Genomic DNA, 56812 nt, shown 5'->3' on the forward strand with positions numbered 1-56812 from the left:
CGATAGCAACGTTGTTCATGGCAATGATCTCCGATTAGCCCCCTGTGAAAGCTTAGTGAGCGATCACAGGGGGTGCGGCGGGGGTAGCCATTTCATTAGAGGAGCGGGAGCCAGAAACGCAAAAACCCGCTTTCGCGGGTTTCTGTGAAATTCAAGGTCGCAACCTTGAATTTGAATTGGTGCCCAGAAGAAGACTCGAACTTCCACGACCGTAAGGTCACCAGCACCTGAAGCTGGCGTGTCTACCAATTTCACCATCTGGGCTTCATCTTCAGCGTTGCCGCTGTTGATGTGGCGCACTATACGGACCGCGTTTTGATCTGTAAACCCCTGATTTGATTTTAATAAATCAGTTCTGACAAAACGCTTGTCCAGAATGCAAAAAACCCGCTTTCGCGGGTTTTTTGTGTGAGTCCTGAAACTGATCTAGTCTCAAGCTCGAAATTGGTGCCCAGGAGAAGACTCGAACTTCCACGACCGTAAGGTCACCAGCACCTGAAGCTGGCGTGTCTACCAATTTCACCACCTGGGCAACTCGACAACATGTCTGCGTTGTCGATGGCGCGCACTATACGGAGCGCTTTTTTAACTGTAAACCCCTGTCGCCAAAAAAGATGATTTTTTTTTACCGGCGGTGTTCACAACGCCTGAGAAGCGTCGATACAAGGTGTCATACGGCCTCTATATAGTCCGAAATTTCCCGTTTCATTACGCCTATGCCAAACTAACCCGCATATAGACAAGGTGAAAACTCTCTAATGGCCGATTGGCAGTCCCTCGATCCCGAGGCCGCTCGTGAAGCGGAAAAATATGAAAACCCTATTCCCAGCCGTGAACTGATCCTTCAGCACCTTGCTGATCGAGGTTCGCCTGCTAACCGCGAGCAGTTGGTCGAAGAGTTTGGTCTGACCACAGACGACCAGATCGAAGCCCTGCGTCGTCGCCTGCGCGCCATGGAGCGCGATGCCCAGCTTATTTACACTCGTCGCGGCACTTACGCGCCGGTGGACAAGCTCGACCTGATCCTGGGTCGCATCAGCGGTCATCGCGACGGATTCGGCTTCCTGGTCCCGGACGATGGCAGCGATGACCTGTTCATGAGCCCGGCGCAGATGCGTCTGGTGTTCGACGGTGACCGTGCCCTGGCCCGTGTTTCCGGCCTGGATCGTCGTGGTCGCCGCGAAGGCATGATCGTCGAAGTGGTATCCCGTGCTCATGAAACCATCGTTGGCCGCTACTTCGAAGAGGGCGGCATCGGTTTTGTCGTTGCCGACAATCCGAAGATCCAGCAGGAAGTGCTGGTCACGCCGGGTCGTAACGCCAATGCGCAGATCGGTCAGTTCGTCGAAGTGAAGATCACTCACTGGCCGACGCCACGCTTCCAGCCGCAAGGCGACGTGGTCGAAGTCGTGGGCAACTACATGGCGCCGGGCATGGAAATCGACGTTGCCCTGCGTACCTATGACATTCCTCACGTCTGGCCTGAGGCTGTGCTCAAGGAAGCCGGCAAGCTCAAGCCCGAAGTCGAAGAGAAAGACAAAGAGAAGCGCATCGACCTGCGTCATCTGCCGTTCGTCACCATCGACGGCGAAGATGCGCGCGACTTCGACGATGCGGTCTACTGCGAAGCCCGTCCGGGCAAGCTGCGTCTGTTCTCCGGCGGTTGGAAGCTGTATGTGGCGATTGCCGACGTTTCCAGCTATGTGAAGCTCGGTTCGGCGCTGGATGCCGAAGCGCAGGTCCGCGGCAACTCGGTGTACTTCCCCGAGCGCGTGATCCCGATGCTGCCTGAGCAGTTGTCCAATGGCTTGTGCTCGCTGAATCCGTTGGTCGACCGTCTGGCCATGGTTTGCGAGATGACCATCTCCAAATCCGGCGAGATGACCGATTACTGCTTCTACGAAGCGGTGATCCACTCCCATGCGCGCCTGACCTACAACAAGGTCAGCGCGATGCTGGAAACGCCGAAGGCTGCCGAGGCGCGCAAGCTGCGTGGCGAGTACACCGACGTCGTGCCGCACCTCAAGCAGCTGTACTCGTTGTACAAGGTATTGCTGGCAGCCCGTCATGTGCGTGGCGCGATCGATTTCGAAACCCAGGAAACCCGGATCATCTTCGGTTCCGAGCGCAAGATTGCCGAAATCCGTCCGACTGTGCGTAACGACGCGCACAAGCTGATCGAGGAATGCATGCTGGCGGCCAACGTGGCCACTGCCGAATTCCTGAAAAAGCACGAGATCCCTGCGTTGTACCGCGTTCACGATGGTCCGCCACCGGAGCGCCTGGAAAAGCTGCGCGCCTTCCTCGGCGAGCTCGGCCTGTCCCTGCACAAAGGCAAGGACGGTCCGTCGCCTAAGGACTACCAGGCGTTGCTGGCTGGGATCAAGGATCGTCCGGATTTCCATCTGATCCAGACGGTCATGCTGCGTTCGCTGAGTCAAGCGGTGTACACCTCCGATAACCAGGGCCACTTCGGCCTGAATTACGACGCTTACACCCACTTCACCTCGCCGATCCGTCGTTATCCGGACTTGCTGACGCATCGAGCGATTCGTAGCGTCATCCATTCCAAGCAGAACACCCCGCACGTTCGCCGTGCCGGTGCGATGACCATTCCGAAAGCGCGCATCTATCCGTATGACGAAGCGGCCCTGGAGCAACTCGGCGAGCAGTGCTCGATGAGCGAGCGCCGTGCCGACGAAGCGACCCGTGACGTGGTGAACTGGCTCAAGTGCGAGTTCATGAAGGATCGCGTGGGCGAATCGTTCCCGGGCGTGATCACCGCAGTGACCGGATTTGGTCTGTTCGTCGAGCTGACCGATATTTACGTCGAAGGCCTGGTGCATGTCACCGCGCTGCCGGGTGATTACTATCACTTCGATCCTGTGCATCACCGCCTGGCTGGCGAGCGTACCGGTCGCAGCTTCCGCCTGGGTGACAGCGTGGAAGTGCGGGTCATGCGCGTCGACCTCGACGAACGCAAGATCGACTTCGAGATGGCTGAAAAAACCATCAGCGCACCGATCGGCCGTAAAAAACGCGGCGCCGAAGCGGCAGCGCCTGCGCCTAAAATCGAAGCAGAACCGGCCCCGGCGAAAACCGGTCGTCGTCCTGCCAGGGAAAAGGCTGTAGAAGCCTATCGCCCGAGCGATGCGGCGGCGAAAAACGCCGAAGTGCGCAAAAGCCGCGAAATGAAAAAGGCCTTGCTGGCCGGTGCGAAAAGCGGCGGTAAGGTGGCGTCTGCGGGAAAGACCAGTCGGTCGACGCCTGACAAGGCCGTCGGCGGCAAGCCGGCCAAGCCGAGCAAACATCGTAAAGGCCCGCCAAAAGCGGGCTCGGCTCCAGCCAAGAGCGGCGGGGCACGTAAACCTAAGGCCAAACCATGAGTCAGTTGGAAAAGATCTATGGCGTACACGCTGTAGAAGCATTGTTGCGTCATCACCCGAAACGCGTGAAGCAGATCTGGCTGGCCGAAGGCCGCAATGATCCTCGGGTCCAGACGCTGGTCGAGCTGGCCAACGAAAACCGGATCCAGGTCGGCCAGGCCGAGCGCCGTGAAATGGACGCCTGGGTTGAGGGCGTGCACCAGGGTGTGGTGGCGGAGGTGAGTCCGAGCCAGGTCTGGGGCGAGGCGATGCTCGACGAACTGCTCGATCGTACCGACGGCGCGCCGTTGTTGCTGGTGCTCGACGGCGTGACCGATCCGCACAACCTCGGCGCCTGCCTGCGTTCCGCCGATGCGGCGGGTGCGCTGGCGGTGATCGTGCCGAAGGACAAGTCAGCAACCCTGACTCCGGTCGTGCGAAAAATTGCCTGCGGTGCTGCGGAAGTGATTCCACTGGTTGCCGTGACCAATCTGGCGCGTACCCTGGAAAAGCTCCAGCAGCGTGGTTTGTGGGTTGTCGGTACGGCCGGTGAAGCTGAAGTCAGCCTGTATGATCAGGATCTGACCGGCCCGACCATCCTGGTCATGGGGGCCGAAGGCAAAGGCATGCGTCGCCTGACCCGCGAGCATTGCGACTACCTGGTGAACTTGCCGATGGCCGGTAGCGTCAGCAGTCTCAACGTTTCCGTGGCGACTGGCGTTTGCCTGTTCGAAGCGCAGCGTCAGCGCCGTGTCAAAGCCGCTGCCGCCAAAAAGTCCTGATCTGTTGCAAATCCCCCCTGTAGGAGCGAGCCTGCTCGCGAAAGCGATGTAACATTCAGCATCAATGTTGAATGTTGTGCCCCCTTCGCGAGCAGGCTCGCTCCCACAGTGTCTTGTGGCGGGGCGAAGAGTTGTGGTTGTTCAAATAATCACCAATCACCTTGCGCCTCCCGCGCCCCTTCTCTACAATTGCGCCCCTTGCTGTGATGGCAGGCACCAACGTGTCTAGCGTCCACAAGTCCATAAGTGTCATTCACTCCTTGTCTGACCGCTTTTGAGCGGCAGGCTACAACCCGTAAGGAGCATTCATGCGTCATTACGAAATCATCTTTTTGGTCCACCCGGATCAAAGCGAGCAAGTCGGCGGCATGGTTGAGCGTTACACCAAGCTGATCGAAGAAGACGGCGGCAAAATCCACCGTCTGGAAGATTGGGGCCGTCGTCAACTGGCCTACGCAATCAACAATGTTCACAAGGCTCACTACGTGATGCTGAACGTTGAGTGCACTGGCAAGGCCCTGGCCGAGCTGGAAGACAACTTCCGCTACAACGATGCAGTGATCCGTAACCTGGTCATCCGTCGCGACGAAGCCGTTACCGGCCAGTCCGAGATGCTCAAGGCTGAAGAAAACCGCAGTGAGCGCCGTGAGCGTCGCGACCGTCCTGAGCACGAAGGCGTTGAAAGCGCTGACAGTGATGACAGCGACAACAGCGATAACGCTGACGAGTAATCCACGGACCTTTTAAGGAGCCTATCAAATGGCACGTTTCTTCCGTCGTCGTAAATTCTGCCGCTTCACCGCTGAAGACGTGAAAGAGATCGATTACAAAGATCTCAACACTCTGAAAGCCTACGTATCCGAGACCGGCAAAATTGTTCCAAGCCGCATCACCGGTACCAAAGCTCGTTATCAGCGTCAGCTGGCCACCGCTATCAAGCGCGCCCGCTTCCTGGCCCTGCTGGCCTACACCGACAGCCACGGCCGCTGAGACCGGGCAGTCGACACGTAGCAAAGGATTGAATGCATGCGGGCCATAGCTGAGTTCATCATGCGCGGCCGTATGCAGGCCACTCTGGTAGTGGCTGGATGCGCGGCGATGCCGTTGTTGTATTGGTTGGGTGCTGCCGCCGGATGCCTTGTGCTCCTGCGGCGCGGATTGAGGGACGCCCTGGGCGTTCTTGCTCTGGGACTGCTGCCGGCATTGGCCTGGTGGCTGTACTCCGACGACCCTCGGGCACTTCTGGTGCTGCTGGGGTCTGCGAGCCTTGCGCTGGTTTTGCGCGCAAGCGAGTCCTGGAACCGCGTGCTGCTGGTCAGCATAGCGATGGGGGTGGTGTTTTCAGTGGTGTTGGGGACAGCTTTTGCTCCCCAGATCGAGATGCTGGCGCAGGCTTTGATCAAAGTCATGCCGTCGCTACTCGGTGACGCCTACCAGAAGTTGTCGGTAGACGAACAAGCGCGTTTCGCGTCCCTGATTGCACCGGTCCTGACCGGCCTGATTGCGGCGTTGTTGCAAATCGTCAGCTTGCTGAGCCTGCTTGTCGGGCGTTACTGGCAGGCGTTGTTGTACAACCCGGGCGGTTTTGGTCGCGAGTTTCGCGCCATCCGCTTCCCGCTGTTGCCGGCGATGTTGCTGCTGGCGTGCATGCTTCTGGGGCCGAACATCGGTCCGCAGATGGCCATGTTGACGCCGTTGTGCAGTGTGCCGCTGGTATTCGCCGGGCTGGCCCTGATTCATGGGCTGGTGGCGCAGAAGCGACTGGCCAGGTTCTGGCTGGTGGGGTTGTACGTGACGCTGTTGCTGTTCATGCAACTGGTCTATCCGTTGCTGGTGGTCCTGGCCATCGTCGACAGCCTGATTGATTTTCGCGGTCGTTCGGCACCGAAAGATGCCGATAACGCGAACGGTGAAGGTTAAAAGTTAAGAGGATTTTCACATGCAACTGATCCTTCTGGAAAAAGTCACCAACCTGGGCAACCTGGGTGACAAAGTGAACGTTAAGGCTGGTTACGGTCGTAACTACCTGCTGCCGTACGGCAAAGCTACCGCTGCGACCCCAGCCAACCTGGCTGCGTTCGAAGAGCGTCGCGCCGAGCTGGAAAAAGCTGCAGCAGATCGCAAAGCATCGGCTGAAAGCCGCGCTGCCCAACTGGCCGAGCTGGAAGTGACCATCACTGCCACCGCTGGCGACGAAGGCAAGCTGTTCGGTTCGATCGGTACTCACGACATCGCTGACGCACTGACCGCCTCTGGCGTTGAAGTGCAGAAGAGCGAAGTTCGTCTGCCGAACGGCACCATCCGCAGCGTAGGCGAATTCGACGTAGCCGTGCACCTGCACGCCGAAGTTGAAGCCACCGTACGCGTTGTCGTGGTAGCAGCTTAAGCAGCACCTGTCGGCTGGCACCCTCGGGTGCTTGCCGGTAACATCGGGCACGATCCTGTTTACAGGTCGTGCCCTTTGTCTTTCTGGCATCCCAGTTTCCAAACCTGATTCCAAGTGGCCATGAACGAAATTTCCGCTCCCGAGCAATACGATCTGCAAACCGCCGCGCTGAAGGTGCCGCCGCATTCCATCGAGGCCGAGCAGGCCGTGCTCGGTGGTCTGATGCTGGACAACAACGCCTGGGAACGCGTGCTCGATCAAGTCTCCGACGGCGATTTCTATCGGCATGACCACCGCCTGATTTTCCGTGCGATCGCCAAACTGGCCGATCAGAACATGCCGATCGACGTCGTGACCCTGTCCGAGCAACTGGACAAGGAAGGTCAGACTTCGCAAGTCGGCGGCCTTGGCTACCTTGGTGAACTGGCGAAAAACACGCCGTCCGTCGCCAACATCAAGGCCTATGCGCAGATCGTTCGCCAGCGTGCGACTTTGCGCCAGTTGATCGGCATCAGCACCGAAATCGCCGACAGCGCCTTCAACCCTGAAGGGCGTACGGCTGAAGAGATCCTCGATGAAGCTGAACGGCAGATCTTCCAGATCGCCGAGGCCCGGCCAAAAACCGGTGGCCCGGTGGGCGTGAACGAACTGCTGACCAAAGCCATCGACCGTATCGACACCCTGTTCAACACCGACAACTCCATTACCGGCCTGTCCACCGGCTACACCGACCTCGACGAGAAGACCAGCGGTCTGCAACCGGCGGACCTGATCATCGTCGCCGGCCGTCCGTCCATGGGTAAAACCACCTTTGCGATGAACCTGGTGGAAAACGCCGTGTTGCGCAGTGACAAGGCCGTCCTGGTTTACTCCCTCGAGATGCCAGGTGAATCGCTGATCATGCGTATGTTGTCTTCCCTGGGGCGCATCGACCAGACCAAGGTGCGTTCCGGCCAGCTGGAGGATGACGACTGGCCGCGCCTGACCTCGGCGGTCAACCTGCTGAACGACCGCAAGCTGTTCATCGACGATACCGCGGGCATCAGCCCGTCGGAGATGCGCGCCCGGACCCGACGTCTGGTGCGTGAGCATGGCGATATCGCCCTGATCATGATCGACTACCTGCAACTGATGCAGATCCCGGGTTCCAGCGGTGACAACCGGACCAACGAGATCTCCGAGATCTCCCGGTCCCTGAAAGCCCTGGCCAAGGAATTCAACTGCCCGGTGGTGGCGCTCTCGCAGCTCAACCGCTCCCTGGAGCAGCGGCCGAACAAGCGCCCGGTGAACTCCGACTTGCGGGAATCCGGAGCGATCGAGCAGGACGCCGACGTGATCATGTTCGTGTATCGCGACGAGGTGTATCACCCGGAAACCGAACACAAGGGCATTGCCGAGATCATCATCGGCAAGCAGCGTAACGGCCCGATCGGCTTTATCCGCCTGGCGTTCATCGGCAAGTACACCCGATTCGAGAACCTGGCGCCGGGCAGCTACAACTTCGACGACGACGAGTGATTTGTAGCGTCTGAGCTGGCCTCTTCGCGAGCAGGCTCGCTCCCACAGGATTGGTGTGATCCCTTGTGGGAGCGAGCCTGCTCGCGAATGGGGTTTCACCAATTTCCGACCATGGCCGTCGGAATTGGTCAAAATTTGTGCTATATTCCGCGCCCGCGAAATTCAATGAAAGCCAACACCGGTTATCGACATGCAAGCAGCCAAGCCGTTATTTGACTATCCCAAGTACTGGGCCGAATGTTTCGGGCCAGCGCCGTTCCTGCCCATGAGCAGGGAGGAGATGGATCAGCTCGGCTGGGATTCCTGCGACATCATCATCGTCACAGGCGATGCATACGTCGATCACCCGTCGTTCGGCATGGCGATCATCGGCCGGCTGCTGGAGTCCCAGGGCTTCCGCGTCGGGATCATTGCCCAGCCGAACTGGCAATCCAAGGACGACTTCATGAAGCTTGGCGAGCCGAACCTGTTCTTCGGTGTCGCGGCCGGCAACATGGACTCGATGATCAACCGCTACACCGCCGACAAAAAAATCCGTTCCGACGATGCCTACACGCCGGGCGGCCTGGCCGGCAAGCGTCCGGACCGCGCCAGCCTGGTTTACAGCCAGCGCTGCAAGGAAGCCTACAAGCACGTACCGATCGTGCTTGGTGGCATCGAGGCGTCCCTGCGCCGCATCGCCCACTACGACTACTGGCAGGACCGTGTGCGCAACTCGATCCTGATCGACGCCAGCGCCGACATCCTGCTCTACGGCAACGCCGAGCGGGCTATCGTCGAGGTCGCCCAGCGCCTGTCCTACGGTCACAAGATCGAAGACATCACTGACGTGCGCGGCACCGCGTTCATCCGTCGCGACACGCCGCAAGGCTGGTACGAAGTCGACTCCACGCGCATCGATCGTCCGGGCAAGATCGACAAGATCATCAACCCCTACGTCAACACCCAGGACACCGCCGCCTGCGCCATCGAGCAGGAAAAAGGTGCGACTGTTTCAAGTGCAGAGGATCCGCAGGAAGCCAAGGTCGTGCAGATCCTGGCCAGCCCGAAGATGACGCGCGACAAGACTGTGATCCGTCTGCCGTCGGTGGAAAAAGTCCGCAACGATGCGGTGCTCTACGCCCACGCCAACCGCGTGTTGCACCTGGAAACCAACCCGGGCAACGCCCGTGCGCTGGTACAGAAGCATGGCGAAGTCGACGTCTGGTTCAACCCGCCACCGATTCCGATGACCACCGAAGAAATGGACTACGTGTTCGGCATGCCTTACCAGCGCATTCCGCACCCGGCGTACGGCAAGGAAAAGATCCCGGCCTACGAGATGATCCGTTTCTCGGTGAACATCATGCGTGGCTGCTTCGGCGGCTGCACCTTCTGTTCGATCACCGAGCACGAAGGCCGCATTATCCAGAACCGTTCCGAAGAGTCGATCATTCGCGAGATCGAAGAAATTCGTGACAAGGTGCCTGGTTTTACCGGCGTGATCTCCGACCTCGGTGGCCCGACCGCGAACATGTATCGCATCGCCTGCAAGAGCCCGGAAATCGAATCCGCGTGCCGCAAGCCATCGTGTGTGTTCCCTGGCATCTGCCCGAACCTGAATACCGACCACTCGTCGCTGATCCAGCTGTACCGCAGTGCCCGTGCCTTGCCGGGTGTGAAGAAGATCCTGATCGCGTCCGGGCTGCGCTACGACCTGGCGGTCGAGTCGCCGGAGTACGTCAAGGAGCTGGTGACCCACCACGTCGGCGGTTACCTGAAGATCGCCCCGGAGCACACCGAGGAAGGTCCGCTCAACCAGATGATGAAACCGGGCATCGGCACCTATGACCGCTTCAAGCGCATGTTCGAGAAGTTTTCGAAGGAAGCGGGCAAAGAGCAGTACCTGATTCCGTACTTCATCGCCGCCCACCCGGGCACTACCGACGAAGACATGATGAACCTGGCCCTGTGGCTCAAGGGCAACGGCTTCCGTGCCGACCAGGTGCAGGCGTTCTATCCGTCGCCGATGGCCAGCGCCACCGCGATGTACCACTCGGGCAAGAACCCGCTGCGCAAGGTCACCTACAAGAGCGACGGCGTGACCATCGTCAAGAGCGAAGAGCAGCGTCGCCTGCACAAGGCGTTCTTGCGTTATCACGACCCGAAAGGCTGGCCGATGCTGCGTGAGGCCCTGACCCGCATGGGCCGCGCCGACCTGATCGGGCCGGGCAAGAACCAGTTGATCCCGCTGCACCAGCCGTCGACCGATAGCTACCAGAGCGCCCGTCGCAAGAACTCGACACCGGCCGGCAGCCATAAAGTGGCCAAGGAAAAGACCACCAAAATCCTCACCCAGCACACTGGCCTTCCACCCCGTGCCAGCGATGGTGGCAATCCGTGGGACAAGCGTGAACAGGCCAAGGCGGCGGCATTTGCCCGCAACCAGCAAGCGGCCAAGGAGCGCAAGGAAGCAGCCAAGGGCAAGGGGCCAAAGCCGGCTCGCAAGCCGGTGGTACCGCGTTAAGGCTCACTTGCGCTGAACAGAACGCCAACCTTCGGGTTGGCGTTTTTCATTTCCGGGTAACTGAAATTCCATTGTGGCGAGGGAGCTTGTTCGCGAAGAACCCGAGAGTGCTTCGGTGTCCTCAGGCGTCGGGCGCAGGGTCTTTCGGTGCATCAGCAGCATCTTCTGCCGCCACTTCACCTTCAGGGTTCAGTGCCGCTTGTTCAGCCGTAGCTTTCTTGCGCTGAAGCTTTTCCTCTTTCTTCTGCTCCTTGGCCAAGTCTCGCTGACGTTTGGCGAAGGAATAATTGGGTTTGGCCATGGGCGATCCTCTGGGGTCGAAGGTGAGGTTGAGCGGCGCATGTGCTGCCCTGCATCGGAGTCGAGCCGTTAGCTGGGTTTTTGCTCGGCCCATTTTGGCGTTACGGACGGTTGCCAGGCATCCAGGGCATCGAGCAGGGCTTGCGGCGATTCGCTCACTTGCAGCATGTCACGGTGCTGCCCGCGAACGAAGCCTTCGCCGACGATGTGATCGAGAAAAGACGTCAATTTGCTGTAGAAGCCGTTCACTTCCAGCAAGCCCAGCGGTTTGCCGTGGTAGCCGAGCTGGCCCCAGGTCCAGACTTCGAACAGTTCTTCCAGGGTGCCAAGGCCGCCAGGCAGCGCGATAAAGGCATCACTGAGCTCGGCCATCCGGGCCTTGCGCGCGTGCATGCCATCGACGACTTCCAGGCGAGTCAGGCCGCTGTGGCCGATTTCCTTGTCCTTGAGGCTTTGCGGGATGATGCCGATCACTTCACCGCCGGCCGCCAGGGCTGCGTCGGCGACGATTCCCATCAGGCCCACGGCGCCGCCGCCATAAACGAGGGTCAGCTTGCGCTCGGCCAGAGCCCGGCCAAGGGCAACGGCGGCTTCGCGGTAAGCCGGGTTGGTGCCGGTGCTGGCACCACAAAATACACAAACAGATGTTAAAGACATGCCTTGCTCCTTGGTCGATCAGGGCCACAGAGTAAAGGCAGGCGCACGGTACTCCAAGGGCTAGACTTGATGTTCCCGGGTTTCGTACGTACCGCTGGCGCCGCAAGCGTAGGCGGCCAGCAAACTGCACAACAGACTGTTGATCGACATGACAGGCGTTCCTTCTGATGGGGGACGGCCTGATGATAAGCCCGGACCAGACACTTGGCCGGTAGATTGTTTACATCGGGCTTATAGCCCGAAAGTTGTATACAATTTTTGATTCAAGTCATATGAACTTGCGAAGTTTTCAGGCAGTCTTCTGTTCATTCGCAATTTCGTTAACCCTGCCTTGGAGATTCACCATGTTTGCCAAACTCGCTGCGGTATCCCTGTTGACACTGGCCAGCAGCCAACTGATGGCTGCCGAGTGCAAGACCACCATTGACTCCACCGATCAAATGGCCTTCAGCACCAAGGCCATAGAAATCGACAAGAGCTGCAAGACCTTTACCGTCGAACTGACCCACTCCGGCAGCCTGCCGAAAAATGTCATGGGCCATAACTTTGTACTGAGCAAAGAAGCCGACATGCAGCCGATCGCCACCGACGGCCTGAGCGCCGGCATCGACAAGAACTACCTGAAGGAAGGCGACGCCCGCGTGATCGCCCACACCAAGATCATCGGCGCCAAGGAAACCGACTCGGTGACCTTCGATGTGTCCAAGCTGGATGCCGCTGAAAAATATGGTTTCTTCTGCTCTTTCCCGGGCCACATCTCGATGATGAAAGGCACCGTGACCCTGAAGTAATCAGGCATACCGCGTCATCGTTCTTCGCGAGCAGGCTCGCTCCCACAATGGATCGCGGTCTAATTGTGGGAACGAGCCTGCTCGCGAAGGGGCCAGAAGCATCACCGCATGCTTTGGCCAAAGAAAAGCCCGCTGAAGCTCAACACTTCAGCGGGCTTTTTCATTCACTCACGCTTCAAGGCGCAAACGGCATCACGCGCTTGTGATGGGTCTTGTTGTAGGTGTCGCAAATGATCTTGAACGCTTCCTCGCGCACCGGATTGCCGTGCAGGAAGGCGTCGATCTCGGCATAAGTCACGCCGTGGGAGGCTTCGTCCGGTTTGCCGGGCGACAGGTCTTCGAGGTCGGCGGTCGGGACTTTCTCCACCAGTGACTCCGGCGCGCCGAAGCTGCGGGCGATGGCGCGGACCTGGTTTTTCACCAGGCCACTCAGTGGTGCCAGGTCGCAGGCGCCGTCACCGAACTTGGTGAAGAAACCCATCACCGCTTCCGCCGCGTGATCGGTGCCGATCACCAGGCCATGTGCCGCGCCGGCGATGGTGTATTGGGCGACCATGCGCATGCGCGCCTTGGTGTTGCCGAGCACGAAATCCACCGACACCGCATGTTTGCCTTCGAAAGCCGCCACTTCATTGGCCAGGGCCTTGACCGCCGGACCGATGTTCACGGTGTGGCGCTCGTCCGGTTTGATGAAATCCACCGACGCCTGGGCGTCGTGCTCATCGAACTGGGTTTCGTAGGGCAGGCGCACGGCGATGAATTTGTAGGCGGCATCACCGCTGCGCTGACGCAGTTCACGGACGGCGCGCTGGGCCATCAGGCCGGCGGTCAGGGAGTCGACGCCGCCGCTGATGCCCAATACCAGTGTCTTGAGGCCGGAATTGACCAGGCAGTCCTGTATGAAAGTCACCCGTCGGGCGACTTCGGCCTCGAGGGCGGCTTCGTCGGCGAATGGCGGCTGGACCTTGAGCTGTTCAGCAATCTCACGCTGTACGGCTTGCATGAATTCACTCCTTGCTTGATGTACTTGAAAGGGCGGCAGGAACCTGGAAAACGTGTCGCAAGTAAGCGACGAAATTCGGGTCTTTGCAGTGCGTCTTGCCTGGCTCGTCGGAGACCTTCGCCACCGGCTGACCGTTGCAGGCGGTCATTTTAAGCACGATGCTCATCGGTTCGACACCTGGAATATCACAGGTCAGGTTGGTGCCGATGCCGAAGCTGACATTGATCCGACCGCGCAGCGCCCGGAATATCTCCAGGGCCTTGGGCAGGGTCAGGCTGTCGGAGAAGGTCAGCGTCTTGCTCATCGGGTCGATGCCGAGCTTGTGATAGTGGGCGATGGCTTTTTCCGCCCACAGCACCGGATCGCCTGAATCGTGGCGCAAACCGTCGAAAAGCTTGGCGAAAAACAGATCGAAATCGCCGAGGAAGGCATCCATGGTGATGCAGTCCGTCAGGGCAATCCCCAGCAGGCCACGGTATTCGCGAACCCAGCAATCGAGTGCGGCAATCTGGCTGTCAATCAGCCGCGGGCCGAGTTGCTGGTGCGCCATGATCCATTCGTGGGCCATGGTGCCCAGGGGCTTCATGTCCAGTTCCCGGGACAGATGCACGTTGCTGGTGCCGACGAAGCGTCCGGGGAAATCGTGCTTGAGCACGTTCACCACTTCTTCCTGCACACGATACGAGAAGCGACGGCGCGTGCCGAAATCGGCCACCTGCAAATCGGACAATTCATCACTGCTGGCGTTGGCGCTCAGCCAGTCAAACTTGCGGTAGAGCTGCTCACGGACCCGCTCCAGCGCGACTTCGCGGTAGCGATAGCGGTTGCGCACTTCGCTGACCAGTGCCAGCAGCGGTACTTCGAACAGGATCACATGCAGCCAGGGGCCCCGCAGGCGGATAGACAGTTCGCCGTTTTCGATACCGGTGTGGATGTAGCGCAGGTTGAAGCGAAACAACCCGAGAAAACGCAGAAAATCCGGCTTCAGGAAGCTGATGCGCTCCAGAAAGCTCAACTGGTCTGCGCTCAGGCTCAGTTCGGCCAGGCGCTCGATCTGGAAACGTATTTCTGCCAGGTAGGGGCGCAAGTCCTCGCCGTTACGACAACGAAACTCCCATTCGACTTCGACGTTCGGGTAGTTGTGCAGGACCGCCTGCATCATCGTCAGTTTGTAGAAGTCGGTGTCGAGCAGGTTCTGCACGATACGATCGGCAAACATACTCTCGCTCATAACGGGGGTCTCCAGCGTTGCAGCGATATTGATCAATGGCGCTAGTGGCGCATATCAGGGGGCTGGATAGCCAGCGATTTCTTGGATCACTCTAGATCCCTGTGGGAGCGTCCTTAAATTTGTGACATTTCCGGGCTATCGATCTGCTCCAGCATCCACTTCACGAAGTCCCGCACTTTCGGCACTTCCGCCGAATGCTCCGGGTAGGCCAGGTAATAGGCGTCATTGCTGGGCATTGCATGCTGCCAGGGAATGACCAGCTTGCCGTCGGCCAATTCTTCTTCCACCAGAAACCGTGGCAACAATGCCACGCCGCAGCCGACCTGGGCGGCGCGGATGCACATGTAAAAGGTTTCGAAGCGTGGGCCGTGGTAGCTGTGCTCGGTGTGATAGCCCTGGTGGTCGAACCAGTCATGCCAGGCCTGGGGGCGGGAAGCGTTTTGCAGCAGGACCAGGTCAGTCAGTTGCGTCGGATCGGTAAACGGCGTGTCCGGCAGGCTGCCGGGGGCGCATACCGGCACCAACTCTTCGCCGAAAAGCTTCAGGCACTCGGTACCGGGCCGCGAGCCTTGGCCGAAGTAGAATGCCAGGTCGCTGCGACCTTGCAGCAGATCGTCGGCTTCCTGCTCGCTGCACAGGTCCAGATGGATCGAAGGATGCCGCAGGCGCCAGCCTTTGAGCCGCGGCACCAGCCAGCGCGCGCCGAAGGTCGGCGGTGTCGAGACGCGCAGGACTTCGGTTTCACCGCCGTAGGAACGCAGGTAATGGGTCGACATCTCGACTTGCGTGAGGATTTTTCGCACCTCAACCAGGTACAGATCGCCGGCCGGTGTCATCTGCAGGCGTCGGCGCACCCGGCGAAACAGCAGGTGCTGCAACAGTTCTTCGAGTTGCGCGACCTGTTTGCTCACGGCACTTTGGGTCAGGTTCAGCTCTTCGGCGGCCCGGGTGAAGCTCAAGTGCCGGGTGACGGCCTCGAAACACTGCAGTGCAGCGATCGATGGCAAGTAGCGTTTATTCAGCATGGGCGGTCCTTGGTTCTTGTTTCTTTATTGCCAGCAATGCACAGCATGAATAAACGGAATGATATCTCTCTTAAAGGTCGTTTGTTGAGTAACCTCCGGGCAGCTAAAACTACAGGCCTGATCAGCCGTGAATTTCCGGCTGCACGTGTTCTGTCTTTTGCTTGAGGAGTGACCCATGGTTGCCGCATTGCTTGATCGTCTAGGTGTGAACCCGGCCCTGTACCAGAACGGCAAAGTGCCGGTGCACTCGCCGATCGATGGCAGCAGGATCGCCGCCGTGAACTGGGAGGGCGCGGCTGAAGTCGAGCAGCACATCAGTCGCGCAGATCATGCGTTCGAACTGTGGCGCAAGGTCCCGGCACCGCGCCGTGGCGAGTTGGTGCGGCAACTGGGTGACATCCTGCGTGAATACAAGGCCGACCTCGGCGAGCTGGTGTCCTGGGAGGCCGGCAAGATCACCCAGGAAGGCCTGGGTGAAGTTCAGGAAATGATCGACATCTGCGACTTCGCCGTCGGCCTGTCGCGTCAGTTGTACGGTTTGACCATCGCCTCCGAGCGTCCTGGCCACCACATGCGCGAAACCTGGCATCCGCTGGGCGTTGTCGGCGTGATCAGTGCGTTCAACTTCCCGGTCGCGGTCTGGGCCTGGAACGCCACGCTGGCGCTGGTCTGCGGCAATCCGGTGATCTGGAAACCGTCGGAAAAGACGCCGTTGACCGCACTGGCTTGCCAGGCATTGTTCGATCGCGTGCTGAAGAACTTCAGCGATGCGCCGCCACACCTGAGCCAGGTGATTATTGGCGGTCGCGATGCTGGCGAAGCCCTGGTCGATGATCCGCGTGTCGCACTGGTCAGCGCCACCGGCAGCACCCGCATGGGCCGTGAAGTGGCACCGAAAATCGCCGCACGTTTCGCTCGCAGCATTCTCGAACTGGGCGGAAACAACGCGATGATCCTTGGCCCAAGCGCCGACCTGGACATGGCCGTTCGCGCGATCCTGTTCAGCGCCGTCGGCACTGCCGGTCAGCGTTGCACCACCCTGCGTCGCCTGATCGCCCATGAATCGGTGAAAGAAGAAATCGTCACCCGCCTGAAAGCCGCGTACTCGAAAGTCCGTATCGGCCATCCGCTGGAAGGCAACCTGGTCGGCCCGCTGATCGACAAGCAAAGCTTCGACAACATGCAGGACGCGCTGGAACAGGCCCTGAGCGAAGGCGGGCGGGTGTTTGGCGGTGAGCGGCAACTGGAAGACAAGTTCCCGAATGCCTACTACGTGTCGCCGGCGATCGTCGAAATGCCGGAGCAGAGCGACGTGGTGTGCCACGAAACTTTCGCCCCAATACTGTATGTGGTCGGTTACAGCGATTTCCAGGAGGCCCTGCGCCTGAACAACGCAGTGCCACAAGGCCTGTCCTCGTGCATCTTCACCACCGACGTGCGTGAAGCCGAGCAGTTCATGTCGGCGGTGGGGAGCGACTGCGGCATCGCCAACGTCAACATCGGCCCGAGCGGTGCGGAAATCGGTGGTGCATTCGGTGGCGAGAAAGAAACCGGCGGCGGTCGTGAGTCCGGCTCCGATGCGTGGCGCGGCTACATGCGTCGCCAGACCAACACCGTGAACTATTCGCTGGAATTGCCGTTGGCGCAGGGCATTACGTTCGATTAAGCAGCTTCGAGCTTCAAGCTACAAGCTTCAAGCAAACTGGCTTGCAGCTTGTAGCTTGTGGCTCGTAGCTGCTCCAACAGGAGCTACCAATGCCGTTACGCGAAGAGTGTCTGTGGGAAAAACTGACGCCGCAAAGGCCGGACAATTCGGCCCTCAAGGGTGAGGTCACGGTGGATGTCTGCGTGATCGGCGCCGGGTTTACCGGTTTGTCGGCGGCGGTGCATTTGCTGGAACAGGGTAAGACAGTCTGTGTGCTGGAAGCCCATCGTGCAGGTCACGGCGGCTCAGGGCGCAACGTCGGATTGGTCAACGCCGGGATGTGGATTCCCCCGGACGAGATCGAAGCCGGTTTTGGCACGCAAGTCGGCAGTCAGCTCAACCGCATGCTGGGTGCGGCGCCATCCCTGGTGTTCAGCCTTGTGGACAAATACAACATCGATTGCCAGTTACGCCGCGAAGGGACGCTGCACATGGCGCACAACGCCCGTGGCGAAGCCGATTTGCGCAGTCGTGAAGAACAATGGAAGCGACGCGGCGCTCCAGTGGAGTTGCTTACCGGTCAGGCCTGCGAGAAAGCCACCGGCACGAAAAAGATCGCCGCCGCGTTGCTCGATCGCCGTGCCGGCACGCTCAACCCGATGGCCTACACCACGGGGCTGGCCAAAGCGGCCATCGGCCTGGGCGGTCAGTTATTCGATCATTCCCCGGTCACCCGGCTCGAACGTCAGGGTCAGCGCTGGTCGGTGCAAACCGCCCAGGGTTCGGTCATGGCCGAGAAGGTGGTGATTGCCTCCAATGCCTACACCGAGGGTGACTGGACGGAGTTGCGGCGCAATTTCTTCCCTGGTTACTACTACCAGGTAGCCTCGGTCCCGCTGACCGAAGAGGCCGCCCGGCAAATTCTTCCCGGTGGCCAGGGATCCTGGGATACCCGTCAGGTTCTGAGCAGCATCCGTCGGGACAAGGACGGAAGGTTGTTGCTGGGCAGTCTCGGTAATGGCAATCAGAAACCGGCCTGGTTTCTCAAGGCCTGGGCCGACCGCGTGCAACAGCACTATTTCCCCTACCTCAAGCCGGTGGAGTGGGAGTGCACCTGGACCGGTCGCATCGCCTTCACCCCCGATCATTTGATGCGCCTGTTCGAACCGGCGCCCGGTTTAGTGGCGGTTACCGGTTACAACGGTCGGGGCGTGACCACGGGAACGGTGGTCGGCAAGGCCTTTGCCGATTACCTGTGTAACGGAAATCCTCAAGCGCTACCGATTCCTTTTGCACCCATGCAGCCATTGACCGGGGCGGGATTGCGCAGTTGTCTGTATGAGGCGGGATTCTCGCTGTATCACGCGGGCCAGTGCCTGCGGATCGTGATCTGAAGGTTGATTTTTGCCGTGGGAAGCGGCGCTTTTTCGATCTGCAGCTAGCCTGTAGTGGTGCGGGTTGTAGCAGTCCCGCACCAGCAGTGTGCACTTCGGTGACGCACGTTGTTACAGGCTGGTTGCACGTCGTTTAAAGCCGCGGTTGCAATGATGGCGCAGCAGGGTTGCGCCTCAAAAAAATAATGGTTTCACCTTCCGCGGTTTAGACGGTTGCACGCCCAATGAAAATGGGCCCGAAACAGTCGAAATAACAAGAAAGCAGCGACTTTTTTCAGAATAAAAAACCGATGGCACGGCCCTTGCTCTGAGCATTCAGTGAAGTCGCAGTGCCAATTAAAAAAACCATGGAGCACCACCTCATGTCCCAGACGTTTTACAAGAAAGGCTTTCTGGCCCTCGCAGTGGCAACTGCGCTGGGTGTTTCTGCGTTTGCTCAGGCTGACATCAAGATCGGCGTAGCGGGACCAATGACGGGCGCCAACGCGGCATTTGGCGAACAGTACATGAAGGGTGCACAGGCGGCGGCCGATGCGGTCAACGCAGCAGGCGGCGTGAACGGGGAAAAAATCGTACTGGTCAAGGGCGATGACGCCTGCGAACCGAAACAGGCTGTGACGGTCGCCAAGGACCTGACCAACCAGAAAGTCGCCGGCGTGGTCGGCCACTTCTGCTCTTCCTCGACCATCCCGGCCTCCGAGATCTATGACGAAGCGGGCATCATCGCCATCACTCCAGGCTCTACCAACCCGGCCGTTACCGAGCGCGGCCTGAGCGCCATGTTCCGTATGTGCGGTCGTGACGACCAGCAGGGCATCGTGGCCGGTGACTACATCGTCGACGTGCTCAAGGGCAAGAAAGTCGTCGTGCTGCACGACAAGGACACCTATGGCCAGGGCCTGGCTGATGCCACCAAGGCTCAACTTGAAAAACGCGGCGTGAAGCCAGTGTTGTATGAAGGCCTGACCCGCGGCGAGAAAGACTTCAGCGCCGTCGTGACCAAGATCCGTGCGGCCGGTGCCGACGTGGTCTACTTCGGTGGCCTGCACCCGGAGGCTGGCCCACTGGTTAAACAACTGCGCACCGAAGGCCTCAAGGACGTGAAGTTCATGTCCGACGACGGCATCGTGACCGACGAACTGGTCACCACCGCTGGCGGCCCGCAATACACCGACGGTGTACTGATGACCTTCGGCGCAGACCCACGCCTGCTGCCAGACAGCAAGACCGTGGTAGACGCCTTCCGCAAGGCCGGTACCGAGCCTGAAGGCTACACCCTGTATGCCTACGCCTCGGTGCAGACCCTGGCAGCAGCTTTCAACGGCGCCAAGTCCAACAAGGGCGAGGACGCTGCCGCATGGCTGAAGAAGAACCCGGTCAAGACCGTCATGGGCGAGAAGACCTGGGACAGCAAGGGCGACCTGAAAGTGTCCGACTACGTGGTTTACCAGTGGGACAAGGACGGCAAATACCACCAGCTGGAAAAACAGAAGTAAGGGCTGACGCGATCGGCTGATCCCACGGTTCTCCTGTAGGAGCGAGCCTGCTCGCGATGACGGACTGACAGGCAACACATTCGTTGAATGTTCAACCGCTATCGCGAGCAGGCTCGCCCCTACAGGGGGGCGGTGTGGGCCGGGCCGATCGTGACTGACATTGCTCCTGCGTACATCTGTATTTTCCTAGAAGAACCGCATGCCCGGGGTGTGCAGGTTCTCACTGCGTGAGATTGCGTTATGGATGGTATTTTCCTGCAGCAACTGGTCAACGGCCTGACCCTCGGGTCGGTCTATGGCCTGATCGCCATCGGCTACACAATGGTCTATGGCATCATTGGCATGATCAACTTCGCCCACGGCGAGGTTTACATGATTTCCGCTTACCTCGCGGCAATCAGTCTGGCACTGCTGGCTTACTTCGGTATTGAATCCTTCCCTCTTCTGATGCTCGGCACACTGGTGTTCACCATTGTCGTCACCGGGGTCTATGGCTGGGTCATCGAACGCATCGCCTACAAACCCCTGCGTAACTCCACCCGACTGGCACCGCTGATCAGCGCCATCGGTATCTCGCTGATCCTGCAGAACTATGCCCAGATCTCCCAGGGTGCCCGCCAACAGGGTGTTCCGACCCTGCTGACTGGCGCATGGCGTATCGATGTAGGCACTGGCTTCGTCCAGCTCACCTACACCAAGGTCTTCATCCTGGTTGCCGCGTTCGTCGGCATGGCTGCACTGACCTACATCATCAAGTACACCAAGCTCGGCCGCATGTGCCGTGCAACCCAGCAAGACCGCAAGATGGCCTCGATCCTGGGGATCAACACCGACCGGGTGATTTCCTACGTGTTCATCATCGGTGCAGCGATGGCGGCCCTGGCCGGTGTGCTGATCACCATGAACTACGGCACGTTCGACTTCTACGCGGGCTTCGTCATCGGCATCAAGGCCTTCACTGCCGCGGTACTCGGCGGGATCGGCTCGCTGCCTGGCGCCATGCTCGGCGGGATCATCCTCGGGATTTCCGAGTCGCTGTTCTCAGGCCTGGTCAACTCGGACTACAAAGACGTATTCAGCTTCTCGCTGCTGGTACTCGTTCTGGTCTTTCGGCCTCAAGGCCTGCTTGGCCGTCCTCTTGTGTCGAAGGTGTAAGCGATGTCTTCAACCACTAAAAAAACCATTGATCTCAAAAAAAGCCTGGTTGATGCGATTCTTTCCGGCCTCGTTGCCCTGATCGTGTTCGGGCCGATCGTCGGCGTTGTGCTCGATGGCTACGGCTTCAACCTGGAATCGTCGCGGGTAGCCTGGATCATTGCCATCGTCATGGCTGGTCGCTTTGCCCTGAGCACGTTCCTGCAGACCCCCAAGGGCCTGCGAATCCTCGAAGGTTTCGAAAGCCCCGGCTCCGGGGTACACGTGTTGCCACCCGACTACAAATCGCGCCTGCGCTGGATCATCCCGCTGATGATCGTCATCGCCGTGGTGCTGCCGTTTTTCTCCAACTCGTACCTGCTGGGCGTGGTCATCCTCGGGCTGATCTACGTGCTGCTGGGCCTGGGGTTGAACATCGTGGTCGGCCTGGCCGGTCTGCTCGACCTGGGTTACGTGGCGTTCTACGCCATCGGTGCCTATGGCCTGGCGCTCGGCTATCAATACCTGGGGCTGGGTTTCTGGACGGTGTTGCCACTGGCGGCGATCACCGCTGGCCTCGCCGGTTGCATCCTCGGTTTCCCGGTACTGCGTCTGCACGGCGACTACCTGGCGATCGTGACCCTGGGCTTCGGTGAAATCATTCGCCTGATCCTCAACAACTGGCTGTCCCTGACCGGCGGCCCGAACGGCATGCCGGCGCCATTGCCGACCTTCTTCGGCCTGGAGTTCGGCAAGCGGGCCAAGGACGGCGGAGTTCCCTTCCATGAGTTCTTCGGCATCGCCTACAACCCCGACGTGAAGTACTACTTCATCTACGCGGTGTTGTTCATGGTTGTGCTGGCCGTGCTGTACATCAAGCACCGCCTGACCCGCATGCCGGTCGGCCGAGCCTGGGAAGCGCTGCGCGAAGATGAAATCGCCTGCCGCTCCATGGGCCTGAACCACGTGCTGGTCAAACTCTCGGCGTTCACCATCGGTGCTTCGACGGCGGGTCTGGCCGGTGTGTTCTTCGCCACCTACCAGGGCTTCGTCAACCCGACCTCGTTCACCTTCTTCGAATCGGCACTGATCCTCGCCATCGTGGTACTGGGCGGCATGGGGTCGACCATAGGCGTTGTTATCGCCGCGTTCGTGTTGACCGTGGCCCCGGAACTGCTGCGTGGCTTCGCCGAATACCGCGTCCTGCTGTTCGGCATGCTGATGGTGTTGATGATGATCTGGCGACCGCGCGGACTGATTCGGATCAGCCGTACCGGTGTGACCCCGCGTAAAGGAGTAGCGCCATGAGCGAAGTCGTACTCAGTGTCGAAAAACTGATGATGCACTTCGGCGGCATCAAGGCGTTGAACGATGTCAGCCTGAAGGTCAAGCGCAACTCGATCTTCGCTTTGATCGGCCCCAACGGTGCCGGCAAGACCACCGTGTTCAACTGTCTGACCGGGTTCTACAAGGCCTCCGGCGGCAAGATCGAACTCAACTTGCGTGGCCAGAAGACCAACGTCATCAAGCTGCTGGGCGAATCCTTCAAACCGACGGATTTCGTCTCGCCGAAAACCTTCGCCAGCCGCCTGTATTACAAGGCGTTCGGTGGCACCCACCTGGTCAACCGGGCGGGCCTGGCGCGAACCTTCCAGAACATTCGCCTGTTCAGGGAAATGTCTGTGCTGGAAAACCTGCTGGTGGCCCAGCACATGTGGGTCAATCGCAACATGCTGGCGGGCATCCTCAACACCAAGGGCTATCGCAAGGCTGAAAGCGATGCGCTGGACCATGCGTTCTACTGGCTGGAAGTGGTGGACCTGGTGGACTGCGCCAACCGTCTGGCCGGTGAACTGTCCTACGGCCAGCAACGCCGCCTGGAAATCGCCCGGGCCATGTGTACCCGTCCGCAGGTCATCTGCCTCGACGAACCGGCCGCCGGCCTCAACCCTCAGGAAACCGAAGCGCTGAGCGCGATGATCCGGCTGCTGCGTGACGAGCACGATCTGACCGTGGTGCTGATCGAACACGACATGGGCATGGTTATGAGTATCTCCGACCACATCGTGGTGCTGGACCACGGCGTTGTCATCGCCGAGGGCGGTCCCGACGATATCCGCAACGATCCGAAAGTGATCGCCGCTTACCTGGGCGCGGACGAAGAGGAGCTCGTATGAAGAACGGTGCCATCCTCGAACTCAAGGAACTGGACGTGTTTTACGGGCCGATCCAGGCCCTGAAGAAAGTCTCGCTGCACATCAACGAAGGGGAAACCGTCAGCCTGATCGGCTCCAACGGCGCCGGCAAGTCGACCTTGCTGATGTCGATCTTCGGCCAGCCACGGGCAGCGGACGGGCAGATCCTTTACCAGGGCGTGGACATTACCCACAAGTCGTCCCACTACATCGCCTCCAACGGCATCGCGCAATCGCCGGAAGGGCGGCGGGTATTTCCCGACATGACCGTCGAGGAAAACCTGCTGATGGGCACCATCCCTATCGGTGACAAGTACGCCAAGGAGGACATGCAACGCATGTTCGAGCTGTTCCCTCGGCTCGAAGAGCGGCGCACCCAGCGGGCGATGACCATGTCCGGCGGCGAGCAGCAAATGCTCGCCATCGCCCGGGCGCTGATGAGTCGACCCAAGTTGTTGCTGCTCGATGAGCCGAGCCTGGGCCTGGCGCCGATCGTGGTGAAGCAGATCTTTGCGACCCTGCGGGAGCTGGCCAAGACCGGCATGACCATCTTCCTGGTGGAGCAGAACGCCAACCACGCACTGCGGTTGTCGGACCGGGCGTACGTGATGGTCAACGGCGAAATCCGCATGACCGGCAGCGGCAAGGAGCTGTTGGTCAACGAGGATGTGCGTAACGCGTACCTCGGCGGGCACTGAGTTCCAGCGGTTATGCACAAGCCCCGGCGCGCAATCGCCGGGGCTTTTTCTTATCCCGAACACCACGCCTCCTGTAGGAGCGAGCATGCTCGCGATGGAGGCCCGAACAACGCGGGCATCCAGACTGCCCGCGTTATCGTTGACGACCATCGCGAGCATGCTCGCTCCTACAGGGGGGATTCAGGAATTTGTGGAAAACAATATTCCCAAGCGCCCGAAGTGCGACATAAAACCGCTTCAAATAGTTGTTTTGTCACGGTTTTGACTTGTCCCCGTTTGCTGTGGAGCCGGCTGTGCATAACGTGGGAGTAGCTGGCTGGAGGCCTTTTAAACCGAGGTCTGCAGAGGTGTGGCTATTTTTTGATCAGGTGTTTTTGCGTAGCCTGAAGGCCGCGTTGTCAACCTTTTTGTTCGGGATGAAAGTGTGTGGAATCGCTGTGGGAAAGCCTGTGGATAAGTCTGTGATTAAACTCTGGAAAGACTCGGCTGAGGGCCGTGGTTGCTGGCTTGGCGCCATCGTTGGTTTGACCCGTCAGTCATGAAAATGACCAAGGGCTACACAGCGGGCGGTTGAGGGTCAAGCGAAAAAGTTTCAAAACCCTGCGTAAAGCCTTGTGGATAGCGGCCTGCAGCTTGTTCACTTGCCCCCAGAGACTGTGGACCGGCCTGTGGATAACGTGCGTGCACATGGCTGCAGGCCGCGCTGGCCGAGGGGTTGCCGTATTTGAGCGTTTTTTGAGCAGTTCGAACGGTGGTTGCCGCTGTGAACAAGGCCGGGCATGCTGCCTGCTGATTTTCTATTCCAATGGCTGGCGATCAGCCGAAGCAAGGAGAACACGATGTCCAACACCCTGTTTATTACCGGCGCGACCTCCGGTTTTGGTGAAGCCTGTGCCCGGCGTTTTGCCGAGGCTGGCTGGAAACTGGTGCTGACAGGCCGTCGTGAAGAGCGCCTCAATGCGCTATGCGCCGAGTTGTCCAGGCAGACCGAAGTCCATGGCCTGGTGCTCGATGTGCGTGATCGCAAGGCCATGGAGGAGGCGATTGCCAATCTGCCGCCATCTTTTGCCAGGCTGCGCGGGTTGATCAACAACGCCGGACTGGCCCTGGGGGTTGATCCGGCACCCAAGTGCAACCTGGACGATTGGGACACCATGGTCGATACCAACGTCAAAGGCCTGATGTACAGCACCCGTCTGCTGTTGCCGCGCCTGATCGCCCACGGTCGCGGTGCCGGCATCGTCAACCTGGGCTCCATCGCCGGCAACTACCCGTACCCGGGCAGCCACGTGTATGGCGCGACCAAGGCGTTCGTCAAACAGTTCTCCCTGAACCTGCGCTGCGATCTGCAGGGCACGGGCGTACGGGTCAGCAACATCGAGCCGGGCCTGTGCGAGAGCGAGTTCTCGCTGGTGCGTTTTGCCGGTGACCAGGAGCGCTACAACGCCACTTACGCTGGCGCCGAGCCGATTCAGCCGCAAGACATCGCCGAGACTATTTTCTGGGTGCTCAATGCCCCGGCGCACATCAACATCAACAGTCTGGAGTTGATGCCGGTGAGCCAGACCTGGGCCGGGTTTGCTATCGAGCGTAAGTCTTAATTGTGGTGAGGGGGCTTGCCCCCGTTGGGCTGCGAAGCAGCCCTGAAACCATAACTCTCATTTTCTCAGATGTACCTCATCCACCGGTTTGCGACTGCTCCGCAGCCGAACGGGGGCAAGCCCCCTCGCCACAAGAGCGGTCCAAACCGGACATCAGCTAGACTCCTCCCTCAAACAACCCGCCACACCCGGCGGTCCAGAGGTATTAGAGGAGATCCAGTGAGTAATCGAGGCGAGCAGTCGCTGCTCAAACAATCGACCTTCCTGATGCTCGCCGTGACATTCGCCGGGATCATCACCGGTTTTGTTTCGGGCGCCCAATCCATCCTGTTCGATGGCTTCTTTTCGTTGATCGCGGCCTTCATCAAGGTGCTGATGCTGATCACCGCCCGGCTGATCGCCAAGGAAAGCAATCAACGCTTCCAGTTCGGCTCCTGGCACCTGGAACCCATGGTGCTGGTGATCGAAGGTAGCTTCATTTTCCTGGTCGCCATTTATGCCTTTCTCAACGGTGTGTTCGGAATCATCAGCGGTGGCCGCGAGGTCGAACTCGGGCTGGTGATCTTCTACGCGGCGTTCTTCACGGTCGTTGAGCTCATTTATTTTTTCTACGTCCGTCATCGCAATCGCACACTCAACTCATCGCTGATCCAGTTCGACAACATCAGTTGGCTGGTGGACGCGATGCTGTCGGCGGGACTGTTGGTGAGCTTCCTGATCGCGCTGCTGCTCAAGACCCAGGGGTACGACAGGTGGGCGGTGTATGTCGACCCGATGATTCTGATTATGTTGGCCCTGGGCATGCTCCCTCCGGCCTTCAAAATCCTCGGCCCGGCCTTGCGCGATGTGTTGGGGATCGTCCCGGATCAGCTGGACGACAAGGTGCGTCAAGTGATGGAGGTGGCGAAGGTCGAGCATGGTTTCGACGACTACATTTCCTACGTGCAGAAACACGGCAGGGCCTGTTTCATCGAGATTCACATCGTATTGCCGAAGGACTACTGGCTCGATGGCGTGGGGCAACTGGACAGCTTGCGCGAAGAAATTTCCACCAGGCTTGGCAAACCCGACGCCGCGCGATGGCTGACCATCAGCTTTACCGGGGACCGTAAGTGGATTGAGTGAGGCGGTGCGATGACCTGTGGCGAGGGGGCTTGCCCCCGTTGGACTGCGTAGCAGTCCCATTTTTGGGGCCGCTTCGCAGCCCAACGGGGGCAAGCCCCCTCGCCACAAAGTCAGCCGAGATACTGCGCCAACCCGCGATAACAGGTTGCCAGGTGATAGGGCGTGGTCGACGGCATGTCGCTGCGGCTGACTTCACCGCGCTCGTCTCGGCATTCGAACCAGCCGCCGGTATGCAGCGAGCGCTGCTGCAATGCTTGCAATTGACGCAGCACGATGGCCTCGCTATGGGGGCGCAGCGTCAACGCGCGCAAGTATTCGGCCTGGGCCCAGATACGCTGCGTGGCGTCCCGGACGCCGCCTTCCGGACCGAAGTCGAGCATCGCCCGCACGGCCCACGTCTGTTGATCGACACCCGTTTGCTCGGTAAAGGCGAAGGCCCGCTCCAGATCGGCATGCAGCGTCGATTGGCGCAACAGCGGCGAGGATTCCAGCAGGAAATACCATTCGAACTGGTGCCCCGGTTCAAACCAGTTATCCACAGACCCCAGTGGCTTTTCCATCAATACGCCGTGCTGCGGATCGATAAACCGCGCGTGCATGGCTGTGCATAACTCGACAAGCGCATGTTGCACGTCGAGGTCCTCACGCACCGACAGCGTGGCGAGGAACGCTTCGGCCAGGTGCATCAGCGGGTTTTGCAAAGGGCCACTGTCCAGCGATGCCCAGTCGCGGTCGAGCGTGGCTTCGTACAGACCGTCGTCCGAGGCGAAGCGCTGTGCGATCACTTCCAGCGAGGCGTTGAGCACCGACTCGACCAATGGCTCGCGGACCTTGTCCCAGTAATGAGCGCAGGCGAACAGGATGAAGGCGTGTGTATACAGGTCCTTGCGCTGATCCAGCGGCGCCCCCTGTGCATCGACGCTGTAGAACCAGCCACCGTGCTCGGCATCGTGGAAGTGCCGTTGCAACGAGCGGAACAAGGCGGCGGCACGCTCTTCGGCGCCCGGCACCTGACCGATCAGGTTGGCAAACAGATACAACTGTCGCGCACAGGCCATGGCCCGGTAGCGTTGCGGCGGCAGCGGCTGGTGTTCGGCATTCAGCGCCTCGTAGGGCAACGCCATGTCGGCATTCCAGCCCGGACCTTGCCACAGCGGCACGATGACGTTCAGGAAGTGCTGTTGCACCGAGGCGAACAGGGCGGTCAATTCAAGCTGAGGGGCGGAGCGAGAAACAGGCGGCATTGGCTGGCGTCGTCACGGCAGGGGCGATTGCGCGACATGTTAGCAGAGAGGCTGACTTGAGAGAGGTTGTGTCTGTCAGGCCGCCTTCGCGAGCAGGGCTCGCGAAGAGGCCGTTGAAGGCACTAGAGATTCAACCCGCCAGCAACCACACCCCAGTCGCCGCCGACGCCGCGCCCGCCAGTCGCACCAACGGTGCCGCCGCCCGTGGCAATACCCGCACCAGTGCATATCCCGCCGCGTGCAACACCGCGGTCGCTGCGACAAAACCTGCGGCGTAGGTCCAGGGACTCGACATGTCCGGCAACTCCAGGCCATGGGCCACGCCATGGAACAGCGCAAACAACGCCGTTGCCCCCATCGCCATCACCAACGGTGGACGCACTGCCAACGCCACTGCCAGGCCCAACGCCAGCACCGATGCGGCAATACCGTTTTCCAGTGCCGGCAGGTTCAGCCCTTCAAAACCCAGCAATCCGCCGATCAGCAGGGTGCCGACGAAGGTGCATGGCAGCGCCCAGCGTGCGGTGCCTTGTTGTTGCGCTGCCCACAGGCCGACCGCGAGCATCGCCAGCAAGTGGTCCAGACCGCCAAGGGGATGGCTGAGGCCAGCGATCAGGCCGTTGTCGCCGTGTCCCGGGTGGGCGAAGGCGAGGGCGGGGGTCAGCAGCAGGGCCAGGGCGCCGAGAATGCGTTTGAGTGTCATGGATTGGCTTCCTTGTTGAAGTCGTGATCAGGCTGCGCTCAGCAAGCCCTGGCGTTCGATGAAGGCGATGATCTGTTCCAGACCCTGGCCGGTTTTCTGATTGCTGAACACGAACGGCTTGCCGTTGCGCATGCGCGTGGTGTCACTGTCCATCAGCGTCAGCGACGCCCCTACCAGTGGCGCGAGGTCGATCTTGTTGATCACCAACAGATCGGATTTGCAGATCCCCGGCCCACCCTTGCGCGGCAGCTTGTCGCCGGCGGAAACGTCGATCACGTAGATCGTCAGGTCGGACAGTTCCGGGCTGAAAGTGGCGGAGAGATTGTCGCCACCGGACTCCACCAGAATCAGGTCAAGGCCCGGAAAACGGCGGTTGAGTTGGTCCACGGCTTCGAGGTTGATCGAGGCGTCTTCGCGGATGGCCGTGTGCGGGCAGCCGCCGGTTTCCACACCAATGATGCGTTCCGGCGCCAGGGCTTCGTTGCGCACCAGAAAGTCGGCGTCTTCGCGGGTATAGATGTCGTTGGTCACCACGGCCAGGTTGTAGCGCTCGCGCAGGGCCAGGCACAGGGCCAGGGTCAGGGCGGTTTTGCCTGAACCGACCGGGCCGCCGATGCCGACGCGCAGGGGTTGTGTGTTCATGTGATTCTCCAAAACAAGGGGCCCTAGGAACGGAACAGACGGCTGTATTGGCGCTCGTGGGCCATACACGCCAGGGACAGCCCAATAGCGGCGCTGCCGTAATGGTCGGGATCGATTTGAGTGGCGTGTTGTTGAGCTTGTTGAAGCAGCGGCAGCAACTCGCTGGTCAGGCGCTGGGCGGCTTGCTGACCCAATGGCAAGGTTTTCATCAGCACCGCCAACTGGTTTTCCAGCCAGCTCCACAGCCACGCGGCCAGGGCGTCCTGCGGGCTGATCCGCCAGGCGCGTGCGGCCAGCGCCCACACCAGGGCCAGGTGGGGCTCGGTGCGTCGTTCAAGAAATGCGCGAGCCGCATCGTCGAGTTCCGGCAAGCCGTTGAGCAATTGCTGCAAGGAGTAGCCCATCTGCCGGCTCTCTTGATGCAATTCGCGGGTTTCGCGACTGGCGCGGTGTTCCTCGCAGCGTTGCAGCAATTGGTCCCAGTCGTCCTCGCTGGCGGCCAGGCAATGAGCGAGCAGCAAGGGGGCTTCGAAGCGTGCCAGATTCAGCAGCAATTGATCGCCGATCCAGCGCCGGGCGCTCTCGGGATCGTTTACGCGGCCGTTATCCACAGCCAATTCCAGTCCTTGGGAGTAGCTGTAGCCGCCAATCGGCAGTTGCGGGCTGGCCAGGCGCAACAGTGCCCAGGCCGGGTTCATGGGCGCACGCCGAACTGGTGCAGTTTCGGCGCGTAATTGAAGTCTTCATCGCCATGGCGCGAATGATGATGGCCGCCGCCGTAGGCGCCATGTTCCGGCTGGAACGGAGCTTCGATGTGCTCGGCATGGGCGCCGAGTTGTTCGAGCATGGCCTTGAGCACGTAGTCGTCGAGCAGGCGTAACCAGCCGTTGCCGACTTGCAGGGCGACATGGCGGTTGCCCAGGTGATAGGCCGCGCGGGTCAGTTCGAAGGCATTGGCACAGGTGACGTGCAGTAATTGTTCGGGGCGGGCGCAGACACGCACGATGCGCCCGTCTTCGGCTTGCAGGTATTCGCCGTCAAACAACGGTGGCTGGCCGCGTTCCAGGAACAACCCGACGTCTTCGCCCTCGGCACTGAAACAGCGCAAACGGCTTTTGCTGCGGGCTTCGAACGTCAGGTGCAGTTCGGCGGCCCAGACGGGTTGAGGGTCGATTCTGCGATGAATCACCAGCATCGGAAGGCTTCCAGCTATGGACAATGCTCAGGCTAGAGCAAGGGGCTTGCCAATCGGAGGAAGGCGTAGGAAATGGCCGAAGGATACGTAGGGCGGGTATCGAAGGAGTGAGTTTTCTGGTTGAAGTTGGTGCGTGGTTTTCGATGTGCGCACCAGGTTGAGGCGATACACATCATTGTGGGAGCGGGCTTGCTCGCGAATGAGGCGCCACGGTCTCTCAGGCACACCGCGTTATCGTTCTTCGCGAGCAAGCCCGCTCCCACAGGTTTATTCGGTACTTCCAAGCCCTTGCCAATGCTTGAGGCCGATAAAGATGAACCGCAGCTGCTGGGTGATTTTCGCCTGGGGCGTCAGGTGTTCGGGCAAGGCCTCGGCTGGCGGATCGATGATGTCTGGCAGGGTGGCGAACACGCTTTTGACGATCAGGTCCGCCATCACGCTCAGATCGGCTACGTGCAGATGTTGCAGTTTCGGCATCAGTGACAAATCCGCCGCCAGGTCCGAACTGATGTCTTCGCGCAAACGGCCGATGGCCTGGCGCACCGGCAGCGAACCGCCGTATTGCTCGCGGGCGAGAAACAGGAACTGCGAACGGTTGGCGCTGACCACGTCGAGAAAGATCCGCACCGAGGCATCGATGATGCCGCCCATCACGAATTCGTTGTGCCGTACCAGGCGAATGGTTTCGCGGAATGTCTGGCCGACTTCGCTGACCAGCGCCAGGCCCAGTTCATCCATATCGGCAAAATGACGATAGAAACCGGTCGGGACGATGCCCGCGGTTTTCGCGACTTCACGCAGGCTCAGGCTGCCGAATCCTCGGCCGCCGTCCATCAGGCGCCGGGCAGCGTCCATCAGAGCGTTACGGGTCTGTTGTTTCTGTTCGGCGCGGGGCAGCATCGCAAGGGTGTTTTCTGGAGGGGGACGCGGCGCACTCTAGCAAATCGGCTTTGCTGGCGTCGAACGACTGTAGGGGGGAACAAGCGGGGAGGTGTGGCATCTATCGAGCGGACTGCTGAAAAGTCAAAAGCCCAATCCGGGGATTGGGCTTTTTTTCAGGCCGGCCATGAGGCTTAGCTCAGGTCGCTGTTGCGTTCGATCACACGGTCACCACCGCCTTCAGCGAGGGTTTGACCTTGTGGAGTGCGGTCCGAACCGTCGGCAGCCAGGGTCTGGCCTTGTGGAGTGCGATCGGAACCGTCGGCAGCCAGGGTCTGGCCTTGTGGGGTGCGATCGGAACCGTCGGCAGCCAGGGTCTGGCCTTGTGGGGTGCGATCGGAACCGTCAGCGGCCAGGGTCTGGCCTTGTGGGGTGCGATCGGAACCATCGGCAGCCAGGGTTTGACCTTGTGGGGTGCGGTCCGAGCCATCCTGAGTGATCAGGCCTTTTTCTTTCAGGCGATCATTGCCACCTTCGGCAAGGGTCTGGCCTTGTGGAGTGCGGTCCGAGCCGTCGGCGGCGACGGTTTGGCTGAACCCCGAGCGGCTGTCTTTCACTTGTGGCGTAGCTTGATCAGCGGCAGGCAGCGCAAAAGCAGTGCTGGCCAGCATCGAGAGGGTAAGGCTGAACAGGAGTTGGCGTTTCATGATTGTTTTGCTCCGTGGCGGTGCGAAAAAGTGGGTACGAGGGCAATGCTACTCTCGATAAGTCGATATAAAAGTTCATAAACGCAATGGTAATAATCAACGGAATTGATTGTTTGCCGGGGAGGCTCTAAGTCGGGCGTTTCCGGCAAGTTGTCCTGCACAGGTTTGGGTATTTTCGACTCACTGCCGACGTGTAAAAGTGCGGGGTCGGTAACGCTGAATGACTGCTTGGTCAGTATTGGACTGGCTGATATCGGCCTATCGATTAAACCTGCCGGGTTTTTATCAGTCGTAGACTTCATGGCTGGCCGTTTGCGGCTCACCGTTTCACCTGTGCGTCGCAGTCGGGGCGCTCAGTCGTATCAGGAGCCCTGTGCAATGACGCGCATTCAAAAAACGTTTGTCTGGACCCTTTCCACCTTTCTTGCCTTGCTGACGGTGATGGTGCTGATCATCGTGTTCTTCGACTGGAACCGGATCAAACCGCCGCTCAACGCCAAAGTCTCAGAAGAACTGCACCGTGCTTTCGCCATCAACGGCAATCTGTCGGTGGTCTGGCGGCCCGAGCCCGATGAAGGTGGCTGGCGCGCCTGGGTGCCGTGGCCCCATGTGGTGGCCGAGGATCTCAGCCTGGGCAATCCGGACTGGTCAAAGCAACCGCAGATGGTCACCCTCAAGCGTGTCGAACTGCGTATTTCACCCTTGGCGTTGCTGGCGCAGCGAGTGGTCATCCCGCGTATCGATCTCACCGAGCCGAATGCCGAGCTGCAACGCCTGGCTGACGGGCGCGCCAACTGGACCTTCAAATTCGATCCAAAGGATCCGAACGCCGAGCCTTCCGGCTGGGTGGTGGAAATCGGTGCGATCGGCTTCGACAAGGGGCATGTCACCCTCGACGATCAAAGCTTGAAGACTCAACTCGACGTGCTGATCGATCCCTTGGGCAAACCGGTTCCGTTCAGCGATATCGTCGGCGACAAAGCGGCGAAAGCCGCGCAGGAAAAGGGTTCCTCACTCCAGGACTATGCGTTCGCCCTCAAGGTCGACGGCCAGTACCGCGGTCAGAAACTCGCGGGCCAGGGCAAGATTGGCGGATTGTTGGCGTTGCAGGACGCGTCACGGCCGTTTCCGCTTCAGGCACAGGTGAAAATCGCCGATTCCAGCGTCGAACTGGCGGGCACCCTGACCGATCCGCTGAATCTCGGCGCCCTGGACCTGCGCCTGAAGTTGGCCGGGACCAGCCTGGGCAACCTTTACCCGCTGACTGGAGTGATCCTGCCGGATACCTCCCCCTATGCCACCGACGGCCACCTTATCGCCAAACTGCATGAAACCGGTGGCGCGGTGTTCCGCTATGAAGCATTCAACGGCAAGATCGGCGAGAGCGATATCCACGGAAATCTGACTTACGTGGCCAGCCAGCCACGGCCAAAACTCAGCGGCTCATTGTTGTCCGATCAATTGCTGTTCGCTGACCTGGCGCCGCTGATCGGTGCCGACTCCAACGCCAAACAGAAAGCCCGTGGCGGTGACAGCAAACAACCGGCCGATAAAGTGCTGCCGGTCGAAGAGTTCAAGACCGATCGCTGGCGCGATATGGACGCCGATGTCGAGTTCACCGGCAAGCGCATCGTGCACAGCGAAAAGCTGCCGTTCAACGACCTCTACACCCATCTGACGCTCACCGATGGCGTGCTCAGCCTCGAACCGCTGCGCTTCAGCGTGGCCGGCGGCAAGCTGGATGCGCAGATTCGCCTGAACGGTCATACCGATCCCCTGGAAGGCAAGGCCAGGCTTACGGCGCGGGGCTTCAAGCTCAAGCAGCTGTTCCCCGGCTTTGAACCGATGAAAACCAGTTTTGGCGAACTCAACGGCGATGCCGATATCAGCGGGCGCGGCAATTCGGTGGCCAAGTTGCTGGGCAGCGCCAATGGCAATCTGAAAATGCTCATCAACGATGGCGCCATCAGCCGTGAATTGATGGAGCTGGCGGGCCTGAACGTCGGCAACTATGTGGTCGGCAAGATCTTTGGCGACAAGGAAGTGAAGATCAACTGCGCGGCTGCCGACTTCGGCATCCAGTCTGGTCTGGCCAGTACTCGTCTGTTTGTGTTCGACACCGAGAACGCCGTCGTCTACATCGACGGCACTGCGAACATGGCGACCGAGCAACTGGACCTGACCATTACTCCGGAGTCCAAGGGTTGGCGTCTGATCTCATTGCGCTCGCCGCTTTATGTGCGTGGCAAGTTCATCAAGCCCGATGCCGGGGTCAAGGCCGTGCCGTTGATGTTGCGCGGGGCCGGTATGGTGGCGCTGGGCGTGATCGCCGCACCGGCGGCAGGACTGTTGGCGTTAGTGGCACCGAGTGGTGGCGAGCTGAATCAATGCGCGCCGTTGCTGGAGCAGATGAAGGTGGGGACGGTGCCGAAGACGGTAAAAGGAGCTAACTAGTGGTCTGTGTGGCTGATTCATTTACTATTTAATATGTTTGTGCGGCGTGGGCTAACTAATCGTGCATGCTGCCAGTGTTCGTTTTGGTAGTTTATATGGCGTGTTATTAGTGTTGTTGTAGTGGCGCTGTTGGAAGGTGGTCGTTCAGGTTTGCGAATCTTTTCTATGCGGCGGTAATTGGTTTGGCGGTTGGTAATAAATGGTCATTTTCCAGTTGTAGATGTTAATGAAGGGTTTGGGTAGTTTGTAGTCGTCAGCCAAATGGCTGATCCCTGATTTGATAGCTAATCTATAATATGGAAGTTGATATGACTATTTTAATGCCGAGTATTGAAGAGAGTAAGTTGTTTTTTGAACATGCACAGGGGATGCCTCTTGTCCAGGCAGCCCATGCTCGCCGTCGATTCATGGCGGGAACAGAAGGTGTCGGTCAGCAGGATCTGCTGATGGGTAACGAAACACCTTCTGTGATCGGGTTTTCCGATAACCTTGACAAAGAAAAGAAGCAGGCAGCTGCGGATAGTATTCATTTTGCCGAGCGTTACGCCAATGCCAACTCAGATATCAAGGCGACGCCCCTCGAATGGCACGCAAAATACAGTGAGGCCATGCGGCATTGTGGTTGGACAATGACAAATAACAAATACGAAGATCATGTCAATAAACAAGTCAATGTCACAATGGACTCCATTGTCATGGATATTATTACAGCAGTTGCCGGCAGGAATGCGCCATCCATGTTGAAGATGATGCAAGGCGTTTTTGAAAAAATCCAGTCGGAAGAGTCGTTGGTGACCTTGTTTGATAACAATAGCAAAAAAGGAAAAAATGCAGATTTTCGGATTGTACCCTGCCTGCAATCGGCAGAGGGCACCGCGATAACTGCGTATCTGGCTGTCGATTGTGAGCTTGATACGCAGGAAGGTGGCGCCTGGTTCTGGAAGTGGAAAATGTCCAACCTGAAAATGAAAAAAGTGGCGACCATGGTTGAACTCAACATGCGTGTACACGAACGCAATCGCGATTTAATAGATAAGGCACTTAATGTGAGCTCTGAAGAATTCTTCAGTGGTGTTAAACTTTAACAAGGCTGCCGGGTCGGGTTGCTCAGAGAGTAACCCGCTTTGACTGTTGAGTTGCGAGGGGATTGAAATGATCAAGGATGATACTTGTCTGGTGGCGGGTAATTTGCTTCTTGTCGCCGATGGTTTTTCGCAACAGCTGCGCGAAGATATGATCAACTCTTTGCTGTTCTCTCAGTTGTATGCAAGCGCGAAAGTCGAAAAACTGAAGGATGCTGATCGCTGGTATAAAGAATGCGCCACTGCGATGGAGAACGTTAAATGGCAGCGTGCTGTCTATAGAAGCAAGAGTTTTGAACCAGAAGATAACGCCGAATTTGTAGTGAGGGACGCTGTTGTAAGTCAGGTGCTTTCTCTTTTTGGTGTGGATCAGGCCGAGATGTTCGAGCGATTAATCAACTGCATCGGGCAATCTTTGGTTGAGGGAGTAAATGGTTTGGTAGTGCGTGAGAATGCCGTAACCACTCTGGAATTTCCTGGCTACGACTATTCGACCATTGTCCTGCAGATGGGAGTTTTAGGGGCAGGCCCTGCTCTTTATTCGGTGTTTGTCTGTTTCGATGCTTTCAATGAGGTTGAAATCGATTTTTTGAATCAGCGCTTTTCCGGCAAGTATATCGTGGGCAATGTCAGTCTCGACTTTGCGAAGCAACTGCTGGATCACAAGGGTTTTGAAAGAAGCCGAATGCGAGAGAAAATAATCGACATACTTCCTGACTCAAGGGACGAACTGGTTCTTGAACTGTGTTTAGAAGACATTGATTGATCGAATTGGAACTGTACGACGGCTCAAAAGATGTGGGCTTTACCTTTGTAGTCAAAACTCAAGGCGCGGATTCAGCGCATGCCATGCCCCGAAATCCGTGCCTCCTCCTCTAGCCACGCAAAAAACGCCCGAACCGGCGGATGACGCTCGCGCCCCGGCACGCACAGGGCGCTGTAGCCGGCGCCATCGACCTGGACTTCTCCCCGGTACGGCAACAACAGGCCACTGGCCACGCTTTCCGACACCAGGATATTGCTTGCCAACACCAGGCCTTGCCCGGCAATCGCCGCTTGCAGGGCGTAATGCTCTTCGTCGTATTCGCGCACGGCGGGCCGCCCGTTCAGCCAGGTTTCGCCGGATCGCGCGCACCAGGCCTCCCAGCCGTGGGCATAGAGCCTGGAGTTGTGCCAGCGCACGCTGATCAGCGTGGGCGTGCGACTCGACGCCAAAGCCACTTGTTCGGGGGAACCGTAGACGCCGAAGGACTCATCGAACAGGCACTGGCCGTACAGATTGGGGTAATCGTCGAGGCTGTAGCGCAGCACCAGATCGACGCTGGCGTCCTGATGCAGATCGATGACTTCGCAGTGGGTATCGAGGCGCACGTTGATGTTCGGGTGTCGGGCGTAGAAACGTCCCAGCCGTGGCACCAGCCACAACGCGGCGAAGGCCGCGGTAGTGGAGACCGTCAGGTTGGCGCTGCTGCGTTGCGGGCGCAGGGTCTCGACACTTTGCGACACTTCCAGGAAAGCTCCGTGCAGGCTCTGGAACAGCCGTTCACCGCATTCGGTCAGGCGCACCTGGCGTGGCAGGCGCTCGAACAAGGGCACGCCGAGCCAGCTCTCAAGGGAACGGATCTGGTGGGACACAGCCGTCGGTGTGACCGACAGTTCTTCGGCGGCGGCCTTGAAACTCAGCAGTCGTGAGGCGGACTCAAAGGCACGCAGGGCGGTCAACGGCAACGAGGCGAACATTGAAGACTCCACAGATGAAATGGATTCATCCAGACTGATTTTTGCTCATTTGAAGGGACGCACCTGCGAGCTTCAAGCTGCAAGTCACAAGCCGTTTGAGTTTAGTCCCGAGGAGATTCAGATGAGTAAAATTCTTGCCGTTCACGCCAGCCCCCGTGGTGATCGCTCGCACTCGCGCCGTTTGGCCGAAGTGTTTCTGACGGCCTGGCAGGTCTGTCATCCGCAAGCGCAGTTGACCCGACGGGAAGTCGGGCGGGCGTTGATACCGCCGGTCAACGAGGCTTTCGTGGCCGCTGCGTTTTATCCCGAGCCCGATGCTCGACCACTGTCGATGCAGGCTGATCTGGCCCTCAGCGACGAGCTGGTCGGTGAACTGCTCGACCACGATGTGTTGCTGATTTCCACGCCGATGCACAACTTCAGCGTACCGAGCGGCCTCAAGGCCTGGATCGATCAGATCGTGCGGGTCGGGGTGACCTTCGATCACACCCTGGACAATGGCGTGGCCCAGTACCAGCCCTTGGTGCAAGGCAAAAAGGCCTTGATCATCACCAGCCGTGGCGGCTTCGGTTTTGGTCCGGGAGGTGAGCTGGAAGCCATGAACCATGCCGACAAGCTGCTGCGCACGGTGCTCGGGTTCATTGGCATCACGGACGTCACTGTGGTGGCCGCCGAGGGCGAAGAGTCCGCCGAGCGCACTTTCGAAGTATCCTCCGCCGAGGCCGAGCAGCGCTTGCTGGCGCTGGCCAGGGAGTTCTAGATGGCCTGGCTGTTTTTGCTGGTCGCCGCCGGGTTCGAAGTCACCTTCGCCATGGGCATGAAGTACGCCGAGGGCTTCACCCGGTTCTGGCCTTCGTTGATCACGGTGGTGGCCGCTGTGGGCGGGATCTACTTCCTGACCCTGGCCATGCGTGAGTTGCCGGTGAGCATCGCCTACCCGATCTGGACCGCCATCGGTTCGCTGGGCACGGTGTTTCTCGGTTTCGCGCTGCTGGGTGAAAGCCTGAGCGTGGTCAAACTGCTCTCGGTCGGGCTGATCGTGGCGGGTGTGGCGGGGTTGAAGTAGGGCGGATGACATAGACTTGTCGACGAGTTGTCATCTTCGCAGGTGTAGCTTGGCGGACGTCTTGCCTCCCGCCTTGCGTCACCGCCCGACCACAAGGATGTCCGCCCATGTCGCAAGGTTCTGCCCCGCGTTACCCGCTGGTGTTGGTCCCGGGAATGCTCGGGTTCATCCGCCTGGTGCTTTACCCGTACTGGTACGGGATCGTCGAGGCGCTGCGCCACGGCGGTGCGGTGGTGTTCGCCGTGCAAGTTTCGCCGATTAACTCGAACGAAGTGCGCGGCGAGCAACTGCTGGCACGTATCGACGAGATCCTGCGGGAAACCGGGGCCGAGAAGGTCAATCTGATCGGCCATAGCCAAGGCTCGCTGACCGCCCGTTATGCGGCGGCCAAGCGTCCGGACCTGATCGCCTCGGTCACTTCGGTAGCGGGACCGAATCACGGCTCTGAACTCGCCGATTACCTGCATGAGCATTATCCCCATGACAGCGTACGTGGACGTCTGCTGTGCTTTTTGCTGCGGATGGTCGGCGCGTTGATGGGGTGGCTGGATACCGGTTACCGGGGGCCGAAGCTGCCAGTGGATATCCATGCGTCACACCATTCCCTGACCACCGCTGGCGTGGCGCTGTTCAACCGGCGTTATCCACAGGGCTTGCCTGATACCTGGGGCGGTCACGGGCCGGAAGAGGTCAATGGAGTGCGCTATTACTCCTGGTCCGGCACGTTGCAGCCGGGCATTACCGATCGCGGGCGCAATCTGCTGGACGGCACCAACCGTACTTGCAGGTTATTCGCCAAAACCTTCGTCCGCGAAACCGGGCATTGCGACGGTATGGTCGGGCGCTACAGCTCGCACCTGGGGACGGTGATTGGTGATGAGTATCCGCTGGATCACTTCGATATCGTCAACCAGTCGCTGGGGCTGGTGGGCAAGGGGGCCGAGCCGATCCGCCTGTTTGTCGAGCATGCGGCGCGGCTGAACGCGGCAGGGCTTTAGACCGCGTTATCCTTCATCGCGGGCAAGCCCACATTAGGCAGAGTTCGCCCGGGCTACACCGATTACTGTAGGAGCGAGCATGCTCGCGATGGCATCAGATCAGGCAACCCGGACCTTACGATCCAACACCGTGGTCCAGCGCTCCGAAACAATCACCCCGCCCAGGGTCAATACCCCGCCCACCAGGTGATACATCGCCAGTTGTTCGTGCAGCACCACCGCCGCGATCAATGCGGTAATCAGCGGCAGCAAATTGAAAAATTGCGTGGTCCGGCTCGGCCCCAGGCGCACCACGGCCTGCATCCACGCCAGCGGCGCAACCATCGATGCCAGCAGGCAGGCGTACAGCACCAACGGAATGTTCTGCAGGGTCGGGCCGACTTTCGCTGAAGCGAAGAACAGCGGGAACAGCACCACCACGGCCACCAGCACCTGCAAATACAGGAGCACCAGCGGCGGCAGCTTCAACTGCCATTTTTTCAACAGGGTGCTGTAGACCGCGTAGGCCAGGGTGGCGATCAACATCATCGCGTCGCCCAGGTTGACCCCATGTTCGAGCAATACGCCAAGGCTGCCGGACGACACCACCACCAGGACACCGATAAACGACAGCGCGGCACCGGCCAGGGCACCCATGGTCAGGCGCTGGCCGAGGCTGATGATTGCCATGGCGAGCGACATCAGAGGCATCAGTGACAGGATGATGCCCATGTTGGTGGCCGAGGTCAGGCTCGCGGCGAAGTACGCCAGGCTTTGATAGACCGCCATGCCGAGAACACCGAGGACAAAGATTTTGCCCAGGTTCGGGCGGATCAGCGGCCAATGGGCGAGCACCGGTTTGAGCATGAAGGGTGTGAACAGCAAGCCGGCCAACAGCCAGCGGTAGAAACCGATCTCGGCGGGGAAGATCGCCCCGGCCGACATTTTGGTGATCACGGTGTTGCCGGCCCAGATAAAAATGGCCAGCAGGGGATAAGCGTATTGCATCGGGAAAAACCAGAACGTTAATGAAGGGCAATTATCCGCTGTCTGGATACAAGCCTATACTTCAATCCAGACAACCGGCCCCTGATGACGGACAGCATGAGCAGTAAACACATCGACCTGCTGGATTTCAGCGAATTGCCGTCGGCGGTGTACTTCCGCTATGCCGATTTCGATGCCCACGAATACGCCGCACCCCACCGGCATCCCTGGGGGACGCTGGAATACGCAGCCCATGGCGTGCTGCACATGGACGTCGAGGGCAGCCGTTTCATGTCGCCCCCGCAATACGCGGTGTGGGTACCGCCGCAGATCGAGCACAGTTTCTACAGTCACCAACCGGTCAACTACCGTGCGGTGTGCCTGGCACCCAAGGTCTGTGCCGATCTGCCGCCGCGAGCCTGCACCCTGGCCATCAGCGACATTCTCAAGGCAATCCTCAAGGACTTCGCCACCCGGGACGTGAAAATCCCCGAGCAGTCCGCCGACCAGCGCCTGGCACAGGTATTGGTGGACCAGTTGCAACGGGCGCCAGTGCATGAGTGTTATTTGCCCTACGCCAGCAGCCCTGGATTGCTGGGGATTCTGGAAGCGTTGCAGGGGGAGCCGGGGGATAACCGGCCGCTCTCGGAATGGGCTGCAAGCATCCACGTCAGCGAGCGCACCCTGGCGCGACAGTTCGTGCGGGAGTTGGGCATGAGTTTCGGTGAGTGGCGCCAGCGCCTGCGTTTTCTGGCAGCGATCGAAGCACTGGACAGCCGGCGCAGCATTCAAGAGATCGCCTTCGACATGGGCTACAGCACCGGCTCGGCGTTCATCGCCATGTTCCAGCGTCAGGCCGGGTGTACGCCGGAGCAGTACCGGCGCAGCCATCTGGAGAACAGGAAGGTGTAACAGGGCTTGTCTACACTCCAATACGAGGCCGCGCCCCTCGGTGCGGCGACCAGGAGAAAACTCCATGAAGCATTTGCGTGTCCCTTTGTTGATGATCGGTTTGCTGCTCTGTTCCCAAGGCTTCGCCGCCACAGCCCAACAGGAAAAGATGACTACCTGCAATGCCGACGCCACGGCCAAGAGCCTCAAGGGCGACGAGCGTAAAGCCTTTATGAGCACGTGCCTGAAGGCTGCTCCGGCGACAAACGATGCCGGCAAGGCCTTGACCCCACAGCAAGAGAAAATGAAAACCTGCAACGCCGACGCCACCACCAAGGCCCTCAAGGGTGACGAGCGCAAGGCGTTCATGAGTGATTGCCTGAAGAAGTGATCATTGGCCCAGCAACGTTGGCGTTAGCGAGGGCGCTTTCGCGAGCAGGCTCGCTCCCACATTCGATTCGGTCCACTGTGGGAGCGAGCCTGCTCGCGAAGAGGGCAGCAAGTTCGCAGAAGAACCTGAATTGCCCCCCGACCAAGGTCGCCCCACACAATCCTAGTGCTCGCACCGGATCGCTGGCAGACTGCCAATCCTTTTTACGCCGTTCGTTTTTGAGGCTGTATGCCAACGTTTTCTCAGCGTCAAGTTTTGCTGGTCATCAGCTGGGTCATCATTTTTGGCGGGCTGCTGCTGGTCCTGCCGCTCCGGTTGCTGCCCAGCCTGCTCGCCGGGTTGCTGGTGTTCGAACTGGTCAACATGCTCACCCCGCAACTGCAACGACTGATCGAAGGCCGACGTGCGCGCTGGCTGGCGGTGGCGTTGCTGGGGACGCTGATTGTCAGCGTACTGTCGCTGATCTTTGCCGGCGCCATCAGCTTCTTGCTGCACGAAGCGGAAAACCCCGGCGCTTCCCTCGACAAGTTCATGGGTGTGGTCGACCGCGCACGGGGGCAACTGCCGCCGTTCATCGACGCCTATCTGCCGGCCAGTGCCGCCGAGTTTCGCGTGGCGATTGGCGAATGGGTCAGCAAGCACCTCAGCGATTTGCAACTGGTCGGCAAGGACGCCGCGCACATGTTCGTGACGTTGCTGATCGGTATGGTGCTGGGCGCGATCATCGCCTTGCAGCGCATACCGGACCTGACCAAGCGCAAGCCATTGGCCGCCGCTTTGTTCGATCGCCTGCACCTGTTGGTCCAGGCGTTTCGCAACATCGTGTTCGCCCAGATCAAGATTTCCCTGCTCAACACCGTCTTCACCGGGGTTTTCCTGGCCGTGGTGCTGCCGATGTTCGGCATCAAGCTGCCACTGACCAAGACCCTGATCGTGTTGACGTTCCTGCTCGGCCTGTTGCCGGTGATCGGTAACCTGATGTCGAACACCCTGATCACCATTGTCGGCCTGTCGCTTTCCATCTGGGTGGCCGTGGCGGCGCTGGGTTACCTGATCGTTATCCACAAGCTCGAATACTTCCTCAATGCACGCATCGTCGGCGGGCAGATCAGTGCCAAGTCGTGGGAGTTGCTGCTGGCGATGCTGGTGTTCGAGGCCGCGTTCGGCCTGCCGGGGGTGGTGGCGGGGCCGATTTACTACGCGTATCTGAAGAGTGAGTTGAAGCAGGTGGGGATGGTCTGACGGCAGCCACAAGCTTCAAGCTGCAAGTAAAAGCCAAGAGCGAATACCGTCCTGCTTTTACTTGAAGCTTGCTGCTAGAGGCTTGCAGCTGCCCCTCAGCCGTAACGCTTCGCCGCCTCGATCGCCAGGCCGCTACCGATGCTGCCGAAGATGTTCCCTTCCACATGCCGTGCATTCGGCAACATCGCCGAAACACTGTTGCGCAGCGCCGGGATACCGCTCGAACCACCGGTGAAGAACACCGTATCGACCTGATCGACCCGCACGTCGGCATCTGCCAGCAACTGGGTGACGCTGTTGCGCACCCGTTCCAGCAGATTGTCGATGGCCGACTCGAACAGTGCACGGCTCAAGTCCACGCTCAGGCCCGCTTCAATGCGGTCCAGCGGCACGTGGCGGCTGTCGGCGTGGGTCAGCCGGATCTTGGTTTCTTCCACTTCCATGGCCAGCCAGTGCCCGGCACGCTGCTCGATCAGCTTGAACAGGCGATCGATGCCGCCAGTGTCCTCGATGTCGTAGCGCATGCTGCCCAGGGCCAGCTGGGATTTCTGCGAGTACACCGAGTTGATGGTGTGCCAGGTCGCCAGGTTCATGTGGTGGCTGGTGGGCATGTAGGCGCCGCTCTTCATCCGGCTGCCGTAGCCGAACAGGGGCATCAGGCCGGCCAGCGAGAGTTGTTTGTCGAAGTCGGTCCCGCCAATGTGCACGCCGCCGGTGGCGAGGATGTCGTCCTGGCGGTTATCCACAGTGCGACGCTCCGGCGACAGGCGCACCAGGGAGAAGTCGGACGTACCACCGCCAATGTCGACGATCAGTACCAGCTCTTCTTTCTCGATGGTCGACTCGTAGTCGAATGCCGCGGCGATCGGTTCGAACTGGAACGAGACTTCCTTGAAGCCGATCTTGCGGGCCACTTCGACCAGGGTGTCTTCGGCTTCCTTGTCGGCCATCGGATCGTCATCGACAAAGAACACCGGGCGGCCCAGTACCACTTCTTCGAATTCCCGACCGGCGGCGGCTTCGGCGCGGCTCTTGAGCTGGCCGATGAACAACCCGAGCAGGTCCTTGAACGGCATCGCCGTGCCCAGGACGCTGGTGTCGTGCTTGATCAGCTTGGAGCCCAGCAGGCTCTTGAGCGAGCGCATCAGGCGGCCTTCGTAGCCTTCCAGGTATTCGTGCAGCGCCAGGCGGCCGTACACCGGGCGGCGTTCTTCGATGTTGAAGAAGACCACCGACGGCAGGGTGATCTTGTCGTCCTCCAGCGCGATCAGCGTTTCCATGCCGGGGCGCAGCCAGCCGACGGTGGAGTTGGACGTGCCAAAGTCGATACCCACGGCACGGGCTGGAGATGCGTTGTTCATGTCTTTCAGGTTCCGGTTAAAAAACGGCCGCGCAGTGTATGTCAGTGCGCGCCAGATTCGAAGGCCGGTTATCTGCTAATTCTTGCAAACAATGCCTTGAAAGATGGGACATCCTCCCCAAACTACCCTGCATCAACCGGACAGCCGCGGGAGTGCTCGCAAGAAGCCCCGCCTGCTGCCGATAAACTTCTGCTGCGCCACCCGGTCACACAATTGAGATCGGTCGGACCTATGGCTGCAAACAAGCGCATGTTTTGGCCTGTGGCGCGATTTGATAACGGATGGTGATTCCCGCGATGGACTTCAAAGACTATTACAAGATTCTCGGTGTGGAACCGACCGCAGACGATAAGGCGATCAAGGCCGCCTATCGCAAGCTGGCGCGCAAATACCACCCCGACGTCAGCAAGGAAAAGGATGCCGAGTCCAGGTTCAAGGACGCCTCGGAAGCCTATGAAGCGCTGAAAAGCGCCGACAAACGCGCCGAGTACGATGATTTGCGCCGCTATGGCCAGCATGGCCAGCCGTTCCAGGGACCACCGGGCTGGCAGAGCCGTGGTGGTTTCGGTGGCGGCGGTCAGGACACGGGCGATTTCTCGGACTTTTTCAGTTCGATCTTCGGCAACCGTGGGCCAGGTTTTGGTGGTGGAGGACAGTCACGTCGCAGCACCGGACGTCGAGGGCAGGACGTGGAAATGGAACTGGGTGTTTTGCTCGAAGAAACACTGTCGACCGAGTCGAAGAAGGTCACCTTCCAGGTGCCGCAATACAACGCGGCCGGCCAGCACGTAAGCAACACCAGCAAAAGCCTGAACGTGAAGATCCCGGCCGGTGTGAGCGACGGCGAGCGCATTCGCCTCAAGGGGCAGGGCGCTCCGGGCGTGGGTGGCGGCGCCAATGGCGACCTGTACCTGACGATCCGTTTCGCGCCGCACCCGAAATTCGACGTCGAAGGCGAGAACCTGATCATCACCTTGCCTTTGGCTCCGTGGGAGCTGGCGCTGGGCGCCGAGGTCGCCGTGCCGACCCTGACCGGCAAGATCAATCTCAAGGTGCCGGCCGGCAGCCAGAACGGCCAGCGCATGCGCGCCAAGGGCCATGGCCTGATGAACAAGGCCGGTGAACGCGGTTACCTGTTTGTGCAGTTGAAGGCCGTGATGCCGAAGAAGTCGGACGATGACATCAAGGCCCTGTGGCAGGAACTGGCGAAAAAAGCCGCATTCGACCCGCGTGAGCATTTTTGATCCTATGGAACCAAGGAGTCACTGACTATGAGCAGTCCCCTGATCGTTCAACTGGACATGGCAGAGTTCTGTGAGGCGACCGAGCTGTCGGACGTCTACGTGATCGAAATCGTCGAACACGGCATCCTCGAACCTCAGGGCGCCCAGCCCAGGGACTGGCGTTTCACCGATTATGAACTGGCCCTGGCCAAGCGCGCCGCCAAGCTGCGCCATGATCTGGAACTGGATTGGGAGGGCGTTGCGCTGGCGCTGGACCTGCTCGAAGAGGTCCGGGAGTTGCGGGCGGAAAACCAGATGCTCAGGCAGCGGTTGGGGCGGCTGGTGGTGGAATAGTCGTTCGGGCGTTTCTTGTGCCTGTTCAACGGCACATGCGCACATCAGGCTGGCGGTAGATATGTATTTTCGGCCCCGTGATTTTCGAATCATCGGGGCCTTTTCATTGGATTGGCCCAACAGTTATTTGGACTTTTGTTTCGGGTGCAGGTGAATAAGCTGATAGCTCTTTTCCTGTCATCAAGGTGATTCAAAAGTGTCTGATTTGCATGGAAGCAACTCACATCAACAGCCGGGCGCGGCCGCCGAAAGTAACGGCATGCATTACCAGCGTGTGCTCGACGCCATACCCCGCTTTATAAAAGACGCCCCGTTGGCGAGGTTGAAAACCTTACCGGCGCTCGAGCCGCAAATGCCTGAATGGTATAGCGGTGCGCGGGAAACAGACCGCCAGTATCTGAAGGAATTGATTGAAGACCAGGGGCGCCTGCAAGGCGTGCTGGACAAGACGCTGGGCGACTTGCAGCACGACATCAATGCTTTCGCCGAGCCACTGCTGCGCTCGTCAATGCAGTCGAACTTCAACAGGGTACGGAACATCGATGAACTGACCGTGCAACTTGAAGTGCCGAGCAAAATTGGTTTCGTCATCGATACCGGGGCCAGTCGCGTTCGCCAGTCCACGTTGCTGGAGGCCGCACTGCACAACTTCGAAGAGTCCGAAACCGAAGAGGGTGCGTTCCGCAACAGCTCCGGTATTTACCGCAAGGACAGTCTGGGCTGTCTCAGCCTTGAATCGGCCATCACCCTGCCAGAATTTGCATCGATGTGCCGACGACTGGACATCGGCGCGCAGTACCAGCGGCACATCAAGTCCGTCCTGTTGCCCGTCACCGAGCAAGCAAGGCAAACCTTGCAACAGGATTGTGTAGCCAGTGAAAAGGCCGCCTTCCATGTGGCGGCCCTGATTGCCCGGTTGAAGGGTGATATCAGCGATTATGCCTACGGCAAACTTGCGCAACTGCGTGAAGACCAGGCCAACGTCACGTTTTACGACCGGCCGCTGCACAGCCACCGTTTATCGCTGATGGGCTTCAGGCTGACCGGTATTGTGTTGTTCAGTGCCATCGGCGACCCATCGCAACTCAAGCAGACAATCGACGCGCTGACGCCTGCCTGGTTGAAATTCTGGAGCGAGTGGTCGGAGCGTGTCCCGGTGTTGCCCGGCAAAGAGTACGAACAGTACAAGTTGCTACAGGCATTCTTTGCCAATGGACCGCAGGGCGTGAGCGAAGAATTACTTCGTCGGGACGACATCTACCAGCAAAGCCGTTTGTCCGGCCCGTTGATCGCCTATGTGCCCGATGACCCTGACCACCCGCTGAAGGAATACTCGTCGCTGACCGCATTCATGAAGGAGCTGCTGGGTCAGTTGCGAAACAAGGACTACCAATCCTTTTTCAGCCGTTTCGTGGCGCAGCAAGACAAGGGGCTGTTTTTCACACGGGCCAACGAACGCCTCACGACCTTCACCTGGCATGAGCGCGAACCGCTGGACATGGGCCCATGGTGGCGTGAAACAGCGGTCGAAAACCCCAATGCCGAACCGATCACCAATCGGATCGAGGGTGATCTGTGGGTGGCGCTGTTTGTGGCGCGGCGTGACAAGGCCATCGCCGATGCCAGGCTGATCGCCGTGCCGACCGACGATGAAGATGCCACTGCACGCTTCAAGCGCTTGACCAGCTATCTGTCGATCGGTTGGAACGTTTTCAATTTTGCCGCGATGCTGGTGCCTGGTCTCGGTGAAGCCATGCTGGGAATCATGATTGCGCAAATGCTGGCCGAGGTAGCGGAGGGCGTCGAGGACTGGAGCAAGGGCGACAAGGACGAGGCTTCTGCCTACTTGAATGGGGTTTTGATCAACTTCGCGCAGTTGGCGCTAATGGGCGCCGGTCACGTGTTGCCCAGCGGCGGGCTGACGCCAATCAAGGTCTCGCCATTCGTCGAAGGCCTCAAGCCCGTGGAGGTCGCCGGCAAGCCGCGTTTGTGGAACCCGGACCTTGGCCCCTATGAGCATCCGGTCGTCTTGCCTGACGGGATGAAGGCCAACGAACAGGGGCTTTACCAACATCAGGATCAGGACCTGCTGCGGCTCGATGACAAATGCTATGGAGTCAAACAGGACCCGAACACCGGTGAGCATCGCCTGCAGCATCCAACCCGCACCAACGCCTACCGGCCACGGCTGGAGCACAACGGTGCCGGCAGTTGGAAGACTGAACTCGATCAGCCGCTTGAGTGGGACAGGCGGCAATTGCTCAGGCGTTTGGGCGCTTCGGTGGACGGGGTCTCCGATGAAACCCTGGAGCAGGTCCTGATCGCCAGTGGCATGCACGAAAATGCACTGCGCCGGCTTCACGTCGAACATGAAACCCCACCCGCGCTGTTGACCGACACCCTCAAGCGCTTCAAGGCCCATGCCGATGCGCAAGCCTGTGCGGAGCAGATTCTGGCCAATCGGCTCGGTGACGAATGGGCCGATTATGCGGTGCGCTGCATGACTGAAATGCGTGGCTGGCCCGGTAACAAGGCGATCGAAATCTTCAAGGGGCCGGATCTGACGGGGGAATCGATCAAGGACGGCTATGCCAACGCATCGCCGGCCGATACGTTGCAGATGACCTGGTCCGAGTTGCTGGCAGGCGCGCTGCCCGAGCGGGTAGTTGGCTTCCTGGATGAAGGCGCGCTTCGCGAGCTGCTCGGAGAACGGTTTTCCGGTGACGTACACAAGCATGCCGAAGCGCTGCGCGATCAATGGGCGGCACAGACACGTCAGCGCAAGCGGCAATTGTTCGATCTGCTGTACCAGCGTCGAACTCGTTCGGACGATGTGTCGGTGAACCTGCTCAAGGGTGACTTTTCAGAGATCTCCATCGACCAGGCGCAAGAGCTGCTGCGCGAAGCGCATCCCTCGGACGTGCAGCACTTGAGCGAAAAAAAACGCGTGCCGTTACGCCTGGCTGAACAAGCCCGCAAAGCCGCGGAGCAACTGCGGATGACGCGGGCCTATGAAGGTCTTTACCTCGACGCATTGCACAATTTTGATACCGAGCGCCTGGAACTGCATTCGCTGGCAGCGTTGCCGGGCTGGCCAGCGGATCTGCGTCTGGAGATTCATGAGTATTCATTCGGAGGAACGCTGGCCGATAGCATCGGTCCTGTCGATGCGCCGATCCGAAAGGTGCTGGTTTTGGACGAAAACGGCCGCTACAAGGCGCGGGACGACAGCGATTTACATCTGCACGGCGCGGACAATGTGTATGCGGCGGTGCTGCACGCCCTGCCCGACGCACAACGAACGACCCTGGGCTACGGCATCAACGAAGCGGCGCGGCTTGAGCAAGGGATAAAAGCACGTCCGCTGGACCGTAATGTGTTTGAGCCGATCCTGCGGGATGACCCGAACTTCAAGCCGGCATACGACCCGGCCGTCATGCGCCTGCGTGGCGGCATGCCAGGGTATGCGCAGCAAGCGCCGCGCGGGATGGGGTTGCGGCGCCGGGCTCGCTCTTTGTATCCGGGCCATAGCACGGAGGAAATCGAAGCGCTGTTGACCGAATTCAGCCAGAACGGTGGTTCGGCGCATGAGCGACTGACCGCGCTGGAGGACGAGTTCAATCAACTGAATCGATCGCTGCAACGCTGGATAAACTCACCGACCCAGTCCTTTCGCTTTAGCCCGGCGGGTGTGGCGGAGTGGAAAGCACGAGAGCAGATCTACAAAGCGCTCAGGCAATGCTGGCAGCGAACCGGGCCGGCGGGCGTCGAGGTCGCGGGAGTGGTGCGGCCCCAGGCATTGCGGTTGGACAATGTGGGCAACCTGGACAAACTTCTGGATACGCTGCCCAGGCTGCAGGCCAACTTTGACCACGTCACCTACCTGAGCCTGCGCAACGGCGGGCTGGGCGCCGAGCATATGTCTTTTCTCGATGCTTTTCGCCAGGTGCGTTCACTCAACCTGCAAGACAATCTGCTGACTGCCGTCCCGCAAGCACTGAGTGATATGCGCCACCTCACTGACCTCTCCCTCAGTGACAACCGCATTGTGCTGGACGTGCTGGCGGTGGATCGCTTGAAGAAACTGACCCGACTCAGGTCGTTGGGATTGCGCGGCAATCCGTTGGGGCGTGTACCGGACATCAGCCAGATGCCGCATTTGCAGGTGCTGTTGCTGAGCGATGCCGGGTTGGACACCTGGCCTGTCGGGCTATTTTCCCAGTCGCGACCGCGCAACATCTATTTCGATCTGAGTCGCAACCCGATCAGTCGGATTCCCGAGGTTGCGCCTGGCTCGTTCCGCGCCGAGTTGCTGGCGCGTACCTTGATCAGTCGTGAACCACGCTGGATCTCGGCAGAGAACCTGGACATCCTCAAGTCCTACATCGAATCGGTGGGCATGGACCCGGAGCGTCCTTACCCGCCGCGCGGCGCGCTGGACGGCGCCGACTGGTCGATGGGCATGACAGAGAAGCAATGGCAGGAAAAGCAGAAAGTCTGGGACGAGGTGGAGGATGAGTTCGATTCGGTAGCGTTTTTCAATGAAATTCGCCAACTCACCCAATCGGCCGATTTCACCGCCGGGGGTGACTATCAGTCGGACCTGACCTCGAAGGTCTGGCGCATGATAGAGGCCATGGCCCAGAACAGTGAGCTGCGGATCAAACTGTTCGACGAGGCGACATTGCCTTCCAATTGCGTGGACGGCGGCACGCAACTGTTCAATGCCATGGGTGTGCAAGTGATGATTCATGAGGCCTACGCTCTGGGGCGCGTCGATTTGATCGAGACACAATTGCTGGAGCTGGCTTTGGGCAAGTCTCGGCTCGATGAGCTCGGGGCCATTGCCCGTGCGCGGGTGGCCGAGCGTATATCGAAGGGCGAGCGGCTACGCCGGGTCGACGACCATGGCAATGTGACGGGCTCCATCGATGAAGTGGAAGTGCATCTGGCTTACATGACCGATCTGGCGCAACGCCTGGACTTGCCATGGCAGGCCCGGGGCATGCAGTTCCGCAAGATCGCCGACGTGAGCAAAGAGATGATCGAGGCAGCGTTCCTGCGGATCAAGGCCCTGGAGGAGGGTGATTTGCTGGTCGATCGCATCGTCGAGCAACCCCTCTGGAGAACCTGGCTGGAGTCTACTTACCGCGAGGAGTTGAGTGGCTTGAAGCGTCGGATTGACGCCACCACCGATTTGCAGGACGCATTGCAGCGCAGGGCCGATGGAGCGCACCTCACGGTTGCGGAAATCGCCGATGTGGCGGCAGAAATCAAGGCGCTTTGCAGCGAGTTGGGCAAAAGTGAAAGTGAGTTTGCGGACGGCCAACTCATGACTGACGAGGTGTATGTTCAAGACTTGAACGATATCGATCGGCAGATCACACAACAGCTGAAAACCTTGACCCGAAACGCAATGAGTAGGGCAGACCTGGAGCGGCGGCTGCGGATCACATCCACTCGGTAACCACACAAAGAACAAAGGCCTCGACACGGTGTGTGCGAGGCCTTTTTTCAGGCGTGTCAGTCGATTCAGAACAGGAAGTAGCGCTGCGCCATCGGCAAGGATTGCGCCGGCTCACACCAGAGCAAAACACCATCGGCCTTGACCTGATAGGTCTGCGGATCGACATCGATGTTCGGCAGGTAGTCGTTGTGGATCAGGTCGGTTTTCTGTACGTCGCGACAGCCTTTGACCACGGCGATTTTCTTTTTCAGACCCAGCGCCCCGGGCAAGCCTGCCTCCTGCGCCGCCTGGCTGATGAAGGTCATGCTGGTGGCATGCAGCGAGCCGCCGTAGCTGGCGAACATCGGACGGTAGTGCACCGGTTGCGGGGTCGGAATCGAAGCGTTGGCGTCACCCATCAGGCTGGCCGCAATGGCACCGCCCTTGAGGATCAGGGTCGGCTTGACCCCGAAGAACGCCGGACGCCAGAGCACCAGGTCCGCCCATTTGCCCACTTCGACCGAACCCACTTCATGGCTGATGCCATGGGTGATCGCCGGGTTGATGGTGTACTTGGCGATGTAGCGTTTGGCGCGGAAGTTGTCGTTGCCGGCGCCATCGCCGGGCAGTGGGCCGCGCTGCTTTTTCATTTTGTCGGCGGTCTGCCAGGTGCGGGTGATGACTTCGCCGACGCGGCCCATGGCCTGACTGTCGGAGCTGATCATCGAGAACGCGCCGAGGTCGTGGAGGATGTCTTCGGCGGCAATCGTCTCGCGACGGATGCGGCTCTCGGCGAAGGCCACGTCTTCGGCAATGCTCGGGTCGAGGTGGTGGCAGACCATCAGCATGTCGAGGTGTTCGTCGATGGTGTTGCGGGTGAACGGCCGGGTCGGATTCGTCGAACTTGGCAGCACATTGGTAAAGCCACAGGCCTTGATGATGTCCGGCGCGTGACCGCCACCGGCTCCTTCGGTGTGGTAGGTGTGGATGGTGCGGCCCTTGAAGGCGGCGAGTGTGGTCTCTACGAAACCGGATTCGTTGAGGGTGTCGGTGTGGATCGCCACCTGTATGTCGTACCGGTCGGCCACGCTCAGGCAGTTGTCGATGCTCGCTGGCGTAGTACCCCAGTCCTCGTGGAGCTTGAGGCCGATGGCGCCGGCCTTTACCTGCTCGATCAACGGCTCCGGCAGGCTGGCGTTGCCCTTGCCGGTCAGGCCGATGTTCATCGGGAACGCGTCGGCGGCCTGGAGCATGCGCGCCAGGTGCCACGGCCCGGAGGTGCATGTGGTCGCATTGGTGCCGGTGGCCGGTCCGGTGCCGCCACCGATCATGGTGGTGATGCCGCTCATCAAGGCCTCTTCGATCTGCTGCGGGCAGATGAAGTGGATGTGGGTGTCGATACCGCCGGCGGTGAGGATCATGCCTTCGCCAGCAATGACTTCGGTGCTGGCGCCGATGGCGATGTTGACGTTGGGCTGGATATCCGGGTTGCCGGCCTTGCCGATCGCTGCGATGCGCCCGTCCTTGAGACCGACGTCGGCCTTGACGATGCCCCAGTGATCGATGATCAGTGCGTTGGTGATCAGGGTGTCGACCACCTCGGCGGCCAGCAACTGGCTCTGACCCTGGCCGTCACGGATGACTTTACCGCCACCGAACTTCACTTCTTCGCCGTAGGTGGTGAAGTCCTGTTCCACTTCGATCCACAACTCGGTATCGGCCAGGCGCACCTTGTCACCGACGGTGGGACCGAACATGTCGGCGTAGGCTTGACGGGAAATCTTCATTCGTTCGCCTTGGAATTCAATTGAATTTGAAATCGCTCGCATAGCTCGCTTTTCGCGAGCAGGCTCGCTCCCACAGTTGATCGCATTCCAATGTGGGAGCGAGCCTGCTCGCGAAGGGGCCAATGGGGACACCACATGAATTACAGGTCACCCATGACTCTGCCGGCAAAGCCGAACACCCGACGATGCCCGGCCAGGTCCACCAATTCCACCTCGCGACTCTGTCCCGGTTCGAAGCGCACGGCAGTGCCTGCGGGGATGTTCAAACGCATGCCGCGACTGGCGGCCCGGTCGAACGTCAGGGCGTCGTTGGTTTCGAAAAAATGATAGTGCGAACCGACCTGGATCGGTCGGTCACCGCTGTTGGCCACCTTCAGACTGAGGGTGCGCCGACCGGCGTTGAGCTCGATTTCGCCGGGCTGGATCTGGTATTCGCCGGGAATCATCAATGGGCTCCCTGGAGGATCTTGTAGTAGAGGGCGGTCGGCTTGTAGCAGCCACTCGGGTCGCAGGCGTAATCGGGAATCTCGCCGACGCGTGTATAACCCAGCGATTGGTAGAAGTCTTCGGCGGGCGAGCCGGCCTCGGTATCGAGGTAAAGCATGCCGCGCTTGTACTGCAGGGCGGCCTCCTCCAGCGCACTCATCAATTGCTGGCCCAGTCCGTGGCGCCGCGCCTGTTCGCGCACCAGCAACTTCTGCACTTCGGCACGGTTCAGGCCGTTGGCTTTCTGGCACAGGCCCAGCTGTACGCTGGCCTGCACCTGCTCGTCCTTGACCACCACCCACAGCAACACACTGCCCTTGTTGAGGTTGTCCTGGACTTCATCGAAATAGGCGTGGGCCTGGGTCGCATCGAGGTCAGCCATGAAGCCGACACTGGCGCCATGGCCGACGGCATCGAGCAGCAGATCGATCAGGCCCTGGCGATAATGCGCAAAGCTTTCAACGTTGACGCGTCGCAGTTGGGCGGCGTTCATCGGGCATTACTCCTGGTCGATGCTCGGCGGCTGCGCGCCGGGGTTGAGGGTCAACTGCATGAAGGTCAGGTCCAGCCAGCGACCGAACTTGGTGCCGACCTGAGGCATTTGCCCGGTGGTGATAAAGCCGATGCGCTCATGCAAGCGAATGGAGGCGACGTTACCGCTTTCGATGGCCGCGACCATCACGTGCTTGCCGCAGCCTTTGGCGCGTTCGATCAGCACGTCCATCAGTTGCGGGCCGAGGCCGTTGCCACGCTGGTCGCTGCGCACGTAGACCGAGTGCTCGACGGTGTGACGGAAACCGTCGAATGGCCGCCAGTCGCCGAACGAGGCATAGCCGAGCACGGTGTTGTCGACATCGACGATCACCAGAATCGGATAGGCCTGGGACTGCCTGGCGCTGAACCAGGCCTGGCGGTTGCCGAGATCGACTGCCTGTTCATTCCAGATCGCCGTGGTGTTGAGCACCGCGTCGTTGTAGATGTCACGGATGGCCGGCAGGTCTGCATGCACGGCATCGCGGATGTGGTAAGTCATGGTGCGGCCTCAGGCGATGGGTTGGTGGACGGTGACCAGTTTGGTGCCGTCGGGGAAGGTGGCCTCGACCTGGATTTCCGGGATCATTTCAGGGATGCCTTCCATCACTTGTTCGCGGGTCAGCAGGGTAGTGCCCAGGTGCATCAGGTCGGCCACGGTCTGGCCATCGCGGGCGCCCTCAAGCAGCGCCGCGGAAATGTAGGCCATGGTCTCCGGATAGTTGAGTTTCACGCCACGGGCCAAACGCCGCTCGGCCAGCAGACCGGCGGTAAAGATCAGCAGCTTGTCTTTTTCGCGTGGGGTCAAGTCCATTGTAGACATCCATCAGGGCAGATAAAAAAGAGTTGGGTATCCCCTGTAGGAGCGAGCAGGCTCGCGATGACGTCGGCACACTCAATATATATGGCAACTGATACACCGCTATCGCGAACATGCTCGCTCCTACAGAAAAGCAATTCAGGTGTTCCATATTCTGGGTGGCAAGGCTTCGCGGCCAAGCAAGGCGGGGCGCAACAACTTCCAGAGCTCAATCAACCACCCCCGCGCCAGCAGCGCTTCACTGGCCAGGCACCGTGCAACCAGCAAGCCCGGCAACTGGGTCAGATCCCCGCGCACGTCGTTGGGCAGCGAGCGGCAGGTTTCCAATCGTTCGCTATCGATCTCACCCGTCACCAGCAGCGTCGCAAACACCGGTTGCCCGTCGAGCCCGATGGGTGAATCAAGCAAGCCGTCCGCTCCGACAATGCGCTGGCGTTCATGCCAGAGCAACTGGCCGTCGCGACGGATATCCAGTTGTGCCTGGAAGTGCCCAAGATCGAAGCGTTCGCCGCTGGCTGGACGGCCCAGGGCGACGACGTCCCAGTAGAACAGCCGTGCATCGCCCTCAAGGTCGATGCGGGTACTGAGTTGCGCCTGGGCAGCGCTGAAAACGATCGTTTCCTGGGGCAGCCATTCCAGAGTCGCACCGGCCGCCACTTGCAAACTCAGTTGCTGACAGGCCGGGTCGGTGGCGCGATACCACTTGGCCGCGCCTGGGCTGGTGATTTGCGCCCAGGCGTTACGCTCGACGCTGGCCGAGATCTCCAACCGATCACCGCCGGCAATCCCGCCGGGCGGGTGGACAATGATGTGCTGGCAGACTTCCGGCCCCTCTGCATACAGGTGTTTTTGCACCCGCAACGGACCTGTGTGGCGGCGCAGGATCGGGCGCGTGGTGTTGTCGAATCGGGCGTAGCCCAGTTCCAGTTCGGCGTGCCAACTGGGGGTGAACAAGGCGCCGGAAGCGGGAAGGGTCATAGTCAGTGCTTATCGTGAGCTTGTCAGGATGTTTGCAAAGGCTGTGCCGCCAGGCATTTCAGGCAGGAGAGGGCTACTGAGCGCTTGGGTGCACCAATAGCGTGCGCAGCCGCAGGTTCGGCGCGACAAATTGGTGCCTTGCCCGAAGCGGCGGTCCGCTTCGGGCGCTTTCGGCTCGTTGAGCGCGGACGTAACGGCTCAGATGGTAACGAGCCCGCGCACACCTTCCGCTTCCATGTTTTCTCCGCGCCCTTGTTGCACGATTTCGCCCCGGGACATCACCAGGTATTGATCGGCCAGTTCGGCGGCGAAGTCGTAGAACTGCTCCACCAGCAAAATCGCCATATCGCCCCGGGCCGCGAGTTTTTTGATCACGGCACCGATCTCCTTGATCACCGATGGCTGGATGCCTTCGGTAGGTTCGTCGAGGATCAACAGGCGAGGGCGACTGGCCAGCGCTCGGCCAATCGCCAGTTGCTGTTGCTGGCCACCGGACAGATCGCCGCCGCGCCGCTGCTTCATTTGCAGCAGCACCGGAAACAGCTCGTAGATAAACGCCGGGACTGCCTTGGCTTCGCCGACCGGGAAGCGTGAAAGTCCCATCAGCAGGTTTTCTTCCACGGTCAGGCGGCCGAAGATCTCCCGGCCCTGCGGCACATAGGCGATGCCGGCCTGTACGCGCTGGTGCGGTTTGAACGCAGTGATCGGCTTGCCTTCCCAGTTCACCGCGCCTTCCCTGGCCGGCAACAGGCCCATCAAGCATTTGAGCAGGGT

Annotated in this window: 52 protein-coding genes and 2 tRNA genes (1 of these 54 cut by a window edge); 30 read left to right on the forward strand and 24 right to left on the reverse strand. The window is 59.7% G+C overall.

Annotated elements, in window-relative coordinates; translation table 11 throughout:
• Positions 1-177 precede the first annotated feature (177 nt).
• Positions 178-264 (reverse strand) — tRNA-Leu (locus CAG47_RS21760).
• A gap of 181 nt (positions 265-445) precedes the next feature.
• Positions 446-532 (reverse strand) — tRNA-Leu (locus CAG47_RS21765).
• A 226-nt stretch (positions 533-758) separates the two neighbouring features.
• Here CAG47_RS21765 and rnr point away from each other — a divergent pair.
• From rnr to CAG47_RS21805, 8 genes are all read left to right on the forward strand, one after another.
• Positions 759-3386, forward strand: coding sequence for a ribonuclease R (gene rnr / locus CAG47_RS21770; protein ID WP_085727267.1), 2628 nt, complete (start codon positions 759-761; stop codon positions 3384-3386).
• Entirely contained in the window at positions 3383-4147 is a 765-nt protein-coding gene (gene rlmB / locus CAG47_RS21775) for a 23S rRNA (guanosine(2251)-2'-O)-methyltransferase RlmB (RefSeq protein WP_085727269.1), read from the forward strand. The genes rnr and rlmB overlap by 4 nt, the downstream gene beginning before the upstream one ends.
• Positions 4148-4455: 308 nt before the next feature.
• Positions 4456-4878 carry a 30S ribosomal protein S6 gene (gene rpsF / locus CAG47_RS21780; RefSeq protein WP_007973274.1) on the forward strand — a complete coding sequence of 141 codons (423 nt, stop codon included), beginning with the start codon at positions 4456-4458 and terminating at the stop codon, positions 4876-4878.
• 28 nt (positions 4879-4906) lie between these two features.
• Positions 4907-5137 carry a 30S ribosomal protein S18 gene (gene rpsR, locus CAG47_RS21785; protein WP_002551829.1) on the forward strand — a complete coding sequence of 77 codons (231 nt, stop codon included), beginning with the start codon at positions 4907-4909 and terminating at the stop codon, positions 5135-5137.
• Positions 5138-5173: 36 nt separating this feature from the next.
• Positions 5174-6067 carry a hypothetical protein gene (locus CAG47_RS21790; RefSeq protein WP_085727271.1) on the forward strand — a complete coding sequence of 298 codons (894 nt, stop codon included), beginning with the start codon at positions 5174-5176 and terminating at the stop codon, positions 6065-6067.
• A gap of 19 nt (positions 6068-6086) precedes the next feature.
• A complete protein-coding gene (rplI, locus tag CAG47_RS21795; protein ID WP_085727273.1) occupies positions 6087-6533 on the forward strand; it encodes a 50S ribosomal protein L9 in 447 nt (148 codons plus the stop codon).
• A 120-nt stretch (positions 6534-6653) separates the two neighbouring features.
• Positions 6654-8051 (forward strand): replicative DNA helicase, encoded by a 1398-nt coding sequence (gene dnaB / locus CAG47_RS21800; RefSeq protein ID WP_085727275.1) that lies wholly within the window; start codon positions 6654-6656, stop codon positions 8049-8051.
• A 190-nt stretch (positions 8052-8241) separates the two neighbouring features.
• A complete protein-coding gene (locus CAG47_RS21805) occupies positions 8242-10557 on the forward strand; it encodes a YgiQ family radical SAM protein (RefSeq protein WP_085727277.1) in 2316 nt (771 codons plus the stop codon).
• 121 nt (positions 10558-10678) lie between these two features.
• Here CAG47_RS21805 and CAG47_RS21810 read toward each other — a convergent pair whose 3' ends face one another.
• Both CAG47_RS21810 and CAG47_RS21815 read right to left on the reverse strand, forming a co-directional pair.
• Positions 10679-10858: a hypothetical protein gene (locus CAG47_RS21810; RefSeq protein ID WP_085727279.1), complete on the reverse strand. Its 180-nt coding sequence runs from the start codon at positions 10856-10858 to the stop codon at positions 10679-10681.
• A gap of 68 nt (positions 10859-10926) precedes the next feature.
• Entirely contained in the window at positions 10927-11514 is a 588-nt protein-coding gene (locus CAG47_RS21815) for a TIGR00730 family Rossman fold protein (protein ID WP_085727281.1), read from the reverse strand.
• Positions 11515-11858: 344 nt separating this feature from the next.
• Here CAG47_RS21815 and azu point away from each other — a divergent pair, with 344 nt between their 5' ends.
• Complete coding sequence (azu, locus tag CAG47_RS21820) at positions 11859-12305, forward strand: azurin (RefSeq protein ID WP_085727283.1); 447 nt, start codon at positions 11859-11861, stop codon at positions 12303-12305.
• 175 nt (positions 12306-12480) lie between these two features.
• Here the strand turns inward: azu and nadE are convergent, their stop codons facing one another.
• The 3 genes from nadE to CAG47_RS21835 all read right to left on the reverse strand — a co-directional run bounded on the left by nadE (position 12481) and on the right by CAG47_RS21835 (position 15564).
• The gene (nadE, locus tag CAG47_RS21825) at positions 12481-13308 is read right to left on the reverse strand and encodes an ammonia-dependent NAD(+) synthetase (protein ID WP_085727285.1); all 828 of its coding nucleotides are present in this window, start codon (positions 13306-13308) and stop codon (positions 12481-12483) included.
• Positions 13309-13312: 4 nt separating this feature from the next.
• On the reverse strand, positions 13313-14539 hold the full coding sequence (gene pncB / locus CAG47_RS21830; protein WP_085727287.1) for a nicotinate phosphoribosyltransferase: 1227 nt from the start codon (positions 14537-14539) through the stop codon (positions 13313-13315).
• 113 nt (positions 14540-14652) lie between these two features.
• Complete coding sequence (locus CAG47_RS21835) at positions 14653-15564, reverse strand: LysR family transcriptional regulator (RefSeq protein WP_085727289.1); 912 nt, start codon at positions 15562-15564, stop codon at positions 14653-14655.
• A 175-nt stretch (positions 15565-15739) separates the two neighbouring features.
• On the opposite strand from CAG47_RS21835, the gene CAG47_RS21840 reads away from it, so the two are divergent.
• The 9 genes from CAG47_RS21840 to CAG47_RS21890 all read left to right on the forward strand — a co-directional run bounded on the left by CAG47_RS21840 (position 15740) and on the right by CAG47_RS21890 (position 26852).
• The gene (locus CAG47_RS21840; RefSeq protein WP_085727291.1) at positions 15740-17230 is read left to right on the forward strand and encodes an aldehyde dehydrogenase family protein; all 1491 of its coding nucleotides are present in this window, start codon (positions 15740-15742) and stop codon (positions 17228-17230) included.
• An 89-nt stretch (positions 17231-17319) separates the two neighbouring features.
• A complete protein-coding gene (locus tag CAG47_RS21845; RefSeq protein WP_085727293.1) occupies positions 17320-18603 on the forward strand; it encodes an FAD-binding oxidoreductase in 1284 nt (427 codons plus the stop codon).
• 362 nt (positions 18604-18965) lie between these two features.
• Positions 18966-20099, forward strand: coding sequence for an ABC transporter substrate-binding protein (locus tag CAG47_RS21850; RefSeq protein WP_085727296.1), 1134 nt, complete (start codon positions 18966-18968; stop codon positions 20097-20099).
• A 240-nt stretch (positions 20100-20339) separates the two neighbouring features.
• A complete protein-coding gene (locus CAG47_RS21855) occupies positions 20340-21254 on the forward strand; it encodes a branched-chain amino acid ABC transporter permease LivH (protein ID WP_085727298.1) in 915 nt (304 codons plus the stop codon).
• 3 nt (positions 21255-21257) lie between these two features.
• Positions 21258-22541: a high-affinity branched-chain amino acid ABC transporter permease LivM gene (livM, locus tag CAG47_RS21860; protein WP_085727300.1), complete on the forward strand. Its 1284-nt coding sequence runs from the start codon at positions 21258-21260 to the stop codon at positions 22539-22541.
• Positions 22538-23410, forward strand: a complete 873-nt coding sequence (locus tag CAG47_RS21865) for an ABC transporter ATP-binding protein (RefSeq protein ID WP_085727302.1) — start codon at positions 22538-22540, stop codon at positions 23408-23410. Before livM ends, CAG47_RS21865 begins: the two co-directional genes overlap by 4 nt.
• Complete coding sequence (locus CAG47_RS21870) at positions 23407-24126, forward strand: ABC transporter ATP-binding protein (protein WP_085727304.1); 720 nt, start codon at positions 23407-23409, stop codon at positions 24124-24126. Before CAG47_RS21865 ends, CAG47_RS21870 begins: the two co-directional genes overlap by 4 nt.
• 839 nt (positions 24127-24965) lie before the next feature.
• Positions 24966-25727, forward strand: a complete 762-nt coding sequence (locus CAG47_RS21885; protein ID WP_085727310.1) for an SDR family oxidoreductase — start codon at positions 24966-24968, stop codon at positions 25725-25727.
• A gap of 219 nt (positions 25728-25946) precedes the next feature.
• Positions 25947-26852, forward strand: a complete 906-nt coding sequence (locus CAG47_RS21890) for a cation diffusion facilitator family transporter (RefSeq protein WP_085727312.1) — start codon at positions 25947-25949, stop codon at positions 26850-26852.
• A 110-nt stretch (positions 26853-26962) separates the two neighbouring features.
• On the opposite strand, the gene CAG47_RS21895 is transcribed toward CAG47_RS21890, so the two are convergent.
• From CAG47_RS21895 to CAG47_RS21925, 7 genes are all read right to left on the reverse strand, one after another.
• Complete coding sequence (locus CAG47_RS21895) at positions 26963-28096, reverse strand: AGE family epimerase/isomerase (RefSeq protein ID WP_085727314.1); 1134 nt, start codon at positions 28094-28096, stop codon at positions 26963-26965.
• Positions 28097-28226: 130 nt separating this feature from the next.
• Positions 28227-28799, reverse strand: coding sequence for a HupE/UreJ family protein (locus CAG47_RS21900; RefSeq protein WP_085727316.1), 573 nt, complete (start codon positions 28797-28799; stop codon positions 28227-28229).
• Positions 28800-28826: 27 nt separating this feature from the next.
• Positions 28827-29441: an urease accessory protein UreG gene (gene ureG, locus CAG47_RS21905; RefSeq protein WP_085727317.1), complete on the reverse strand. Its 615-nt coding sequence runs from the start codon at positions 29439-29441 to the stop codon at positions 28827-28829.
• A gap of 23 nt (positions 29442-29464) precedes the next feature.
• On the reverse strand, positions 29465-30139 hold the full coding sequence (locus CAG47_RS21910) for an urease accessory protein UreF (RefSeq protein ID WP_085727319.1): 675 nt from the start codon (positions 30137-30139) through the stop codon (positions 29465-29467).
• A complete protein-coding gene (ureE, locus tag CAG47_RS21915) occupies positions 30136-30636 on the reverse strand; it encodes an urease accessory protein UreE (protein WP_085727321.1) in 501 nt (166 codons plus the stop codon). The genes CAG47_RS21910 and ureE overlap by 4 nt, the downstream gene beginning before the upstream one ends.
• Before the next feature lie 267 nt (positions 30637-30903).
• Positions 30904-31536: a TetR family transcriptional regulator gene (locus tag CAG47_RS21920; RefSeq protein ID WP_085727323.1), complete on the reverse strand. Its 633-nt coding sequence runs from the start codon at positions 31534-31536 to the stop codon at positions 30904-30906.
• A 173-nt stretch (positions 31537-31709) separates the two neighbouring features.
• Complete coding sequence (locus CAG47_RS21925) at positions 31710-32222, reverse strand: hypothetical protein (protein ID WP_085727325.1); 513 nt, start codon at positions 32220-32222, stop codon at positions 31710-31712.
• A gap of 378 nt (positions 32223-32600) precedes the next feature.
• On the opposite strand from CAG47_RS21925, the gene CAG47_RS21930 reads away from it, so the two are divergent.
• The 3 genes from CAG47_RS21930 to CAG47_RS21940 all read left to right on the forward strand — a co-directional run bounded on the left by CAG47_RS21930 (position 32601) and on the right by CAG47_RS21940 (position 36524).
• Positions 32601-34676, forward strand: coding sequence for an AsmA family protein (locus CAG47_RS21930; RefSeq protein WP_085727327.1), 2076 nt, complete (start codon positions 32601-32603; stop codon positions 34674-34676).
• A 308-nt stretch (positions 34677-34984) separates the two neighbouring features.
• The gene (locus CAG47_RS21935) at positions 34985-35761 is read left to right on the forward strand and encodes a hypothetical protein (protein ID WP_085727329.1); all 777 of its coding nucleotides are present in this window, start codon (positions 34985-34987) and stop codon (positions 35759-35761) included.
• Between the two features lie 67 nt (positions 35762-35828).
• Positions 35829-36524 (forward strand): hypothetical protein, encoded by a 696-nt coding sequence (locus CAG47_RS21940; protein WP_085727331.1) that lies wholly within the window; start codon positions 35829-35831, stop codon positions 36522-36524.
• Between the two features lie 71 nt (positions 36525-36595).
• On the opposite strand, the gene CAG47_RS21945 is transcribed toward CAG47_RS21940, so the two are convergent.
• Positions 36596-37510: a LysR substrate-binding domain-containing protein gene (locus CAG47_RS21945; RefSeq protein WP_177409057.1), complete on the reverse strand. Its 915-nt coding sequence runs from the start codon at positions 37508-37510 to the stop codon at positions 36596-36598.
• A gap of 109 nt (positions 37511-37619) precedes the next feature.
• Here CAG47_RS21945 and CAG47_RS21950 point away from each other — a divergent pair, with 109 nt between their 5' ends.
• From CAG47_RS21950 to CAG47_RS21960, 3 genes are all read left to right on the forward strand, one after another.
• Entirely contained in the window at positions 37620-38258 is a 639-nt protein-coding gene (locus CAG47_RS21950; protein WP_085727335.1) for an FMN-dependent NADH-azoreductase, read from the forward strand.
• The gene (locus CAG47_RS21955; protein ID WP_085727337.1) at positions 38259-38564 is read left to right on the forward strand and encodes a multidrug efflux SMR transporter; all 306 of its coding nucleotides are present in this window, start codon (positions 38259-38261) and stop codon (positions 38562-38564) included.
• Positions 38565-38671: 107 nt separating this feature from the next.
• Positions 38672-39562 carry a triacylglycerol lipase gene (locus CAG47_RS21960; protein WP_085727339.1) on the forward strand — a complete coding sequence of 297 codons (891 nt, stop codon included), beginning with the start codon at positions 38672-38674 and terminating at the stop codon, positions 39560-39562.
• Positions 39563-39661: 99 nt separating this feature from the next.
• Here the strand turns inward: CAG47_RS21960 and CAG47_RS21965 are convergent, their stop codons facing one another.
• On the reverse strand, positions 39662-40549 hold the full coding sequence (locus tag CAG47_RS21965) for a DMT family transporter (RefSeq protein WP_085727341.1): 888 nt from the start codon (positions 40547-40549) through the stop codon (positions 39662-39664).
• A gap of 96 nt (positions 40550-40645) precedes the next feature.
• Here CAG47_RS21965 and CAG47_RS21970 point away from each other — a divergent pair, with 96 nt between their 5' ends.
• The 3 genes from CAG47_RS21970 to CAG47_RS21980 all read left to right on the forward strand — a co-directional run bounded on the left by CAG47_RS21970 (position 40646) and on the right by CAG47_RS21980 (position 43052).
• Complete coding sequence (locus CAG47_RS21970) at positions 40646-41440, forward strand: helix-turn-helix transcriptional regulator (protein ID WP_085727343.1); 795 nt, start codon at positions 40646-40648, stop codon at positions 41438-41440.
• Between the two features lie 64 nt (positions 41441-41504).
• Positions 41505-41810, forward strand: coding sequence for a PsiF family protein (locus CAG47_RS21975; protein WP_085727345.1), 306 nt, complete (start codon positions 41505-41507; stop codon positions 41808-41810).
• A 228-nt stretch (positions 41811-42038) separates the two neighbouring features.
• Entirely contained in the window at positions 42039-43052 is a 1014-nt protein-coding gene (locus CAG47_RS21980; RefSeq protein ID WP_085727347.1) for an AI-2E family transporter, read from the forward strand.
• A 95-nt stretch (positions 43053-43147) separates the two neighbouring features.
• On the opposite strand, the gene CAG47_RS21985 is transcribed toward CAG47_RS21980, so the two are convergent.
• Entirely contained in the window at positions 43148-44413 is a 1266-nt protein-coding gene (locus tag CAG47_RS21985) for an Hsp70 family protein (RefSeq protein ID WP_085727349.1), read from the reverse strand.
• Between the two features lie 296 nt (positions 44414-44709).
• Here CAG47_RS21985 and CAG47_RS21990 point away from each other — a divergent pair, with 296 nt between their 5' ends.
• The 3 genes from CAG47_RS21990 to CAG47_RS22000 all read left to right on the forward strand — a co-directional run bounded on the left by CAG47_RS21990 (position 44710) and on the right by CAG47_RS22000 (position 51457).
• Positions 44710-45657 (forward strand): DnaJ C-terminal domain-containing protein, encoded by a 948-nt coding sequence (locus CAG47_RS21990; RefSeq protein WP_085727507.1) that lies wholly within the window; start codon positions 44710-44712, stop codon positions 45655-45657.
• Between the two features lie 27 nt (positions 45658-45684).
• Positions 45685-45990 carry a chaperone modulator CbpM gene (locus tag CAG47_RS21995; RefSeq protein ID WP_085727351.1) on the forward strand — a complete coding sequence of 102 codons (306 nt, stop codon included), beginning with the start codon at positions 45685-45687 and terminating at the stop codon, positions 45988-45990.
• Positions 45991-46186: 196 nt separating this feature from the next.
• A complete protein-coding gene (locus CAG47_RS22000; RefSeq protein ID WP_085727353.1) occupies positions 46187-51457 on the forward strand; it encodes an NEL-type E3 ubiquitin ligase domain-containing protein in 5271 nt (1756 codons plus the stop codon).
• Between the two features lie 65 nt (positions 51458-51522).
• Here the strand turns inward: CAG47_RS22000 and ureC are convergent, their stop codons facing one another.
• From ureC to urtE, 7 genes are all read right to left on the reverse strand, one after another.
• Positions 51523-53223 carry an urease subunit alpha gene (ureC, locus tag CAG47_RS22005; protein WP_085727355.1) on the reverse strand — a complete coding sequence of 567 codons (1701 nt, stop codon included), beginning with the start codon at positions 53221-53223 and terminating at the stop codon, positions 51523-51525.
• Between the two features lie 140 nt (positions 53224-53363).
• Positions 53364-53669, reverse strand: coding sequence for an urease subunit beta (locus CAG47_RS22010; RefSeq protein ID WP_085727356.1), 306 nt, complete (start codon positions 53667-53669; stop codon positions 53364-53366).
• Complete coding sequence (locus CAG47_RS22015) at positions 53669-54202, reverse strand: GNAT family N-acetyltransferase (protein WP_085727358.1); 534 nt, start codon at positions 54200-54202, stop codon at positions 53669-53671. Before CAG47_RS22015 ends, CAG47_RS22010 begins: the two co-directional genes overlap by 1 nt.
• A gap of 6 nt (positions 54203-54208) precedes the next feature.
• The gene (locus CAG47_RS22020) at positions 54209-54742 is read right to left on the reverse strand and encodes a GNAT family N-acetyltransferase (protein ID WP_085727360.1); all 534 of its coding nucleotides are present in this window, start codon (positions 54740-54742) and stop codon (positions 54209-54211) included.
• Positions 54743-54751: 9 nt separating this feature from the next.
• Positions 54752-55054, reverse strand: a complete 303-nt coding sequence (locus CAG47_RS22025; RefSeq protein WP_085727362.1) for an urease subunit gamma — start codon at positions 55052-55054, stop codon at positions 54752-54754.
• A 144-nt stretch (positions 55055-55198) separates the two neighbouring features.
• On the reverse strand, positions 55199-56038 hold the full coding sequence (locus tag CAG47_RS22030) for an urease accessory protein UreD (protein WP_085727364.1): 840 nt from the start codon (positions 56036-56038) through the stop codon (positions 55199-55201).
• A gap of 198 nt (positions 56039-56236) precedes the next feature.
• On the reverse strand, positions 56237-56812 hold the 3' portion of the coding sequence (gene urtE / locus CAG47_RS22035; RefSeq protein ID WP_085727366.1) for an urea ABC transporter ATP-binding subunit UrtE. Its footprint extends 123 nt past the window's final position; the window shows 576 of its 699 coding nt (coding positions 124-699); the start codon falls outside the window, past its right edge — the gene reads right to left on this strand; its stop codon occupies positions 56237-56239.

Source organism: Pseudomonas sp. R37(2017) (assembly GCF_002113375.1).
In the GTDB taxonomy this organism is placed as follows: domain Bacteria; phylum Pseudomonadota; class Gammaproteobacteria; order Pseudomonadales; family Pseudomonadaceae; genus Aquipseudomonas.

Bases quoted from the DNA above. Each gene is read 5' to 3' on its own strand.
- rnr (WP_085727267.1), top strand. From the start codon at position 759: ATGGCCGATTGGCAGTCCCTCGATCCCGAGGCCGCTCGTGAAGCGGAA.
- rlmB (WP_085727269.1), top strand. From the start codon at position 3,383: ATGAGTCAGTTGGAAAAGATCTATGGCGTACACGCTGTAGAAGCATTG.
- rpsF (WP_007973274.1), top strand. From the start codon at position 4,456: ATGCGTCATTACGAAATCATCTTTTTGGTCCACCCGGATCAAAGCGAG.
- rpsR (WP_002551829.1), top strand. From the start codon at position 4,907: ATGGCACGTTTCTTCCGTCGTCGTAAATTCTGCCGCTTCACCGCTGAA.
- CAG47_RS21790 (WP_085727271.1), top strand. From the start codon at position 5,174: ATGCGGGCCATAGCTGAGTTCATCATGCGCGGCCGTATGCAGGCCACT.
- rplI (WP_085727273.1), top strand. From the start codon at position 6,087: ATGCAACTGATCCTTCTGGAAAAAGTCACCAACCTGGGCAACCTGGGT.
- dnaB (WP_085727275.1), top strand. From the start codon at position 6,654: ATGAACGAAATTTCCGCTCCCGAGCAATACGATCTGCAAACCGCCGCG.
- CAG47_RS21805 (WP_085727277.1), top strand. From the start codon at position 8,242: ATGCAAGCAGCCAAGCCGTTATTTGACTATCCCAAGTACTGGGCCGAA.
- CAG47_RS21810 (WP_085727279.1), bottom strand. From the start codon at position 10,858: ATGGCCAAACCCAATTATTCCTTCGCCAAACGTCAGCGAGACTTGGCC.
- CAG47_RS21815 (WP_085727281.1), bottom strand. From the start codon at position 11,514: ATGTCTTTAACATCTGTTTGTGTATTTTGTGGTGCCAGCACCGGCACC.
- azu (WP_085727283.1), top strand. From the start codon at position 11,859: ATGTTTGCCAAACTCGCTGCGGTATCCCTGTTGACACTGGCCAGCAGC.
- nadE (WP_085727285.1), bottom strand. From the start codon at position 13,308: ATGCAAGCCGTACAGCGTGAGATTGCTGAACAGCTCAAGGTCCAGCCG.
- pncB (WP_085727287.1), bottom strand. From the start codon at position 14,539: ATGAGCGAGAGTATGTTTGCCGATCGTATCGTGCAGAACCTGCTCGAC.
- CAG47_RS21835 (WP_085727289.1), bottom strand. From the start codon at position 15,564: ATGCTGAATAAACGCTACTTGCCATCGATCGCTGCACTGCAGTGTTTC.
- CAG47_RS21840 (WP_085727291.1), top strand. From the start codon at position 15,740: ATGGTTGCCGCATTGCTTGATCGTCTAGGTGTGAACCCGGCCCTGTAC.
- CAG47_RS21845 (WP_085727293.1), top strand. From the start codon at position 17,320: ATGCCGTTACGCGAAGAGTGTCTGTGGGAAAAACTGACGCCGCAAAGG.
- CAG47_RS21850 (WP_085727296.1), top strand. From the start codon at position 18,966: ATGTCCCAGACGTTTTACAAGAAAGGCTTTCTGGCCCTCGCAGTGGCA.
- CAG47_RS21855 (WP_085727298.1), top strand. From the start codon at position 20,340: ATGGATGGTATTTTCCTGCAGCAACTGGTCAACGGCCTGACCCTCGGG.
- livM (WP_085727300.1), top strand. From the start codon at position 21,258: ATGTCTTCAACCACTAAAAAAACCATTGATCTCAAAAAAAGCCTGGTT.
- CAG47_RS21865 (WP_085727302.1), top strand. From the start codon at position 22,538: ATGAGCGAAGTCGTACTCAGTGTCGAAAAACTGATGATGCACTTCGGC.
- CAG47_RS21870 (WP_085727304.1), top strand. From the start codon at position 23,407: ATGAAGAACGGTGCCATCCTCGAACTCAAGGAACTGGACGTGTTTTAC.
- CAG47_RS21885 (WP_085727310.1), top strand. From the start codon at position 24,966: ATGTCCAACACCCTGTTTATTACCGGCGCGACCTCCGGTTTTGGTGAA.
- CAG47_RS21895 (WP_085727314.1), bottom strand. From the start codon at position 28,096: ATGCCGCCTGTTTCTCGCTCCGCCCCTCAGCTTGAATTGACCGCCCTG.
- CAG47_RS21900 (WP_085727316.1), bottom strand. From the start codon at position 28,799: ATGACACTCAAACGCATTCTCGGCGCCCTGGCCCTGCTGCTGACCCCC.
- ureG (WP_085727317.1), bottom strand. From the start codon at position 29,441: ATGAACACACAACCCCTGCGCGTCGGCATCGGCGGCCCGGTCGGTTCA.
- CAG47_RS21910 (WP_085727319.1), bottom strand. From the start codon at position 30,139: ATGAACCCGGCCTGGGCACTGTTGCGCCTGGCCAGCCCGCAACTGCCG.
- ureE (WP_085727321.1), bottom strand. From the start codon at position 30,636: ATGCTGGTGATTCATCGCAGAATCGACCCTCAACCCGTCTGGGCCGCC.
- CAG47_RS21920 (WP_085727323.1), bottom strand. From the start codon at position 31,536: ATGCTGCCCCGCGCCGAACAGAAACAACAGACCCGTAACGCTCTGATG.
- CAG47_RS21925 (WP_085727325.1), bottom strand. From the start codon at position 32,222: ATGAAACGCCAACTCCTGTTCAGCCTTACCCTCTCGATGCTGGCCAGC.
- CAG47_RS21930 (WP_085727327.1), top strand. From the start codon at position 32,601: ATGACGCGCATTCAAAAAACGTTTGTCTGGACCCTTTCCACCTTTCTT.
- CAG47_RS21935 (WP_085727329.1), top strand. From the start codon at position 34,985: ATGACTATTTTAATGCCGAGTATTGAAGAGAGTAAGTTGTTTTTTGAA.
- CAG47_RS21940 (WP_085727331.1), top strand. From the start codon at position 35,829: ATGATCAAGGATGATACTTGTCTGGTGGCGGGTAATTTGCTTCTTGTC.
- CAG47_RS21950 (WP_085727335.1), top strand. From the start codon at position 37,620: ATGAGTAAAATTCTTGCCGTTCACGCCAGCCCCCGTGGTGATCGCTCG.
- CAG47_RS21955 (WP_085727337.1), top strand. From the start codon at position 38,259: ATGGCCTGGCTGTTTTTGCTGGTCGCCGCCGGGTTCGAAGTCACCTTC.
- CAG47_RS21960 (WP_085727339.1), top strand. From the start codon at position 38,672: ATGTCGCAAGGTTCTGCCCCGCGTTACCCGCTGGTGTTGGTCCCGGGA.
- CAG47_RS21965 (WP_085727341.1), bottom strand. From the start codon at position 40,549: ATGCAATACGCTTATCCCCTGCTGGCCATTTTTATCTGGGCCGGCAAC.
- CAG47_RS21970 (WP_085727343.1), top strand. From the start codon at position 40,646: ATGAGCAGTAAACACATCGACCTGCTGGATTTCAGCGAATTGCCGTCG.
- CAG47_RS21975 (WP_085727345.1), top strand. From the start codon at position 41,505: ATGAAGCATTTGCGTGTCCCTTTGTTGATGATCGGTTTGCTGCTCTGT.
- CAG47_RS21980 (WP_085727347.1), top strand. From the start codon at position 42,039: ATGCCAACGTTTTCTCAGCGTCAAGTTTTGCTGGTCATCAGCTGGGTC.
- CAG47_RS21985 (WP_085727349.1), bottom strand. From the start codon at position 44,413: ATGAACAACGCATCTCCAGCCCGTGCCGTGGGTATCGACTTTGGCACG.
- CAG47_RS21990 (WP_085727507.1), top strand. From the start codon at position 44,710: ATGGACTTCAAAGACTATTACAAGATTCTCGGTGTGGAACCGACCGCA.
- CAG47_RS21995 (WP_085727351.1), top strand. From the start codon at position 45,685: ATGAGCAGTCCCCTGATCGTTCAACTGGACATGGCAGAGTTCTGTGAG.
- ureC (WP_085727355.1), bottom strand. From the start codon at position 53,223: ATGAAGATTTCCCGTCAAGCCTACGCCGACATGTTCGGTCCCACCGTC.
- CAG47_RS22010 (WP_085727356.1), bottom strand. From the start codon at position 53,669: ATGATTCCCGGCGAATACCAGATCCAGCCCGGCGAAATCGAGCTCAAC.
- CAG47_RS22015 (WP_085727358.1), bottom strand. From the start codon at position 54,202: ATGAACGCCGCCCAACTGCGACGCGTCAACGTTGAAAGCTTTGCGCAT.
- CAG47_RS22020 (WP_085727360.1), bottom strand. From the start codon at position 54,742: ATGACTTACCACATCCGCGATGCCGTGCATGCAGACCTGCCGGCCATC.
- CAG47_RS22025 (WP_085727362.1), bottom strand. From the start codon at position 55,054: ATGGACTTGACCCCACGCGAAAAAGACAAGCTGCTGATCTTTACCGCC.
- CAG47_RS22030 (WP_085727364.1), bottom strand. From the start codon at position 56,038: ATGACCCTTCCCGCTTCCGGCGCCTTGTTCACCCCCAGTTGGCACGCC.